The 57,671-nt window shown below is 47.1% G+C and carries 52 protein-coding genes and 1 riboswitch (2 of these 53 cut by a window edge); of the genes, 29 read left to right on the top strand and 23 right to left on the bottom strand.

Annotated elements, in window-relative coordinates:
- Together cuyB and AMICO_RS08585 are read left to right on the top strand one after the other, a co-directional pair.
- Positions 1 to 442: the 3' portion of a cysteate racemase gene (cuyB, locus tag AMICO_RS08590; RefSeq protein WP_013049064.1), read on the top strand. The gene continues 272 nt to the left of window position 1, outside the view; 442 of the gene's 714 nt are visible here — the last part of the coding sequence; its start codon lies beyond the left edge, outside the window; it ends in the stop codon at positions 440 to 442.
- A 42-nt stretch (positions 443 to 484) separates the two neighbouring features.
- Positions 485 to 582: riboswitch (THF riboswitch) on the top strand.
- Positions 583 to 661: 79 nt separating this feature from the next.
- Positions 662 to 1,192 carry a folate family ECF transporter S component gene (locus AMICO_RS08585; RefSeq protein WP_013049063.1) on the top strand — a complete coding sequence of 177 codons (531 nt, stop codon included), beginning with the start codon at positions 662 to 664 and terminating at the stop codon, positions 1,190 to 1,192.
- 80 nt (positions 1,193 to 1,272) lie between these two features.
- Here the strand turns inward: AMICO_RS08585 and AMICO_RS08580 are convergent, their stop codons facing one another.
- The 7 genes from AMICO_RS08580 to AMICO_RS08550 all read right to left on the bottom strand — a co-directional run bounded on the left by AMICO_RS08580 (position 1,273) and on the right by AMICO_RS08550 (position 7,903).
- Entirely contained in the window at positions 1,273 to 3,036 is a 1,764-nt protein-coding gene (locus AMICO_RS08580; RefSeq protein WP_013049062.1) for a sensor histidine kinase, read from the bottom strand.
- Positions 3,033 to 3,731 (bottom strand): response regulator transcription factor, encoded by a 699-nt coding sequence (locus AMICO_RS08575; protein ID WP_013049061.1) that lies wholly within the window; start codon positions 3,729 to 3,731, stop codon positions 3,033 to 3,035. Before AMICO_RS08575 ends, AMICO_RS08580 begins: the two co-directional genes overlap by 4 nt.
- 1 nt (position 3,732) lies before the next feature.
- Positions 3,733 to 4,422, bottom strand: a complete 690-nt coding sequence (gene phoU, locus AMICO_RS08570) for a phosphate signaling complex protein PhoU (protein ID WP_013049060.1) — start codon at positions 4,420 to 4,422, stop codon at positions 3,733 to 3,735.
- 37 nt (positions 4,423 to 4,459) lie between these two features.
- A complete protein-coding gene (gene pstB, locus AMICO_RS08565) occupies positions 4,460 to 5,218 on the bottom strand; it encodes a phosphate ABC transporter ATP-binding protein PstB (RefSeq protein ID WP_013049059.1) in 759 nt (252 codons plus the stop codon).
- Between the two features lie 24 nt (positions 5,219 to 5,242).
- On the bottom strand, positions 5,243 to 6,094 hold the full coding sequence (pstA, locus tag AMICO_RS08560; protein ID WP_013049058.1) for a phosphate ABC transporter permease PstA: 852 nt from the start codon (positions 6,092 to 6,094) through the stop codon (positions 5,243 to 5,245).
- A complete protein-coding gene (pstC, locus tag AMICO_RS08555; RefSeq protein WP_013049057.1) occupies positions 6,091 to 6,960 on the bottom strand; it encodes a phosphate ABC transporter permease subunit PstC in 870 nt (289 codons plus the stop codon). Before pstC ends, pstA begins: the two co-directional genes overlap by 4 nt.
- Positions 6,961 to 7,093: 133 nt before the next feature.
- Positions 7,094 to 7,903 (bottom strand): phosphate ABC transporter substrate-binding protein, encoded by an 810-nt coding sequence (locus AMICO_RS08550; protein ID WP_013049056.1) that lies wholly within the window; start codon positions 7,901 to 7,903, stop codon positions 7,094 to 7,096.
- 267 nt (positions 7,904 to 8,170) lie between these two features.
- Between AMICO_RS08550 and AMICO_RS08545 the strand changes: the two genes are divergently transcribed.
- The 8 genes from AMICO_RS08545 to dgoD all read left to right on the top strand — a co-directional run bounded on the left by AMICO_RS08545 (position 8,171) and on the right by dgoD (position 16,328).
- Positions 8,171 to 9,649 (top strand): UxaA family hydrolase, encoded by a 1,479-nt coding sequence (locus tag AMICO_RS08545; RefSeq protein WP_041459384.1) that lies wholly within the window; start codon positions 8,171 to 8,173, stop codon positions 9,647 to 9,649.
- Positions 9,650 to 9,771: 122 nt separating this feature from the next.
- A complete protein-coding gene (locus AMICO_RS08540) occupies positions 9,772 to 10,767 on the top strand; it encodes a TRAP transporter substrate-binding protein (protein WP_244392481.1) in 996 nt (331 codons plus the stop codon).
- Between the two features lie 109 nt (positions 10,768 to 10,876).
- Positions 10,877 to 11,362 carry a TRAP transporter small permease gene (locus AMICO_RS08535; RefSeq protein ID WP_013049053.1) on the top strand — a complete coding sequence of 162 codons (486 nt, stop codon included), beginning with the start codon at positions 10,877 to 10,879 and terminating at the stop codon, positions 11,360 to 11,362.
- A gap of 1 nt (position 11,363) precedes the next feature.
- Positions 11,364 to 12,638: a TRAP transporter large permease gene (locus tag AMICO_RS08530; RefSeq protein ID WP_013049052.1), complete on the top strand. Its 1,275-nt coding sequence runs from the start codon at positions 11,364 to 11,366 to the stop codon at positions 12,636 to 12,638.
- Between the two features lie 26 nt (positions 12,639 to 12,664).
- Positions 12,665 to 13,453 (top strand): IclR family transcriptional regulator, encoded by a 789-nt coding sequence (locus AMICO_RS08525; RefSeq protein WP_013049051.1) that lies wholly within the window; start codon positions 12,665 to 12,667, stop codon positions 13,451 to 13,453.
- Entirely contained in the window at positions 13,453 to 14,115 is a 663-nt protein-coding gene (gene eda, locus AMICO_RS08520; RefSeq protein ID WP_013049050.1) for a bifunctional 4-hydroxy-2-oxoglutarate aldolase/2-dehydro-3-deoxy-phosphogluconate aldolase, read from the top strand. Before AMICO_RS08525 ends, eda begins: the two co-directional genes overlap by 1 nt.
- A 17-nt stretch (positions 14,116 to 14,132) precedes the next feature.
- Complete coding sequence (locus tag AMICO_RS08515; RefSeq protein ID WP_013049049.1) at positions 14,133 to 15,161, top strand: sugar kinase; 1,029 nt, start codon at positions 14,133 to 14,135, stop codon at positions 15,159 to 15,161.
- A gap of 15 nt (positions 15,162 to 15,176) precedes the next feature.
- Positions 15,177 to 16,328: a galactonate dehydratase gene (gene dgoD / locus AMICO_RS08510; protein WP_013049048.1), complete on the top strand. Its 1,152-nt coding sequence runs from the start codon at positions 15,177 to 15,179 to the stop codon at positions 16,326 to 16,328.
- Between the two features lie 87 nt (positions 16,329 to 16,415).
- Here dgoD and AMICO_RS08505 read toward each other — a convergent pair whose 3' ends face one another.
- The 6 genes from AMICO_RS08505 to AMICO_RS08480 form a co-directional block, all read right to left on the bottom strand.
- The gene (locus AMICO_RS08505) at positions 16,416 to 17,216 is read right to left on the bottom strand and encodes a MetQ/NlpA family ABC transporter substrate-binding protein (RefSeq protein WP_013049047.1); all 801 of its coding nucleotides are present in this window, start codon (positions 17,214 to 17,216) and stop codon (positions 16,416 to 16,418) included.
- A 65-nt stretch (positions 17,217 to 17,281) separates the two neighbouring features.
- A complete protein-coding gene (locus AMICO_RS08500; protein WP_013049046.1) occupies positions 17,282 to 17,944 on the bottom strand; it encodes a methionine ABC transporter permease in 663 nt (220 codons plus the stop codon).
- Positions 17,937 to 18,950, bottom strand: a complete 1,014-nt coding sequence (locus tag AMICO_RS08495; RefSeq protein WP_013049045.1) for a methionine ABC transporter ATP-binding protein — start codon at positions 18,948 to 18,950, stop codon at positions 17,937 to 17,939. Before AMICO_RS08495 ends, AMICO_RS08500 begins: the two co-directional genes overlap by 8 nt.
- 328 nt (positions 18,951 to 19,278) lie before the next feature.
- A complete protein-coding gene (locus AMICO_RS08490) occupies positions 19,279 to 20,265 on the bottom strand; it encodes a bifunctional 4-hydroxy-2-oxoglutarate aldolase/2-dehydro-3-deoxy-phosphogluconate aldolase (RefSeq protein ID WP_244392406.1) in 987 nt (328 codons plus the stop codon).
- Between the two features lie 2 nt (positions 20,266 to 20,267).
- Positions 20,268 to 21,545, bottom strand: coding sequence for a nickel-dependent lactate racemase family protein (locus tag AMICO_RS08485; protein WP_013049042.1), 1,278 nt, complete (start codon positions 21,543 to 21,545; stop codon positions 20,268 to 20,270).
- Positions 21,546 to 21,549: 4 nt separating this feature from the next.
- The gene (locus AMICO_RS08480; RefSeq protein ID WP_013049041.1) at positions 21,550 to 22,644 is read right to left on the bottom strand and encodes an Ldh family oxidoreductase; all 1,095 of its coding nucleotides are present in this window, start codon (positions 22,642 to 22,644) and stop codon (positions 21,550 to 21,552) included.
- Between the two features lie 313 nt (positions 22,645 to 22,957).
- On the opposite strand from AMICO_RS08480, the gene AMICO_RS08475 reads away from it, so the two are divergent.
- From AMICO_RS08475 to AMICO_RS08425, 11 genes are all read left to right on the top strand, one after another.
- Positions 22,958 to 24,172 (top strand): tRNA nucleotidyltransferase/poly(A) polymerase family protein, encoded by a 1,215-nt coding sequence (locus AMICO_RS08475; RefSeq protein WP_013049040.1) that lies wholly within the window; start codon positions 22,958 to 22,960, stop codon positions 24,170 to 24,172.
- Positions 24,173 to 24,690: 518 nt separating this feature from the next.
- Positions 24,691 to 25,614 (top strand): ABC transporter permease, encoded by a 924-nt coding sequence (locus AMICO_RS08470; protein ID WP_013049039.1) that lies wholly within the window; start codon positions 24,691 to 24,693, stop codon positions 25,612 to 25,614.
- 38 nt (positions 25,615 to 25,652) lie between these two features.
- Positions 25,653 to 26,501 (top strand): ABC transporter permease, encoded by an 849-nt coding sequence (locus AMICO_RS08465; RefSeq protein ID WP_052292847.1) that lies wholly within the window; start codon positions 25,653 to 25,655, stop codon positions 26,499 to 26,501.
- A gap of 11 nt (positions 26,502 to 26,512) precedes the next feature.
- Positions 26,513 to 27,514 carry an ABC transporter ATP-binding protein gene (locus AMICO_RS08460; protein WP_013049037.1) on the top strand — a complete coding sequence of 334 codons (1,002 nt, stop codon included), beginning with the start codon at positions 26,513 to 26,515 and terminating at the stop codon, positions 27,512 to 27,514.
- Positions 27,511 to 28,497 (top strand): ABC transporter ATP-binding protein, encoded by a 987-nt coding sequence (locus AMICO_RS08455; protein ID WP_013049036.1) that lies wholly within the window; start codon positions 27,511 to 27,513, stop codon positions 28,495 to 28,497. Before AMICO_RS08460 ends, AMICO_RS08455 begins: the two co-directional genes overlap by 4 nt.
- Before the next feature lie 2 nt (positions 28,498 to 28,499).
- Positions 28,500 to 29,147 carry a hypothetical protein gene (locus AMICO_RS08450; protein ID WP_052292818.1) on the top strand — a complete coding sequence of 216 codons (648 nt, stop codon included), beginning with the start codon at positions 28,500 to 28,502 and terminating at the stop codon, positions 29,145 to 29,147.
- 95 nt (positions 29,148 to 29,242) lie between these two features.
- Positions 29,243 to 30,772, top strand: a complete 1,530-nt coding sequence (locus AMICO_RS08445) for an ABC transporter substrate-binding protein (protein WP_013049034.1) — start codon at positions 29,243 to 29,245, stop codon at positions 30,770 to 30,772.
- Between the two features lie 182 nt (positions 30,773 to 30,954).
- A complete protein-coding gene (locus AMICO_RS08440) occupies positions 30,955 to 32,049 on the top strand; it encodes a M24 family metallopeptidase (RefSeq protein ID WP_013049033.1) in 1,095 nt (364 codons plus the stop codon).
- Between the two features lie 63 nt (positions 32,050 to 32,112).
- Entirely contained in the window at positions 32,113 to 33,303 is a 1,191-nt protein-coding gene (locus tag AMICO_RS08435) for a M20 metallopeptidase family protein (RefSeq protein ID WP_244392404.1), read from the top strand.
- Between the two features lie 59 nt (positions 33,304 to 33,362).
- Positions 33,363 to 34,358: a uroporphyrinogen decarboxylase family protein gene (locus AMICO_RS08430; protein ID WP_013049031.1), complete on the top strand. Its 996-nt coding sequence runs from the start codon at positions 33,363 to 33,365 to the stop codon at positions 34,356 to 34,358.
- Between the two features lie 183 nt (positions 34,359 to 34,541).
- Complete coding sequence (locus AMICO_RS08425) at positions 34,542 to 35,231, top strand: GntR family transcriptional regulator (RefSeq protein ID WP_013049030.1); 690 nt, start codon at positions 34,542 to 34,544, stop codon at positions 35,229 to 35,231.
- 81 nt (positions 35,232 to 35,312) lie between these two features.
- Here AMICO_RS08425 and AMICO_RS08420 read toward each other — a convergent pair whose 3' ends face one another.
- Positions 35,313 to 36,155 carry a M55 family metallopeptidase gene (locus AMICO_RS08420; protein ID WP_244392402.1) on the bottom strand — a complete coding sequence of 281 codons (843 nt, stop codon included), beginning with the start codon at positions 36,153 to 36,155 and terminating at the stop codon, positions 35,313 to 35,315.
- 103 nt (positions 36,156 to 36,258) lie between these two features.
- Here AMICO_RS08420 and AMICO_RS08415 point away from each other — a divergent pair, with 103 nt between their 5' ends.
- Positions 36,259 to 37,302: a DmpA family aminopeptidase gene (locus AMICO_RS08415; RefSeq protein WP_013049028.1), complete on the top strand. Its 1,044-nt coding sequence runs from the start codon at positions 36,259 to 36,261 to the stop codon at positions 37,300 to 37,302.
- Here the strand turns inward: AMICO_RS08415 and AMICO_RS08410 are convergent.
- Positions 37,295 to 38,737 carry a leucyl aminopeptidase family protein gene (locus AMICO_RS08410; protein WP_013049027.1) on the bottom strand — a complete coding sequence of 481 codons (1,443 nt, stop codon included), beginning with the start codon at positions 38,735 to 38,737 and terminating at the stop codon, positions 37,295 to 37,297. The two genes, AMICO_RS08415 and AMICO_RS08410, sit on opposite strands and share 8 nt — an antisense overlap.
- A gap of 149 nt (positions 38,738 to 38,886) precedes the next feature.
- Here AMICO_RS08410 and AMICO_RS08405 point away from each other — a divergent pair, with 149 nt between their 5' ends.
- Entirely contained in the window at positions 38,887 to 39,915 is a 1,029-nt protein-coding gene (locus tag AMICO_RS08405) for a dipeptidase (protein WP_013049026.1), read from the top strand.
- A gap of 77 nt (positions 39,916 to 39,992) precedes the next feature.
- On the opposite strand, the gene gyrB is transcribed toward AMICO_RS08405, so the two are convergent.
- Together gyrB and AMICO_RS08395 are read right to left on the bottom strand one after the other, a co-directional pair.
- Positions 39,993 to 41,897 carry a DNA topoisomerase (ATP-hydrolyzing) subunit B gene (gene gyrB, locus AMICO_RS08400; RefSeq protein ID WP_013049025.1) on the bottom strand — a complete coding sequence of 635 codons (1,905 nt, stop codon included), beginning with the start codon at positions 41,895 to 41,897 and terminating at the stop codon, positions 39,993 to 39,995.
- Positions 41,881 to 42,117 carry a hypothetical protein gene (locus tag AMICO_RS08395; protein ID WP_013049024.1) on the bottom strand — a complete coding sequence of 79 codons (237 nt, stop codon included), beginning with the start codon at positions 42,115 to 42,117 and terminating at the stop codon, positions 41,881 to 41,883. The genes gyrB and AMICO_RS08395 overlap by 17 nt, the downstream gene beginning before the upstream one ends.
- A 138-nt stretch (positions 42,118 to 42,255) precedes the next feature.
- Here AMICO_RS08395 and AMICO_RS08390 point away from each other — a divergent pair, with 138 nt between their 5' ends.
- The gene (locus tag AMICO_RS08390) at positions 42,256 to 43,155 is read left to right on the top strand and encodes a YitT family protein (protein ID WP_013049023.1); all 900 of its coding nucleotides are present in this window, start codon (positions 42,256 to 42,258) and stop codon (positions 43,153 to 43,155) included.
- Between the two features lie 4 nt (positions 43,156 to 43,159).
- Here the strand turns inward: AMICO_RS08390 and AMICO_RS08385 are convergent, their stop codons facing one another.
- From AMICO_RS08385 to AMICO_RS08375, 3 genes are read right to left on the bottom strand one after another with little or no spacing between them, the layout of a single operon-like run.
- Complete coding sequence (locus AMICO_RS08385; RefSeq protein WP_041459383.1) at positions 43,160 to 46,675, bottom strand: UvrD-helicase domain-containing protein; 3,516 nt, start codon at positions 46,673 to 46,675, stop codon at positions 43,160 to 43,162.
- Positions 46,659 to 49,592, bottom strand: coding sequence for a PD-(D/E)XK nuclease family protein (locus AMICO_RS08380; protein WP_013049021.1), 2,934 nt, complete (start codon positions 49,590 to 49,592; stop codon positions 46,659 to 46,661). The genes AMICO_RS08385 and AMICO_RS08380 overlap by 17 nt, the downstream gene beginning before the upstream one ends.
- A gap of 41 nt (positions 49,593 to 49,633) precedes the next feature.
- Positions 49,634 to 50,725 (bottom strand): hypothetical protein, encoded by a 1,092-nt coding sequence (locus AMICO_RS08375; RefSeq protein WP_013049020.1) that lies wholly within the window; start codon positions 50,723 to 50,725, stop codon positions 49,634 to 49,636.
- Positions 50,726 to 50,889: 164 nt separating this feature from the next.
- Here AMICO_RS08375 and AMICO_RS08370 point away from each other — a divergent pair, with 164 nt between their 5' ends.
- Genes AMICO_RS08370 through AMICO_RS08355 form a run of 4 tightly spaced genes read left to right on the top strand, consistent with a single transcriptional unit; the run spans position 50,890 to position 54,363 of the window.
- Positions 50,890 to 51,513, top strand: coding sequence for an HAD family hydrolase (locus AMICO_RS08370; RefSeq protein WP_013049019.1), 624 nt, complete (start codon positions 50,890 to 50,892; stop codon positions 51,511 to 51,513).
- A 12-nt stretch (positions 51,514 to 51,525) separates the two neighbouring features.
- Positions 51,526 to 52,233, top strand: coding sequence for an AzlC family ABC transporter permease (locus AMICO_RS08365; protein WP_013049018.1), 708 nt, complete (start codon positions 51,526 to 51,528; stop codon positions 52,231 to 52,233).
- Complete coding sequence (locus tag AMICO_RS08360; protein ID WP_013049017.1) at positions 52,230 to 52,535, top strand: AzlD domain-containing protein; 306 nt, start codon at positions 52,230 to 52,232, stop codon at positions 52,533 to 52,535. Before AMICO_RS08365 ends, AMICO_RS08360 begins: the two co-directional genes overlap by 4 nt.
- A 40-nt stretch (positions 52,536 to 52,575) precedes the next feature.
- Positions 52,576 to 54,363 carry a thioredoxin domain-containing protein gene (locus AMICO_RS08355; protein ID WP_013049016.1) on the top strand — a complete coding sequence of 596 codons (1,788 nt, stop codon included), beginning with the start codon at positions 52,576 to 52,578 and terminating at the stop codon, positions 54,361 to 54,363.
- 25 nt (positions 54,364 to 54,388) lie between these two features.
- Here AMICO_RS08355 and AMICO_RS08350 read toward each other — a convergent pair whose 3' ends face one another.
- Positions 54,389 to 54,994: a DedA family protein gene (locus tag AMICO_RS08350; protein ID WP_013049015.1), complete on the bottom strand. Its 606-nt coding sequence runs from the start codon at positions 54,992 to 54,994 to the stop codon at positions 54,389 to 54,391.
- A 5-nt stretch (positions 54,995 to 54,999) separates the two neighbouring features.
- A complete protein-coding gene (locus AMICO_RS08345) occupies positions 55,000 to 56,373 on the bottom strand; it encodes an MATE family efflux transporter (RefSeq protein WP_013049014.1) in 1,374 nt (457 codons plus the stop codon).
- Between the two features lie 122 nt (positions 56,374 to 56,495).
- Between AMICO_RS08345 and AMICO_RS08340 the strand changes: the two genes are divergently transcribed.
- On the top strand, positions 56,496 to 57,167 hold the full coding sequence (locus tag AMICO_RS08340; RefSeq protein ID WP_013049013.1) for a hypothetical protein: 672 nt from the start codon (positions 56,496 to 56,498) through the stop codon (positions 57,165 to 57,167).
- A gap of 63 nt (positions 57,168 to 57,230) precedes the next feature.
- Here AMICO_RS08340 and AMICO_RS08335 read toward each other — a convergent pair whose 3' ends face one another.
- Positions 57,231 to 57,671, bottom strand: partial view of a dipeptidase gene (locus tag AMICO_RS08335; RefSeq protein WP_013049012.1) — the final stretch only. The gene runs 1,203 nt beyond the window's last position; 441 of the gene's 1,644 nt are visible here — the last part of the coding sequence; the start codon falls outside the window, past its right edge; it ends in the stop codon at positions 57,231 to 57,233.

Genomic DNA, 57,671 nt, shown 5'->3' with positions numbered 1-57,671 from the left:
TACAGCCCACTATTTTATCGACTCTTTCCGAGAGGAGTTGCCTGTGCCCTTTGTGCATATTATCGAGGCCACAGTGGAACTGGCTGCAGAGAGAAGCCGTGAGGGGGCGTGGCTTCTTGCCACAAGTGGAACGAAGCGGAGTGGGATGTATGAGCGATATGCCGAAAAGAAAGGGTATCCCTTTTTTTTGCCTACAGAGGAAGATCAGGGCAAAGTACAGGAAACCATTATTCTTGTTAAGGCCAACAGGTTGAGAGAGGCTGGGTTGCTTCTTCAGGGTGTTGTGGAGAAGCTCTGGAAGGAACGGGAAGTTCCCATTGTAGCTGCCTGTACGGAATTACCCCTGGCTTACGATGCTTCTGATTTGCCTGAGTTGGGCATGGTTTCGAGTTTGGGAGCCCTTGCGGAAGGGTGTCTCAGACTGCTGTATTCAAATAATTGATATTCATGGAATAAATGATATAATGTGCGGGAAATTGAATTAGGCAGAGTAGGAGCTTTACGTAAAGTGCTCAGAGATGGGACGTTGCTTTGAGACGAAAAGTCTGTAAAGACTTGCGGTAAAGCCCCGCGTTCGCTGTTACGTCGAAAGATGGTTTACAGTAAGACTATAGATCTCCTTTGATGTGGCAGAACTGCCCATATTAGAGGAGGTTTTTTTATGCAAAGGAATCACTTTTCAGTTCAGGAACTGGTCTATTTTTCTCTTCTCATAGCGTTGAACATTGTTTTGACCCGTATGGCCAGCATCAGAATTCCAATAGCGGGTATCGAAACTCTTCGTATCGGATTTGGAGCGCTGCCGGTTATCTTTGCCGGATACTATTTTGGCGCCAAGGCCGGCGGGGTAGTGGGTGCCCTAGGAGATGTGGTGGGTTTCTGGATCAATCCCATGGGAGCGTATATGCCCCATTTCACACTAACAGCCGCTTTAACGGGGATCCTTCCAGCCCTTCTGCTGAAGGTTTTTAAATCAAAAGATCAGCATCCCCTTTGGCAAGTTATGGTTGTTATCGGGATAAGCCAATTGGTAACATCTGTGCTTCTCGTTCCCTATTTTTTGCAGATGTTGTTTGGAATACCCCTCGTAACAACAGTTCCAGCCCAACTGCAGACACAACTCATACAGGTTCCTCTGTATGCTATATTACTGCGTGGAATAGCTAAAAGGCTTCTGGTTATGGCAGGGTAGTGATATGTAAATACAAACAGGGGCGGGTTTGATAAGAACCCGCCCCTTGTTTTATTGTGCGGCTTCAAAAAGTTTGCAGGTTACACTTTCAAGATTTCCTTGGGCAGGGTGATTTCAAAGATTGTTTGGCCTCCATTGGCGGCAATGAGGGCGATGTCGCCGCCATGGGCCATAAATATTCTTCTTGCTATGGCAAGGCCCAATCCGTAACCGCCTGATCCCCATTGTCCCCGTGCACGATGGCTGTCGCCGCGGCTGAAACGGTCAAAAATGGTAGCGGCGGCTTCTTCTGAAATGCCTACCCCGTTGTCCTGCACTTGAATGACCCACCAAGAATCTCTGCTGAAAAGTTCGATTTTTACCTTGCCTCCGCCACTTCCCCCAAATTTTTCGTGAACGTATTTTATAGCGTTATCAATGATATTTCGTATAGCCCGTGCAAGGTCTCTGCTCTGGCCTATCATTAAAGCTTCTTCCGGCGACACTTTTTCTATGTCGATAGCCTCGGCTAGTGGGTGGTGGAGGCTTTCACCTGTTATGGTGTCCACAAGAAAGGCCAGATCCAGTTCTTCTTCCGCTTCCTGGGGCGGCTGGCTTTCGAGGCGGGAGAGAAGAAGCAGATCATCTACAAGCTGCGTCATTCTTTCCTGTTGCTGGATGATAGATTGTAAGTGTCCTGCCACGTCTTCATTGCCACGCAATTCGTCCTGCAGGTATTCTGCCGTGAGGCGAATTGTTGTCAGCGGTGTCTGGAATTCATGTCCGGCATCAGCGATAAAATCACGCCGCGCCTGTTCTTGACGAAATTCTTCTGTAAGATCGGTAATCACAAGCAGTGGGCCGCTTTCTGTCTGTCGCCCATAAAGACTGAGGTGGCGACCCCCCTTGCCGAGCTCCGGCATTTCTACTTTTATTGCCTGTTCCACTCCCCCCTTTGCTTCTTTAAGCAAAGGGTAGATCTCGCCGCAGGTTAGAAACCGTTCTATAGGTTGTCCCTCTTCCACTGGCACCTTCATTCCAAGCAGGTTTCGTGCCTCGTCATTCACGAACCGGAACCTGTTGTCCTTGTCGAGGAGGATCACTCCTACCGGCAGTGAAGACAGGATTGTTGAAAGGGTCGTTCTTTCTATTTTCAGCTCTTCAAGGGTCCCTTTCAGGCGAGAGGACATGTATTGAAGGGAGTCGGAAAGTCTCTGCAATTCCCGGTCGCCCATAAGGGGGAAGCGGGCTTCATTGCCTCCCGATATAGCCTGAGCTGCCATCACGATCTTTTCGAGAGGGGCAAAGAACCGGCGTACAATCCATAGTTCAAAGCCCAGGATGAGAAAAGCCGCCATAATGATGTACGAAAGAAAACGATAGCGCACATCGGAAAGGGCTTTTTGAAGAGCGTTGAGGGGTTGGGCCATACGAATGAACAGATCATCTTCCCCGCCTTCTACTTTTCGAACCACATAGACAAGCTGGGCTCCAAGGGTCTGACTGTATCTTGAGGTGGTTCCAACCCCATCCTTCGCAGCCTGCCTGACTTCTGGACGGTTCAGATGATTGTCGAGGGTTTCTGCGTCAGTGGCACTATCGAGGATAACCCTTCCTTTGGCGTTTATAATGGTAATGCGGCTTTCAAATATCTCCTGCCATTGGCGAAAGTTCTTTTGAAAAGAGCTATATCCCTCATTCCGGATCACTTCTGAGAGTGCGGCAGTATTGTTTTTAAGCTGGTCGAAAGCGCTGTCAACAAGGTGATGTTTCATTATTCCCGATACGAGGAACCAGCTGACAGCAAAGGCGATGACGGTAACAAAAGCTAATACGGCTGTGACCTTCCCTTTCAGTGTTTTCATGGTTTATCCTCCCATGTGATCCTGTACCCTCTGCCCCGGAGCGTCTGAATGAGGAGCGCCGGGTGTTTATTGTCGTCCAGTTTTTTTCGAAGCCGTGAAATATGCACATCCACAGTGCGAGTGTCCCCTCCATAGAGGTTCCAGATTCTTCCCAGCAGCTCGTCTCTGCTTACAGTTCGTCCGAAGCGGTGGGCGAGAAGTTCAAGAAGACGAAATTCAGTGGGGCTGAGATCGAGGCTGTTGCCTCGCAGCATGACCCATTGGTTTTCGATGTCCATAACAAGATCGCCGTTAGTGATCTGCCTTGTCTCTTCTGTCATTCTGGTTCGGCGCAGCAATACGCCCACGCGGGCTACAAGTTCTGCCAGGGAAAAAGGTTTTTTCATATAATCATCCGCGCCAAGTTCCAGCCCCTCTACTACATCCATCTCATCCCGGCGGGCGGTGAGCATAATAATGGGGATCAGGGCTGTCTCTTTGTTGCTTTTTAGACGGCGGCAGACTTCCCAGCCATCCATACGGGGGAGCATAAGGTCGAGGATAATAAGATCTGGATGGGCGGCGAAGGCAAGATCAAGAGCAGAGTCTCCATCGCTGGCGCATATTGTTTCGTATCCCCGTCTTTTCAGCGCCTGTGAGACAATATCCTGTATTCCCTTTTCATCATCTACAATAAGAATTCGATCGCCGCTCACTTCAATGCTCCTTCGGTCGTCTGTAGGCCGAAGCCTTTATAGTTTTGCCGGTGATAATGTAGATGGCTCGTTCTGCCACGTTTGTAATATGGTCTCCAGCCCGTTCCAGGGTTCTCGCTACGTTGAGGAGGAGAGTAGCCTGTTCTATTCTTTGGGGACGTTCCATCATAAGAAGCAGAAGTTCTCGCATAATCTGTTTTTCAAGGTCATCCACAATGTCATCAAGGGGAAAGACCCTGTAAGCCAAGGCATCATTTTTACTTTCAAGAGCCTCTAGGGATTTTTCAAGCATTTCAGAAAGGATCTCTACCATGCGTGGAATGTCTATAAGAGGCTTCATAAGTTCTTTATCGGCGACTTCTATGGCAGCTTTTGAAATATTGCTGGCGTAGTCCCCTAACCGCTCGAGGTCTACGGCTATATGCATAAGGGAGGAAACGGTGCGCAAGTCTTCTCCCAATGGCTGAAAACGGGCGGTAAACTGCATGCAAGCCATATCGATCTCTGAAGCCAGATCATCTATGGCGTCATCTCTTTTAATGATTTCCCGGGCCACATCGGCATTTTGATTTTTAAGGGCCCAAACTGCCCTGGTAAGGGATTCCTCGGACATTTTCCCAAGTCGTATGGCCATTCGGATAAGTTCTGTCAATTCTGTTTCTATTTGTCTTCGAGCGTTAATCTGATTCATAAACAGTCACTTCCTTCCCAAAGGGATCCTCTTAAATTTAACCGAATCGACCCGTAATATAATCCTCTGTCCGTTTATCGCCAGGAGATGTGAAGAGCTTCGGTGTTTTACCATATTCTATAAGTTCTCCCATAAGAAAAAAGGCCGTATAGTCTGAGATGCGGGCAGCCTGTTGCATGTTGTGGGTGACGATAATTACAGTGTATCTTTCTTTGAGGGTTCTCACAAGTTCTTCAATACGGGCTGTTGCCATTGGGTCAAGAGCGCTTGTAGGCTCATCCATGAGCAAAACTTCCGGTTCTGTTGCAATTGCCCTGGCAATGCATAAACGCTGCTGTTGTCCTCCAGAAAGGCCAAGTCCCGATGATTTCAAATTATCCTTTACTTCCGACCAGAGAGCGGCTCCAATGAGACTTCGTTTCACTATTTCATCAAGTTTTTCTCTAGACTTGATGCCCTGAAGGCGAGGGCCATAGGCTACATTATCGTAAATGGCCATGGGGAACGGGTTAGGTTTCTGAAAGACCATGCCCACCTGACGGCGTAACGCGATGACATCCGTTGCGCCAGAGTAGATGTTTTTTCCCTCGAGGTAAATATCCCCCTCAACTTTGACGTTTGGTATAAAGTCGTTCATCCGGTTGAGGCAGCGGATAAAACTGCTTTTCCCGCATCCTGAGGGGCCGATAAGAGCTGTTACGGTCTTCCCGAAAATATCCATATTGATATTGTGCAGCACCTGATTTTTGCCATAGAAAAGGTTCAGATTTGAAACGATAAGCTGGGATTTTTCCATTGTTACCGACTCCTTGCTCGCAATTTATCGCCCGCTCTGTTTCAGGCGGGCTCGCATAATCACACCAATGGCGCTGATGCCGAGTACAAAAGCTAAAAGCACCAGAACGGTTCCATATTGTATGGGCCTTGTGAGAGTAATATTGGTACCTTCAGTGGCAAGAACCATAATATGGTATGGCAGGGCCATGACTTCATCAAAAACACTTTTTGCCACTCCGGGGGTAAAGTAGGCGGCGCCTGTAAAGATTATGGGAGCGGTTTCCCCAGCAACCCGCCCGATGCTTAGAATTCCACCGGTAATGATGGTAGAGGAGGCGGCAGGAAAAACGACCTTCCAGATGGTTTGCCACTTTGATGCGCCAAGGGCGTAGGAGGCGGCGCGATAATCCTGGGGAACCGCAAGAAATGCTTGTTCTGATGCCGTTACGATAAGGGGCAATGCCAGACATCCCAGTGTCAGTCCCGCTGAGAGCAGCGATGAGCCAAACTTTAACAGGATGACAAAAAGAGATAGGCCAAAAAGGCCAAAGACCACCGAAGGAACACCGGCAAGTGAGCGGATAGCCAGGCGAAGAAGTGCGGTAAACTGTCCTTTCCGGGAGTATTCGGCGAGGTAGAGGCCCGTAGCGATGCCTACGGGAAGGGAGAAAAGCATAGAAACTACAACGAGCTGCAAGGTTCCCATGAGGGGAGTGCTGATTCCACCTCGGGTCATATTATCCCGTGGCGGTTCTGTCAAGAAGCTCCATGAAAGGGCCTCATAGCCGTTGATAAAAATATAGAGGATTATGGCCAGCAGCAGAAAGACCAAGAGGGCCGCGGCTCCCCAGAGCATAAAGGTCATAAGGCGATCAACGATTCTCCGTCTTGTCATGAGGGTCTCACTCTCCTTTTGCTCTCGATCCAGCTCGATAGAAGATTGATGGCCAGGGTAATAATGAGAAGAATAAGCCCTGCAAAAAAGAGAGCGTGATAGTGGGGGGAGCCCACGGGGGTTTCTCCCATTTCGGCCGCAATGGTTGATGTGAGTGGGCGTACCGGATCGAAAAGAGAAACTGGAATAATGGCAGCTCCCCCTGCCGCCATAAGTACCACCATGGTTTCTCCCATCCCTCTCATTATCCCAAGAAGGCAGGCGGAGAGAATGCCGGGAAGGGCTGCCGGGAAAACAACTTTGCTGATGGTTTCCCACCGCGTAGCGCCCAGTGCATAAGAAGCGTTGCGAAGTTCCAACGGAACGGCTGAAAGGGCTTCTTCTGCAAGGGACCCCACAATGGGAATGATGAGAAAACCTAAGAGTATAGACGCGTTCAGCAGATTCAGGCCAGAAAGAATGGTGAAATTGGCCTGAAGCCACGGGGCGATAAGAACCATGCCAAGAAAACCAAGAATAATGGACGGGAGAAATCCAAGCAGCTCCAGAATGGGCTTTAAAATATTACGCATTTTCTCAGAGGCGATTTCAGAAATAAAAATAGCTATAAAAAGACTTATGGGAAGGGCGAGCAAGGACGAAAGAATTGTAACGGCTACCGATCCCACTATAAGGGACAGCATGCCCAGGGCTGGAGGTGTTTCTGTGGGATACCAGTCAGAGCCTGTCACTATTGATAAAAGAGAGGCTTCTTTCAGAACTGGAAGTCCTTCCTTAATCAAGAAAAAAAGAATAAACAATATGATAAAAATGCCCATAGATGATATGGACATAATGATTATGCCAGGTGCTTGTTCTTTTTTCATGGATATCACTATTCCCTTTCCTTAGTTCTTTCTATGCCAGGCAGAAATTCGCCCACCGGGGGGACGGGCGAATTCCTGAGGTGCTACTATAGCTGACAGTGCCATATAGGAGGAGGGTCGGGTCTATCTATATTTATCGAATAGGCACGAAGCCTGCTTCTCCAACTAATTTTTGCCCTTCGTCACTCAGAACGAAGTTGATAAAGTTGAGGATATCCCCAGAGGGCCATCCTTTTGTAAACATGTAAAGGTAACGGGATACAGGGAAAGTTCCATTCAGCGCATTTTCTTTGTTTCCAGAGATTCCTTCAACTTTAAGGGCCTTTACAGAGTCATTGAGGTAGCCAAGGCCTATATAACCTACAGCGTTCTCATTTTTTGCCACCGTTTGCACCATGGCTCCGTTAGAGGCAACAATAAGCGCCCGTTTGTCTACCCGCTCACCATGGAGAATTTTGCTTTCCCAGGTTTCGTAGGTTCCGGAACTTGTGTCACGGCTCACTATAGCAATGGGCTTGTTTGAACCGCCCACATCTTTCCAGTTCTTTATTTCACCCATGTAGATCTTTTTCAGCTGTTCAATAGAAAGGTCCTGGACAGGGTTAGAAGGGTGAACCACAGGGATCAGGGCATCCATGGCGATACCGAAAGGAACAGGGTAGGTTCCTTTTTCTACGGCAGCCTTCACTTCTTCATTTTTTATGAACCTTGAAGAATCAGCAATATCGGTGGTTCCGTCGATAATGGCCTTAATACCGTTGCCGCTGCCGCCGCCAGAAACTGTAATGGCTACTTCAGGATGGGCCGTCATGTATTTCTCAGCGGCCGATTGTGCGATGGGAAGAACTGTTGTGGATCCTTTGATGACGAGCTCTGCTGCAAATGCGGTTCCGCTCACGGCGAGAGTTGCAGCGAGAACTGCTCCTGCTATAAATTTCTTCATTTCCTGAAAACCTCCTTGTATTTAACGTATCAGAGATGTTATTTCACAGTATAAAGGCCCTTTGTAACGCCCATGTTTCGTCTTTGTAACAGTAATGTTAAGAAAATCGTGCCAGGTCTTGAATTTGTGCATAAGTATACAAAAACAGGATCAATGAAGAGTCTGGAAGGCCTTGCTTTTTATGTCCAACCATGGCTTAATAGACGTAATGGTTCGCATTACGGCTAAGAAGTCCACATCGCGGAAAAGAGCAGGGGGGCAATGAAGATGAGGTCTTTTCAGGGAGTAAGGTTGAGGACAGAGGACACCATTGCTGTGACAGTTCACGAACTAAGTAAAGGTGACATTCTTGTACTGGATGAAGGTTTTTCTATTCCTGTGAATGAAAGGATCCCCGCGGGCCACAAGGTTGCGTTGAAAGATATAGCAGCTCAAGAGAAGGTTATAAAATACGGCCATCCCATAGGGGTGGCATTGTGCAATATACGGGCTGGTGACTGGGTTCATACCCATAACCTGAAAACAGCCCTCGGAGTTGATTGGCCAGCTGAATGGAATTACGTTTCTCCTCAAGTAAAAACTCCCTTTCAAGCCAAAAGCTTTATGGGATATCGCCGCCCTACCGGTCGAGTTGGTATCCGCAATGAACTTTGGGTCATTCCCACAGTAAGCTGCATTAACGATATTTTGCGAAATCTCATCCCACGATATGAAGCACCGGATTGGATAGACAGAGTACGGGTATTAGCGCATCCCTACGGTTGTTCCCAGCTAGGCGATGATTTTGAGTTTACTTTGCAAGCTCTTTCAGGTTTGGCCTTTAATGGCAATGCCGCAGGGGTGTTAGTGGTGGGGATGGGGTGTGAAAATTTGCAGATATCCTATATGAAAGACCGTCTTTCCCATCATTTTAATGTTGAATATACAGTGCTTCAAGAAGAATCCGATGATGTAGAGGCGCTTTTTTCCCGTCTTGACAAGTTAGCGGCGGGTGGTTGTTTTACGCGAGAGGAGTGCCCTTCGTCAGATTTGGTTGTTGGGGTAAAGTGCGGCGGCAGCGATGCCTTTTCAAGTATTACCGCCAACCCTCTGGTTGGTCTTTTTTCAGACTATCTGACCCATTGGGGAGGGACTCTGCTCGCTACAGAAATCCCTGAAATGTTCGGGGCGGAGGATACTCTGACCTCCCGAATTGAAGAAGAAGATGTTTTTATCCGTTTTGTGAAAATGATCAATTGGTTCAAGGAATACTACACTTCTTATCACCAGCCTGTATATGAAAACCCTTCTCCTGGAAACAAAGAGGGAGGTATTACCACTCTTGAGGAAAAATCCCTGGGTGCTGTGCAAAAAACTGGTTCCGGTTTAGTAGCGGATGTTTTGCAATATGGAGAGTGCTACGGCCGTTCAGGTGTGAATATTGTTTTCAGTCCTGGAAATGACCCCGTTTCTGTAACTTCTCTCGCGGCAAGCGGAGCTGTTTTGACCCTTTTTACCACCGGCCGGGGGACTCCCTATAGTTCAGTAGTTCCATCAATAAAAATAGCTACCAATTCGTCCCTTTACAAAAGGAAGAAAAGCTGGATGGATTTTAATGGGGGGCGTCTTTTAGAAGGTGAAGAGCGGGACGCTCTTCTTGGCGATCTCATTGATCTTGTGTTTGAAGTGGCCAATGGCCGGGAAACCTCTAATGAACATTTAAATATAGGGGAGATCGGCTTATTTAAACATGGAGTGATCTTATAAAAACGAAAGGAGGAGCTGCTTCCCGGGGGATTGTGTAAAGAGTAGAATCACGCATTGGCTTGATCGGGCAGTAAGAACGGTACACTTAAAAACTTTTTTTGAGGAGGCTGTTTGTTGTGAAGATGAAACGTGTTGTTCGTACAGTAGCTTTGACAGCTCTTTTTATTGTAGCTTTTTCATCCATGGCTTTTGCGGCTACGACATTGAAGATCGCAAATTATTTTCCAGCGGATCACCCCGCCAACGTTGTGCTTAATGATATTTTTAAAGCGAATGTCGAGTCTAAAAGCAATGGTTCCTTAAAGGTACAGATATTCCCAAATAACCAGCTTGGTGCCGAGCAGGAGTTCGTAGAGGGAGTGCAGTTGGGAACCATTGAAATGGCTCTTACAGGAAATCTTTGGGAAAACACCGTAGATTTGTTCAAATTGCTTCAGCTTCCCTATATGTTCAATAGCTATGAACATGCAGACGCCGTTTTTAACGGTCCTATCGGGGAAGAGATCTATAAAAGCCTTGAGCCTCTCGGCGTTAAAATTCTTGGAGCTTTCCCGAGAGGTTTCAGGGTTATTTCAAACAATAAGAAGCCCATTAACTCTTTTGAAGATTGTAAGGGCATAAAAATGCGCGTATGGCAGGGCGAAGTTATCATTAAACTAATGCAGGGATTTGGCTTCAGCACAGTTGTCATGCCCATGAGCGAAGTCTTTACAGCGTTGCAGCAGGGTGTTGTTCATGGTCAGGATAACCCCCTTATGACTTCATATTACTCTGGATGGTACGATGTTCAGAAGTATGTAGCCATGACAAATCATATTTTTGGATTCCAGTACTTTGTCATCAATCAGAAGGTATGGGATAAACTTACAGCAGAAGAACAGACCATTGTTTATGACGCAACTATGGCTTCCATTGCGGAGATTGACAAGCGGACAAGAGAAGAAGACGAACTGGTATTGCAGAAAACCATTGATAAAGGTCTTGAAGTTACCTATCCTGATCTAAAACCTTTCATTGAAAGTACAGAGCCAATTATTGCAGATTATATAAAGAGCTGCCCCGAAGCGGCCCCATTTGTTGAGCAGATCAGAGAGATTGGCAAAAAGTTTGAAAAATAAGCAGTAGGTAACTTTTCCGGCAGAAAGGAGCTGTTTTTAGAAAGCAGGCTCCTTTCTGCCGGGATTTTAATTTTAAGGAAGAACATGGCGAGAGGAGCTCGTTCGTATTATGAAGAGTTTTATGAATGCCCTGTATCGTTATATGTATCGTTTGGCTGACGGTATAGCGATTGTTATGCTCGGGGTTATGGTGTTTTCGGTTTTTACAAACGTTATTTTCCGTTTTTTCCATATGGCCTTTCCCTGGGTCGATGAGGTGAGCCGTTTTGCTTTTGTATGGATGTCTTTTATGGCTATCGCTTCCGGATTAAAAATTGGTCTGCACCCGGCTTTTGATGTTCTTATTGAGCGCACCAAGGGCTCGACAGGAAAGGGGTTGAAAATAACCATAGCCCTTCTGATTACGACTTTTCTGTTCATCCTTCTTAAGGGAGGAATTGATTACATCTCCAGGATATATGTGCAGAAAACATCTATTCTCGTTATTTCGGTGGCATGGCAGTATTCGGCCGTTCCCTTTGCCACAATGATGATGCTTCTTGAAATGGCTCGTCAGATAGCACGTATTTGGTGTTCTGAAGTGGAGGAAGCCTGACATGGTAGTTTTGTTAGCATTTCTTGGTTCTTTGTTGGGGTTGACTATTCTTGGCGTTCCCATCGGATTTGGAATAGGCCTTTCCGCATTGGCCCTTATGTTTGTGACGGGAACTTTTGAGCCTATGGTTCTCGCTCGACGTATGATTACCGGTGTTGATGTCTATACACTTTTGGCTATCCCATTTTTCATGCTGGCCGGCGAAATAATGAACAAAGCGGGACTTGTCAACGATATTTTGCTCTTTGCCAACGCTCTCGTTGGTCGGGTAAAAGGTGGGCTTGCCTACGTTAATGTAGTTGCCAGCATGCTTTTTGCGGGAATTAGTGGTTCTGCAGTTGCTGACGCTGCCGCATTGGGCTCTCTTGAGATTCCCATGATGGAAAAAGGCGGGTATGACAAAGAATTCTCTGCGGCTATCACTGCTGCTTCTTCTGTTATTGGCCCAATTATTCCACCCAGCGTTCCCATGATCATTCTTGGGTCTATTGCTCAGATTTCTATTGCTAAGCTCTTTCTTGGCGGCGCGATTCCAGGAATTCTTATAGGAATTGCCCTTCTAGCTGTTTCTTATTTCATAGCTCGCAAAAATAATTACCCTGTGGGTGATCGAGTAGGTTTTGGAGAGTTTTTGGGGATTTTCAGAAAAACAGTTTGGGCATTAATTCTCCCCGTTATTATCTTGGGAGGCATTCTCGGCGGTATTTTTACAGCCACAGAAGCCGGAGCGGTCGCTGTTGTCTATGCTATTATTGTGTCATATTTCCTATATGATGTGAGATGGTCTGACTATCCGGAAATACTCAAAGGTGCTTCCCTTAATACAGGAGTAGTCATGTTGGTGTGCGCATCAGCTATGGCGTTGACGTGGTTTCTCGCTGTGGCCCAGGTTCCCCAGCTTCTTACCGAAGTGATTATGAGCATTACTAAAAACAAGCTCATGTTTCTTCTTATCCTGAACGTTCTGCTTTTCCTTGTGGGGATGGTAATTGACTTGACCCCAGCTCTTTTTCTTCTTGTTCCGATTCTCCTTCCTGTATGCAGAAGTTACGGGATTGACGATATACACTTTGGCGTCATTATGGTAACGAACCTTTGTGTCGGACTCATCACACCGCCGGTAGGGACAGTCCTTTATGTGACAAACTCCATATCAAAAGTGTCCCTGATATCATTGGTTCGATCTCTTGTTCCCATGTACGTAGCTCTTTTTATCGTTGTGATGCTCGTAACATATGTTCCACAAATCGTGTTGTGGCTGCCCTCTTTAATGTAAGATGAGGGGTGGAGAGGTGATAGTGCATGTCTGAGAAAAACAGGGTGCAGGTTCTTCAAAAAGCGATTGCCGTACTAGAAGATCTTTCTAATAGGCCTGAACCTGTCGGGTTAACAGAAATAGCGAATGCCACAAAACTTTCGAAAACAACAGCATATCGAATTCTCGCAACCTTTGTCGATAGCAATATTCTCATAAAAGATCCCTATGGGCGCTATCAAATAGGGCCAGCGGTGGTGAAGTGGTCTGCAAGCTACAATAAGCGGTCAGGACTGCTGGAAATGTCTCGTGACATCCTAGAGATTATGAGAGATTATTCAGGCGAGACGATCCATCTTTTTGTTTTCGAAAGCGGGCGAGCCTATTACTTGGAAAAACTTGAGAGTCCAAGTCCGCTGTTGATGAGATCGAAGGTGGGAGCGGAACTTCCTCTCTATAGCACTGCTGGGGGGAAAGCGATACTTTCGGCTCTTCCTGCAGGCCAAGTTGAAATCTATTTAGAAAGAACACCCCTTGAAAGTAGGACAGCGAATACGATCACCGATCCTAAAGAGTTATTGAATCTATTAAAAATATATAAAACGCGAGGGTATAGCGAAGAAAATCAGGAGAATGAAGAAGGAATTCGCTGCGTGGCTGCTCCTATTGTTGACAGAAATGGATTCCCCCTGGGAGCAGTAAGCGTTTCCGCACCAGCCTATCGTTTTGATGATAAACAGGCTGCGTTGGTGGGACGGAAACTGGCGCAGGAAACTGCAAAAATTTCCCTTCGAATCAATCGACGTCATTTAGAAACTACTAAGGAGGGATGGTAATGATCCGTATTAGAAAATATGAAATTCTTTCAGCTATAGAAGAACAAGGTGTCGTGGGTATTATCCGTACAGAAAGTGTGGAAAAAGGAATTGCCATGGCAGACGCCATGTTTGACGCGGGGATGAAAGCCGTTGAAGTTTCCATGACCTTTCCCGGGTCTCTCGACATTATGCGCACTTCTGCCGAGCGCCATAGAGGACAGGGATGTTTTGTTGGGGCGGGAACCGTTGTGGATGAAGCTACAGCCAGAATGTGTATTGCCAATGGCGCAGAGTTTATTGTGTCCCAAAGTCTTAGCGATGACGTTGTTTACACTTGCAACCGTTATGGCTTGCCTGCAATGCCAGGTATAGGGACAGTTACAGAACTCATGCATGCGTTGGAACTTGGTGTTGACGTAGTGAAAGCCTTTCCTGGCAGCGTACTTGGCCCCAAATTCATCAAAGCCGTACATGGACCGGTTCCTTATGCCAATATAATGCCTATTGGCGGTGTTTCTCTCGAGAATATGGAGGAATGGTTCAAGGCCGGAGCCTTTGCTGTTGGTTTGGGAAGTGCTCTCACTAAGCCTGCGGGTACAGATGGCAGTTACGAGGCTGTTCGAGAGGCAGTAGAGAAAGTATTACATGAAATTACCCGAATTCGGGCTGGTTTGAAATAGAAAGGATGCGTTCGGTTATGGCAAAGTTTATTACCTTTGGTGAAATTATGATGAGGCTTACTCCTCCAGGCCGCGAAAAAATTCTCCAGACACCGCAATTTGTGGCTACTTTTGGCGGTGCCGAAGCTAATGTGGCCGTTGCCTTATCTAATTATGGTGAAGATGCGGCTTTTGTAACAGCTGTTCCTGACAACCCTATTGGCGATGGTGTTATTCATGAATTGAGAGGTTTTGGTGTCGATACTCGCTTTATACGGAAGAGCGGAGAGCGCCTTGGCATATACTACACAGAAACCGGTTCATGCATGCGCCCTTCCAGGGTTATCTATGATCGGGCCCATTCAGCTATTGCCGAGGTAAAACCCGGAGATTTTGATTGGGATACCATACTCGATGGGGCCAAGTGGTTTCATGTTACTGGCATTACCCCCGCCATTGCCGAAGGGACTGCCGATGTAACCCTTGAAGCCCTCAAAAAATGTAAAGAAAAAGCCATTACTGTTTCATGCGACCTCAACTATCGCAATAAGTTGTGGAAATGGGGCAAAACTCCCCTTGAGGTTATGCCTGAGCTCATGAACTATGTGGATCTTGTTATCGCTAACGAGGAGGACTGCCAGAAATGTCTGGGCATCGAAGCCGATGTGGATGTGACCTCGGGATCCCTGGATATAGATAAATATAGGGCCCTGAGCCAGAAAATGCTCGCACAGTTCCCCAGAGTGAGATATCTGGCCGTAAGCCTGCGAGAAAGTATCAGCGCGGATTGGAACAACTGGTCAGCTATCCTTGCTGAACGAGGAGAAGTCCACGTCAGCAAAAAGTACGAAATCCGCCATATAGTAGACCGTATCGGCGGCGGCGATTCTTTTGGATCTGGTCTGATATATGGTCTCAATAACTTCGAAACGCCTCAGGAGGCTTTGGAGTTCGCGGTGGCGGCCTCAGCACTGAAACATACTATTTATGGAGATTTCAATAGGGTTACGGTGAAAGATGCTTTGACTCTGGCTGGCGGCGATGCCAGCGGGCGCGTACAGCGCTAATAGAGGAGACCTCTTATGAGCCGCATAGCAAGTCTCGATCTTTTTAAAGTTCCACCGCGATGGCTTTTCTTAAAAGTTGTTACTGATGATGGAGTGGTGGGATGGGGAGAGCCAGTAGTTGAAGGAAGAGCCACTACAGTGGCAGCTGCTGTTCGGGAGATGGAAGAATATCTTATCGGCCGGGATGCTACAGAAATTGAGGATATCTGGCAGGTTCTCTACCGGGGTGGCTTTTATCGCGGCGGCCCCGTACTCATGAGCGCGATTTCCGGTATAGAACAGGCCCTATGGGACATTACCGGAAAAATCTACGGTTTGCCCGTTTATAAAATGCTTGGCGGCGCAGTACGTCAGAAGATCAGAGTTTACTCGTGGATCGGTGGGGACAGGCCTTCTGACGTGGCAGCCGAAGCCAAAGCGAAGTATGACGCTGGCATGACGGCAATAAAGATGAATGCCACCGAAGAGTTGGGCTGGATCGACTCTTATGAAAAGGTGGATGAAGTACTCGCCAGGGTTCAGGCTATTAGAGACGCATTAGGACAAAAAATAGACATAGCCCTTGACTTTCATGGACGGGTACATAAGGCTATGGCTAGAATTCTCATGAAAGAGCTTGAACCCTACCGGCTCATGTTCGTTGAGGAGCCGGTACTGGTAGAGAATCGCGAGGCCTTTGTGGAACTGCGCCGTCATGCGACTATGCCCATTGCCACAGGGGAACGGAACTTTGGGCGCTGGGATTTCAAAACTCTTCTCACCGATGGGGCGGTAGATATTATTCAGCCTGACCTCAGTCACGCCGGCGGAATCTGGGAAGTGCGCAAAATAGCCGCTATGGCAGAAGCCTACGATGTGGCTCTGGCCCCCCATTGCCCTCTGGGCCCCATAGCCCTGGCTGCGTGCCTGCAAGTTGATTTCTGTACGCCAAACGCTATCATTCAGGAACAAAGCCTGAACATCCATTACAATGTAGGTGCGGACCTGCTTGACTATCTCGAAAACCCGGCACTCTTTGAATATGAAAATGGTTATATAAAACTGCTTAAAGGCCCAGGCCTGGGGGTTTCCATTAATGAAGAAGTGGTTCGTCAGAAGACCGATGAAAATATGAATTGGAAAAACCCTGTATGGAGGCTAGAAGACGGCACCATCGCCGAATGGTAATTGGTGCCAGGTCTTGAAATTGTGCATTGGTATACAGAAGGAGGCTGTCATTCACCGGCAGCCTCCTTCTGTACTATCCGCATCCCCCTAAAAAGCAGGGGTAACTCCGCCGTTATATGTTGAAAGAATAAATTGGGCCACTTTCTCAGAATTTAGATGTTTCATCAGAATGGCAAACTTTTCGTCATCCTTCGAATCTTCATGAACTACAACTATATTCGCATAAGGAGATTCGCTGCCTTCCAGCAACACAGCATCCTCTGTGGGATTAAATCCTGCCTCCAACGCATAGTTTCCATTGATGACAGCGCCATCCACGTCGGGAAGTATCCTCGGCAGCTGAGCTGCTTCAATGGATTTGAAGCGGAGCTTTTTGGGATTTTCCACGATGTCTCTCTCTGTGGCTTCCAATCCCGCCTTGTCTGAAAGGGTGATAAGACCGTTAGCCTGCAGAAGGAGCAGGGCGCGCCCACCATTCACACTATCACTGGGGACAGCGATAAGGGATTTTTCTTTCAGCTCGTCAATATGCTTCACCTTTTCAGAGTACAACCCCATGGCTTCTACATGAACAGTCCCTATAGCCGCAAGTTTGGTACGGTGATTAGCGTTAAAGTTTTCCAGATAGGGAAGGTGCTGGTAATAGTTGGCATCTATTTCCTTATCATTCAGCGCCAGGTTGGGCTTTACATAGTCAGTAAACTCTATGATCTCGAGTTTGATCCCTTCTTTGGCAATGTCTTCTTTGATGACCTTTAATATTTCAGCATGAGGGACAGGGGTTGCCCCGATTTTGATCACTTCTTCTGCCGCTGCCGCATTAGGAATAAAAGCTGCCCATATGGCGAGTATTGTGAGAGAGAGTAAAAGACCTACAGTTCTTTTCATTTTTCATTCCTCCAGTTCATATTTCTGTGCAATGTAGCTCGTTTTTTCTGCGCGCAGTGTGCTGATCAGCGATTACGGGCGACATAGAGAGCTGTTTTGTTCCCGATGACCTGAATTACTTGAACCAGCATGATAATAACGATGACAGCCGCTATAAGAACGTCTGTCTGAAAGCGGTGAAAACCGTAGCGAATGGCCAGGTCGCCCAGTCCGCCGCCTCCAATAGCACCGGCCATGGCCGAATAGCCGATGATATTGATAACGGTTAAGGTTTCTCCAAGAATAAGAGAAGGGAGTGCTTCTGGTACCATAACTTTTAAAATAATGTCCTTTGGATTGGTTCCCATAGACACGGCTGCTTCGATAAGCCCTTTTTCCACTTCCTTTAAGGCGCTTTCTACAACTCGTCCCACAAAGGGAGCGGCTCCAATAGAGAGGGGAACAATAGAGGCAGTGGTGCCGATAGTAGTTCCCACGATCAGGCGCGAGAAGGGGAAGAGAACGATCATGAGAATAATAAAGGGGAAAGAGCGGCAGACATTTACAATGCCGTCGAGAATTCTGTATATCGCTTCATTCTCAACCAATCCGCCCTTTTCTGTTACAACAAGGGCAATTCCTATGGGGAATCCGAGCAGCGTTGCAAAAAAGGTTGAGAACATGACCATATAGACCGTTTCGAGGGTTGGAGCTGCCAGAAGATTTATAAGTGCAACCAACTTATCCATTCCAGACCACATCCACTTCTACGTTTTTGGATCTAATAAAGGAAAGGGCCGTGCTGATCTCTGCGGGGCTGCCTTTTAGCTGAACCGTGAGATTGCCAATGCGGCTGCTATGCAGGTGGTCGATTTCTCCAGAAAGAATATTGATCTCAGCGCCACTTTTTTTAATGGCCTGGGATATGACGGGCTGTTCTGCCATTTCACCATTGAAGGCAAAGATTGCTACAGGCTTGCCTTTTTCCTGAGGGAGGTTTTCAAAATCATAGGTTGTCCTTGGGAGATGGCATAAAAACTCTCGAGCAGTTTTTGACTGGGGTTTCATAAAAACATCCTTTACAGCTCCCAGTTCTACAACCTGTCCGTGTTCTAAGACGGCGACCCGATGACAAATTTGGCGAATGACTCCCATTTCGTGGGTGACAAGAACTATAGTAATGCCGAGCTTCCGGTTAATTTCATCGAGAAGGGCCAAAATTGACTGAGTCGTTTTAGGGTCAAGGGCACTGGTGGCTTCATCGCAAAGAAGCAGGCTGGGGTTGTTGGCCAAGGCCCGGGCAATTCCAACTCTCTGTTTTTGCCCTCCACTTAGCTGGGAAGGGTAGCTTTGAGCCTTGTCTGAAAGATCCACGAGATCGAGTACCTCTGTTACTCTTTTAGAAATGGCGTCAGTTTCCCATTTTTCTATCTCTAGAGGAAAGGCGACATTTTGAAAAACAGTACGGGATGTAAGAAGATTAAAGTGTTGAAAGATCATGCCTACGCGTCGGCGCAGCTTTCTAAGCTCAGGTGTAGAAAGCCGCGTAATGTCAGTATCCCCAATGCATATGGAGCCAGAACTGGGTTCTTCCAGTCGGTTAAGAGTGCGGAGCAATGTGGATTTCCCGGCTCCACTCAAGCCGATGATTCCAAATATCTCTCCTGATTGAATGTTAATACTAACGTTTCGTAGCGCTTCAAAATCGCCCCCCTCGCAAGGGTAGGTCTTATAGAGGTTCTGGATGCTGATCATATATTTCATCTCCTGGTATAAAGCTAATCTTAAGATGACAACAAAAAAGCCGGGGCCCTCTGTAAGAAGGCCCCGGCCTGAAAGTCAATGGACGACAGCACTAAGCTGCGTCGACCACGTCAGGAGGGCCGCCGCACATGCACATCATCATGCTGTTCTGAACCATAATTGCGATTGTTCTGCTGTTGCTTTGCATGGTGGCTCCTCCCTTCCTTAATTGTGGTACGCAAATTGTTGCATATGATATCTGAAATTTACACGCCTGTCAAATAACGAGTCAGCTATTTGTCATCAGAGAGTGTTGCGAAACAGTTATAAAGAAAACCTTTTACTCTACCAAATGGATAGCAAAGCCAGAGATTTCAAGGTCAAGATAAGCCACCTTGAGCTTGCCGTCTTTCCTCTTTTCTGTTTCAGGAAGGGTCTTTACGCCAAAAGTCTTCAGATAGGCTACCGCTCTTTCCACACTGTTTGTTTTAATGGCAATGTGTCCCTTGCTGCCAAGATAGGGAGACTTCATGATTTCGAAAGATTTCCCAGCGAAAACAGAGCTGTTGCCATTTTTCACAGGCATATTGAAGAGCTTTTCAAATATCTGGGCACACTGTAAAGCTTCTTCCTCAGAGTTTTCATTGATGCCTATATGTATCAGAGAAAAATTGTGCATCGTAAACACTGCTTCTTGCACAAGTGTGACGATCTGGTTAAAGGCACCAGCCGCTACAAGATCACTTTTTACCATCCAGCTGCCGCCACAGGCGTGAACCATGGGCAATGTTAGGTAGGTGTTGAGGTTTTCTGCATTGATGCCTCCTGTGGGAATAAATTTAACGTCTTTGTATGGCCCAGCCATAGCCTTGAGCATAGAGACTCCACCAGATGCTTCTGCCGGAAAGAACTTAAGCACAGAAAGCCCCCGTTCAAGCCCCATTTCAACTTGAGATGGAGAATTGACGCCTGGCGTAATAGGTATCTTATGCTCAATGCAGTAGTCCACTATTGTAGGATTAAAACCAGGAGAGACAATAAACTTTGCCCCGGCATCTACTGCTTTTTTGACCTGATCAACTGTAAGTATGGTTCCAGCTCCAACAAGAAGGTTAGGGAGATGGGAAGTAAGTTGTTCTATAGATTCTTCTGCGGCATCTGTGCGGAAGGTTACTTCTGCTACAGGAAGCCCTCCTTTGATGAGGGCCTCACCCAGGGGAAGGGCATCTTCTGACCTGTCGAGTTTTATAACAGGTACGAGACCGCATCTTCCAATAGTGTTAAGGACAGTACTCATAAGTATCCTCTTCTTTCTTTTGTTTTTCATTCTTAATCATTGAGTAGAGGCAATATGTCTCCTCCATTTTTTAACACCACGATCCGAGCGTCAGAACCTTTAAGCTCAAAGGCCATTTCTAATGCTTTCTGAGGGGTGGAAGCCCAAAGGAGCCCCAACTTTTCTGTGGTTTCCTTATCGATTCCGCGAGAAACAAGTATCCCCCTCCCCTTATCACAAACGACACGTCCTACATGGGAAATGTGGGCGGCCAGCGTAAGATCGTCAATTTCTTTCTCATCAACCATTTGTTTAATTTCTTTGAAGGGAAGATACCCGATTTCTGTGAGTTCCGGATGTCCCTGTGCTACACCATCGGGGCAAGGTGTAACAAGGATTAAAATTCCGTCTTTTTTTAATGCCAAATCTCCGGAATAGATGCCTTTTGCCGCTTGCCAGAGTTCAGCATCAGCCGGGAAAGACTCTGCAATAACTATGTCTCCCAAACATGGGAGCGGAGCCCCATAAATTTCTTTCGAGGCCGAGCACCCCTCCTTGTGGGCTTCTATAGGATCACCGGCAACGCAGCGATAGACCTCTTCGTTTCCGTCCATTACTACGTTAACGATATATTTCAAACCCGCAGCCAGCCCTACGGCGTTCATTTCCCTGCGGACAGGGGTGTCGATCTTTCCTATAAAATCTTCGCCGTCGTAAAGGGCGCTTACCCAGTGAGTTTGCCCCGTGGTAATTCCGCCTGACACACCTGGCTGGACAATTTTTGCACCCCCTGAAAAGCCAACCACCCGATGGGGGGTAATGTGCCCTATCCCTATAACAAAATCTGCCTTGAGAAGGGCTTTATTCACCCATATTTCTGTCCCGTTTTCTGTGGGAGGAAGTTCTATAAGCTGATCAGGGTCGTTCCAGGCATGTTGCAGGATTGTGAAATTCTGAAGAATCTGTGAACCGAACTTTTTCTTCAGTTCCTCTTCTGTCATTGGGCGATGGGTTCCAAGGGCAACCATAATAGAAATATTCTTGGATTGGATTCCCGCTTTTTTAAGCCGTTTGATGACTTCCGGAATAATAATATGTGCTGGAGTGTTACGTGTGTTGTCATCTGCAAGGATCAGTATCTTCTGTTCAGCTCTTACACATTCTTCTAACCGAGGAGCCCCTATTGGAGAATCTAAACCTCGATTGATGGCATCCATATCGTCTTCAAAGGGTTTCGGAGGACAAGCGGGACTTAATATAGCCACAAGATTTTCTTCAGGGATAGAAATACCCTCAAAATCAGGATAAGTGAAGGAAACTGAAATGTTCATGCCCTCACCGTTCTTCTAAAGAAGCGAAATTGAAGTCTCTAGCGAGGCCGTTGAGCATAGACCATGTGGCCTCGTCTATCTCCACTCCTTTTTCTAGAGCGATTTTTCGGCGGGCAGCTTCTTTTTGGCCGTGGGTATATACCTGAGATTCCCCATGAAGAGGAGCACTGTTTCGAAGGGCGCGAAGAATATTTCCCACATAGGTTCTTATGGGTGCTGGATCTCCAAACAGATCGAGACGGAATGCGGAGAAGAAGTGGCATACATTAGCGTCAGGAGTCTGAAAAACGTCACGGGTCCAGCTGCCCATGGAAAGGGGAGCACATAAAAGTTCTACCAAAAGCCCCATCCCGTACCCTTTATGTCCTCCCATTTCTTCGCCAGAACCGCCAAGAAATACTTGACCTCCAAGTTCCCGTGTAGGATCGGCCAGAAGGTTTGTTGCGGCTTGTGCATCAGAGATGGGTTCTCCTTCTTCATCTATTATCCAGCCTTCAGGAAGATCTTTACCCCGACGTTTATAGACGCCCAGTTTTCCACGAGCTGCTGTTGTTGTTGCCATATCAAGAAGGAAAGGTTCTTCTTCATCTGTGGGTATAGAAACTGCTATGGGGTTGGTTCCAAGCATTCGCTGACGGCCCAGGGCTGGCACTGCGCATCGGATGGTATTGGTATAAGCACTTCCAATGAACCCTTCCCTGGAAGCCATTTCGGCCCAAAGGCCTGCCATGCCAAAATGATTAGAGTTACGAACAGAAACATAACAAGTACCATTTTTACGGGTTTTTTCAAGACAAATTTCCATGGCAAATTGAGAAATATGGGATCCGATGCCATAGTGACCGTCAATAACGGCTGATATGGGAGTTTCGAAAACAATCTCAGGGTCTGCCAGAGGCTTTACATGGCCGCTTTCCAATTCGTTTTTGTAGACCTTGAGGCGGGTTACACCATGAGACGCAACTCCTCGTGCGTCTGCTTCTACAAGTACTTTAGCTGTAATTTCAGCTTTGTTTCTCGGGTATCCTATCCTCTGCAGCACATCGGCAGAGAAGTTAATCAGCGCTTGGTAATCAACACGTTTATACAGGGAAGACATAGGGGTGACACCTCTTCTTTCTATTAATATTAAGCTTCATTATTTATGCTGAAAATTTAGATCCGGCACTAGTTATATAAGAGAATAAAGGGGGAGAAGTCAAGGAAAGTTATCCGCTAGGCGGAATATCGGTTCGTATTATGGTGCCAGGTCTTGAAAATGTACACTAATGCACATTTTCAAGACCTGGCACCATTTTGGGGAGATTTTTAATGTTGTTTTTCCAATATTCGAATAAGATAGCATTGTCTTCTTTTAGTGCAAGAGAGTCTTTCTTTTTCTAGCGATGCCGCTGGAGGAGGGGGGTAACGAGGTGTCTTTATTTAATGCGTTGGAACTCCTTCGTTTTTTTGAAAAAGAAGGGATTAAGGCCTGGGTTGTCGGTGGGGCAGTTCGTGATTATCTTTTAGGACGACAGTCTGTTTCAGATGTGGATTTAGCAGTTTCTGGCGGAGAAAAGGAGATTCAGAGAGTTTTCCCAGGGGCGGTTATTGTAGGAAAAGCCCAGAAGCGAACGGCTGTCATATCTTTCAATAGGGAGGCTTTTGACGTGTTTCCTCTGAGAAACAAGCCTGTTGAGGAGGATTTGGCACGGCGAGATTTTACAGTAAATGCCATGGCACTTGACAGTAGGGGCCATATTTACGATCCCTTTGATGGTTTTTCAGACTTAAGAAAAGGGATTCTCCGATTTAACGGCAATCCCCTTCATCGCCTAAAGGATGATCCCATACGCGCTCTTCGTTTATGCCGCTTTGCTTCTACTCATGGATTAAGGATCGATGGTGATTCCTCACTTGCCGTTGAAAATTTTGCTTCTCATATTACGGGCGTATCTCAAGAGCGTATAGGCCATGAAGTTGCGAGGGCATTTGATGGGGACGGTTTTCTTTTTTTCCGATTTGTAAGAAGCCATGGCTTAATGGCTGTTTTCTTCCCCTTTCTTGAAAAGCTCTGGGGGCAGCGTCTGGAGGCCGGTAGTGTTTATGAGGGGGACTGTCTTCTCCATTCCTTCCTCTCGCTCCAGTCTGCCCAGGAACAGAGGAGAGACAAGTCTGTTCAGGTGGCCGCATTGTTTCAGCATTTGAATTATGATTTTGTAAACGAATTGTTTGTGAGTTGGTCGTGGCCTTCTGCCAGCAGAGAAGAAATTGTTGTTCTCATTAAGAATCTCCCTCTTTTTCTTGAGCCTCTTCCCTTGGACAGAGCAATAGCTGTATACGATTCTCTGGGAGAAGATATAGTAAGAAAACTTTTTGACCTTTCCCATGCGTTCTTATCGTCTTCGGGAAAGCCTACAGATGTATGGCGAGACAATCTGTTAACGTACAATCGTGTTGTGTTGAGGCTTAAATGTATTGATTTTCTCCCAGATGGAAAAGAATTGAAACGAGTATTGGGGATTGAGGAAGGACCTTTGGTGGGGTTGCTAAAAACAGGGTTGCGCCAGGCAGCTGCCAAAGGTGAAATAGAGAGTAGAGAAGATGTTAATAAGTGGTTATGGGAAAATGCTCCGGATAAGGCGTAGCCCCATGGCATTCTAACCTACAGGGGCTCATCAAAAAAAGAAATGTAGATTGACTAGCGTAAAATTTGGTGGTAATCTTCTGATGGTCGACCGGTCGACCCTCAGAAGATTACCTTTTTTATATGCTGGATATTAGAAAACCACGGTGTGTTAAAGGCAGATTGCGACCAGTTCTATCAAAAAGATTCGAAGATTGCTTCTGTCGCAGGTGAATTTTGAAAAATTAGTAGCCGAACATCATGTAGTTTGTTTCGTTGGTTCCCTGCCCCATGTAAAGGGGTTCTAGTTGAATTCTTTTTAGCCTTCCTTATGTAGTTTGCCTATCGTTTTATAAAACCCGTTTCGCCCAAGGAGATATCTCCTTTACGAATAGGAAGGTTTTCATATAATCGTGTTGTTTTTCACAAAACGCTCTCGCGAAGGGCTTATAAGACTGCTTCGCCAGCAGATAAAGTTATAGAGAAAAAATGTAATTTCTTCCTAGACGAAAATTATATTTTGTAAGGAGGGGAGCGCCTTTGCTTAAGTATGTGATTCGAAGGATTTTATTGCTTGTTCCAGTTATTTTAAGCGTTATGGTTATTCTCTTTACTATCCTTTACTTTACCCCGGGTGATCCGGCCAGGATTGCTCTTGGCCAGGAGGTAACCGCAGAGACCATCGCGGCCTTCAATGCAGAGCATGGGCTGGACGCGCCCTACGTGGTCCAGTTAGGTCGTTATATTTATAATGCCGTGTTCCATGCTGACCTTGGCTATTCCTATGTTATGAAAAGCTCAGTTTCTTCTGAGCTGGCTTCGCGTATTCCTGTAACAATGAAACTAGCCTTCTGGGCAGTTGCCTTCAGCACCCTGGTGGGGATCCCCTTGGGAGTGATCTGTGCTATACGCCAGTATTCCCTTCTCGATAGTCTTACAACGCTGTTGACCCTTTTAGGGGTTTCAATGCCTACTTTTTGGACAGGGCTTCTTTTCATTCTGGCCTTTTCAGTGCACCTCGGATGGCTTCCTTCCATGGGGTTCAGCACTGTTAGCGAAATGGTTCTTCCAATTATTACCCTTTCTGGTTCGGCTGTTGCGATTATCGCCAGAATAACCCGTTCCAGCATGCTGGAAGTCATACACTCTGATTACATTCGTACAGCTCAAGCAAAGGGGCAGAAACAGAGCGTGGTAATTTTCCGCCATGCTTTGCCCAATGCCATGATCCCGATCCTCACCATCATCAGTATGCAATTCGGCATGCTTCTAGGCGGATCGATTATTACAGAAGCGATTTTTTCCATCTCTGGCGTAGGAAGGCTCATGCTGGAGGCCATCAACATGCGAGATTACCCTATTATTCAGGGCGGGGTGCTATTTATTTCCGTTGCCTTCTGCCTGATCAATCTTGCTGTGGACATTCTTTACGCTTTTGTTGATCCTCGGATCCATGTGAGATAGAGGGGAGAATTGCAATGTCGTCATCAAAAAGCAACTCTATGAAAAACAACACAATGTGGAGATATACTTTTATCCGGTTGCGCAGAAATTATCTTGCGATGATTGGGCTTGCTGTTCTTTTGGTGCTTATATTCATGGCCATATTCGCAGAACAAATTGCACCTTACGGATATGCTGATCAGGATTACATGATGATCCGCAAGCCTCCCTCCGCGGAACATTTTCTTGGAACAGATGAGTTTGGCCGGGATGTTTTTAGCCGGTTGATATATGGTTCCAGAATTTCGCTGCAGGTTGGCCTGATAGCGGTTTCCATCTCTTTAATTGCAGGCGGCGCCATAGGAGCTATAGCTGGTTATTTTGGAGGGAGAATAGACAACATCTTAATGCGCATAATGGACGTTCAGCTTGCTATTCCCACCATACTATTGGCGATTGTAATCTCATCAGCCCTTGGGCCAGGCCTGTTCAACCTTATGGTAGCTGTGGGAATTACGTCTATACCAAGGTTTGCCCGTCTCATGAGAGCGTCGGTGCTTTCAATAAAGGGCATGGAATATATTGAAGCCGCAAGAGCCATGGGGGCTAGCCACTTCCGCATTATTATGATGTATATTTTGCCAAACTGCATGGCTCCCCTTATTGTTCAATCGACCCTTAGCGTTGCAAATGCCATACTTTTCGCGGCAACTCTAAGTTTCCTTGGTCTGGGGATTCAGCCTCCATACCCTGAATGGGGCGGAATGCTTTCGACAGCTCGTCCGTATTTGAGGAACAGCGCCTATCTAAGCATCTTCCCCGGTTTGGCGATAATGATCACTATTGTTGCTTTGAACTGCATAGGCGATGGGCTGCGCGATGCTCTTGATCCTAAACAGAAACGGTAAGGAGGATAAGAATGGGCGATAAGAACAACATTCCTTTACTGGATATTCGCAATCTTTCCGTACGTTTTAACACAGACTCCGGAATAGTGCATGCAGTGAACAATTTAAATCTTTCTCTTCGTAGAGGAAAGGCCCTTGGGTTTGTGGGTGAAACTGGAGCAGGTAAAACAACAACAGCCCTTGCCGTACTCCAGCTGATTCAGTCCCCTCCGGGAGAGATTACCAATGGCGAGATATTTTTTGATGGGCAAGACGTCATGAAGATGACAGAGGCTGAGAAAAGGGATATTCGGGGAAGCAAGATTGCCATGATTTTTCAGGATCCCATGACTTCTCTCAATCCTATTATGACAGTGGAAGAGCAGATTATGGAAATGATCTCACTTCACTCTGACTTTAAGGGAGAAGCGGTGCGGAAACGGGCTCATGAGATGTTGGCTCTTGTGGGAATTCGCCCGGAGAGGGGAAAGGAATACCCTCATCAGTTTTCCGGAGGCATGCGCCAGCGTGTGGGGATCGCCATCGCCCTTGCCTGTGAACCAACCCTTCTGATCGCCGATGAGCCTACGACAGCTCTGGATGTGACTATTCAGGCCCAGGTTCTTGATCTGATAAAGAATCTTCAGAAAATCGTCAATACTTCTTTGCTGCTCATTACCCATGACCTTGGCATCGTGGCGGAAATCTGTGACGAGGTGGCCATTATGTATGCGGGGCGTCTGGTGGAATACTCTGATATTCGCCAGCTTTATAGCAAGCCCATGCATCCATATACGCAAGGACTTTTTAATGCCGTACCCAAACTAGATAGCGAGCCAGGTGGAAAGCTCGCCGTTATATCTGGGCTCATGCCGGATCCTACGGATTTGCCAAAAGGTTGCCGGTTTTCTCCCCGTTGCCCCTATGCCCAGGATATTTGCCATGAAAAGGCGTGCGGGATGAAAGAGTATGAGCCGAATCATTTTGTGGATTGTTTCTTCCCCTTGGGGATGAATGGGGGGACAAGGCAATGACAAAGCAAATACAGACGTCCGAAACTCTTCTTGACATAAGGAATTTGAAAAAATATTTCAATGTTAGCAAAGGACTTTTACATGCCGTTGACGATATAACCCTTACCATAACTAAAGGCCAGACCCTTGGTTTGGTGGGTGAGTCAGGGTGTGGAAAGTCTACTCTTGGGCGGGTTGTTATCGGTCTAATCGAAGCCACTGGCGGCGAAGTTCTCTTCAAGGGGCAGGACGCTCTGAAATTCAATAATGCTCAAAAAAGAGAGTTTCACAAGCAGGCCCAGATAGTATTTCAGGATCCTTTTTCTTCACTGAATCCCAGGATGTCGGTTTCACAGCTTATTGCGGAACCCTTGCTGATCAATAAGGCATGCGGCAGCCGAAAAGAAGTTGACAATAAGGTGAAGGAGCTTATGGATACTGTCGGTTTGGCCGAACGTCTCACAACATCGTTTCCTCACGAACTTGACGGGGGGCGTCGTCAGCGTATCGGTGTAGCTCGTGCCCTTGCCCTTGACCCGGAGTTTATCGTTCTTGACGAGCCGGTATCGGCCCTTGATGTCTGTATCCAGGCTCAAATACTGAATTTGCTGGGAGACCTTAAAAAGGAGCGAGGTTATACTTACCTCTTTATTTCCCATAACCTCAGCGTGGTGCGATATGTCTCAGATGAAGTGGCAGTCATGTATTTGGGGCAGGTGGTGGAGAAGGCGGGCAATACTATCCTTTTCAAGGATCCCCTTCACCCTTATACCCAGGCGCTGCTTTCGGCGGTTCCCGTTATTGACCTGGATGGGAAAAAGGACAGGATCCTCCTTGAGGGAGACGTTCCCAGTCCCATCAATCCGTTGCCAGGGTGCAGGTTTGCGCCCCGGTGCGCATATCGACAGGAGATTTGTATGAACGAGACCCCGAAACTTACAGAAATTGATCCCGGTCATTTCGTTTCCTGTCATTTTGCCAGAAATTTAAAAAATAACAGTTGACAATGACAAGGAAGCCACAGCAACAGGGTTCTGCTGAAAGCAGCGAAACGCTCAGATGGTTTGCAGGGGTTCCCATTGGAACAAATCCCCTTATCCTGATGGATCTGGGGATGGTTTTGGCAATCCTATGGGCAGGATCATTTGTATTTTTGATCTTTTTGCAACTGTTGTTTGGCAAAACGTTGAATCGAATCCAGATCAGTGCTGCAGTCGGCTTCGCCAGTTTTCTCGCCCTTTTTATAATTGGGGCATTTCTGGTTATCAGTTTTCTGATCTTTCAAAATCGTTATGTAGCCTTGTTTCGCTTTGATAGCGAGGGCGTTTTTTGCGAAAGCATAAGAAAGGGCCCGGGTTCGTTTAGAGAAAGCATGCATTGGCGTCCTTTTCCTATTGAGCCAGTTCTGAATGCCGCAAAAAGTGTAACAAGAATGGTTCCCTGGGGGCGCATACATACTCTCGAACCGGCGGCTGGTCTTCAAGTGATATTCCTTAAGGGGACGAAAAAAACCCTTATGCGGATCTATTGCCCCGACCAGAACACCTTTGAACAGGCTCTCGCCTTTGGGCGCGCGAGGCTATTTGATCGTTTCAGCGGGGAAGGCAATTCTTCCGCGTCCATTGATGACGAAGGCGCTGACAAGTTTGATTGATATCTCCCAGTAAAAAGAAGGCTGGGGAGTGTTCAATGTGGTAATTCTTTTATTTAAAGGCATCACACATATTTTCGTATAAGGAGTGACGGAAAGTGAAAGGAAAATTTTGTTTACGGTTATTGTTAGCAGTAGCGGTATTAACGTTAATCGCAACAACTGGTTTCGCCGCAGTGATGGAAACATTCACACTCGGCCTTCCCGGGGATGCCAAGAGCCTTGATCCCCATCAGGCGACGGACACCATGTCCTTTGCCGTTGCCAAGCATATCAATGAGCCTTTGGTAACAGTGGATGGAAAAACAAAGCAGCTTGTGCCCGTTCTTGCCGAACGCTGGGAAGTCCTGGACGACCACACGTACAAATTCTATCTTAAAAAAGGTGTGAAGTTCCATAATGGTGAAGAGTTCACAGCCGAGGACGTCGTTTTCTCTTTGACTCGTGCCGCTTCCCCTGATTCTGTGCACGCTGGGTCCAAAGGCAAAAAGATTGACACAGAAGGCTTCGAGATCATTGATAAGCACACTGTCATCGTGAGGACCGTTGGTCCCGTAGGCGGATGGCTTGAGTCGATGAAACACCCCTATGCGAGTATCTTCAATAAGAAGGCCGTTGAAGAGGGCGGTGCCGACTACTTCAGAAACCCTGTGGGGACCGGCCCCTTCAAATTCAAGAGCTGGGTCAAGGGTGAGCGCATTGAACTCACTGCCTTTGAAGACTACCACGGAAAGAAGCCCGGCTTCAAAAACTTTAACATTCTTGTCCTGCCAGATGACAGCAGCAGAGTGATCGCCCTTGAAACCGGCAAAGTTGACATGATCTATGCTGTTCCTCCAAGTGAGTATCAGCGTCTGAACGAATCTGAAAAAGTTAGGGTTGTTGCGTCCCCGGGCCTTCGACTTCAATATCTTGGCATGAACACAGATAAGAAGCCTCTTGATGATCCAAGGGTGCGTCTTGCCATAGAGTATGCCATTAATAAAGAAGCCTATTGCGCAGTTGTATACCAGAACAACGCGGTACAGCCTGATGGTCCGCTGGTGCCCGCAAGCACCTTCACCCCTGCGAACGCTGCGCCTTATCCCTTTGATCCCGCCAAGGCCAAGGCCCTTCTTGCTGAGGCTGGATATCCTGACGGACTGACCCTTGATTTCTGGACAAGCAACTTCCAGGACAGAGTAAATGGAGCCACAGTCATTCAGTCTATGCTTGCCCAGGTGGGAATCAAAACGAACATTCAGATCTTCGAAGCAGGGGCATTCAATACGAAAATGAACGGTAACGAGCATGCCCTGTACGTAAGCCAGTGGGGAATGCAGACGAGCCGTAACGCCGGAGATTACTGGCTGACTCTTTTCCATGCCGGCAGCATCGGTTCTGCAAACTGGGCCCGTCTGAATGATCCAGATATGAACGCTCTTCTTGAAAAGGTCAACACAACCGTTGATGAAGCTGATCGAATTGTACTTCTTCAGAATGTATGGGATGGATTGAACGAGCTTCATCCAATCGTTCCCCTTGCCGTACCAAGCGAGCTTTACGGTGTAAGAAGAGACCTTGTTGGAGTTGAAGATCTCGCCGATGGCCAGATCAACTATTTGGGCAACCTTTCTTTGAAAGACTAAGCGAACTCACAGGTTTTTACTGGCCCCGTCCCAGAGAAGAGATATTCTCAAGGACGGGGCCGCCTACAAGGGAACGGGGCTGCTGTGGTTATAACGCAGGCTGCCCAATACCCATGCCGCTAATACATAATTCATTCCAGAACTTCGCTAGCGCCGAAATTTTGGATAAGGGGGAGGAATCTATGCTACATAAAGAGCGTTTTCAAAAATTGGTTGAAATACTGAATGAGCAAAAACTTGATGCAGTTTTTCTTGCCCCATCTTCCGACCTGAAGTATATAACCGGCCTTGATTTTCGGTCTGATTCCCGCTTGAAAGGCGCATTAATTTCCAAAGAAGGAGAAAGTTTCTTCCTCTGCCCGTCTCTTCATAGGGATGATGTAGAGAGTGTCAGGGAAGAAATGCACATATTGGAGTGGAATGACGTTGACTGGTTTCAGGGTGCTTTCAGACGGGGGCTTCAGCTTGTAGGGCTGGACGGACATCTGAGAATCGCATTTACGAGGGGCATTGAAGCCGGTGACATGATTGAAGCAGTAGAGGGACTTAATGTACAGTGTGTCAATGGTTTTTCCCTTCTTTTTCCCATGCGTTCCATAAAAAGCAAAGAAGAGTTAGAGCTCATGAGAAGAGCGTCAGCTATGAACGATAAGATGATGGAATCCCTTGCGGTTTATCTTCGTCCGGGTCTCTATGAAGACGAAATCATAAAATTTATTATGAACTTCCACGAATCTCATGGCGGAAACCCGCGAGTCCCTGGTGTTGCTACGGGAGTCAACAGCTCAAAGCCTCATTATGGAAGGGACAATAACCGTGCCATTGAGGAGAATGACATTGTGCTGGTGGATTGTGGCGGATGGTATGATGGCTACAGCCATGATATGACGAGGACCTTTTTCGTAGGAGCCCCCACAGAAGAGCAGCGGAAAGTATATGAAATAGTTCTTGAGGCTCAGCTGGCGGCAGAGGAAAAGGTGGCTGTCGGCGCGATTCCAAGCGAAATAGACAAGACCGCCCGGGACATCATAACAGAATACGGCTATGGGGATTCTTTTAACCATCGATTGGGACATGGTATAGGCATGGACGGACATGAAGCTCCCTATATTTCCCAGGGCAACCATGTTCCCCTGGTAGAAGGAAATTGCTTCAGCATTGAGCCCGGTATCTATCTTAAAGGCAAGTTCGGGGTTCGTATTGAAGACCTGGTCGTGCTGACAGAGTCAGGCCGTGAAATCATAAACCATTATCCAAAACATCTTCAGGTTTTGTAATTAGGCAGCGCAAAGAGAACCTTGCCATATGAGGAAACACAGTATTTTTAGAAAGGCGGGGTAGTGTTGATTTCAGAAATACTTCAAAAAACTCTCGATATAAAAGAGTATATAGTCGATGTAAAACGCAAAATCCATAAACATCCCGAGCTGGGGATGGAGGAATATGAAACTACGGCATTTGTAAAATCTGAGCTGTCGACCATGGGAATAGAGATGATCCCCCTTGAAAAAAATGTGGGAGTGCTTGGGATCATAAAGGGAGAAAAGTCTGGTGGAGAGATCGTTACAGCTCTTCGCGCCGACATGGATGCCCTTCCAATTCAGGAAACAGCTGATGTGCCAGATAAATCTGTTGTTCCGGGCGTTATGCATGCCTGCGGTCATGATTGCCATACGGCAATGCTGCTGGGAGCTGCCAAAGTGCTGGTATCCCTGAAAGGACATTTTTCAGGAACGGTGAAGCTTCTCTTTCAGCCAGCAGAAGAAAATCTTGGTGGAGCGAAGTATATGATCGAGCAGGGCGTTCTGGAGAATCCCAAGGTGGACCATATTCTGGGCCTCCATGGGCACCCATCCTATGATGTGGGAGAAATAGCCCTTAGAGGAGGGCCTGCCATGGCCTCTTCTGATTTCTTCACTGTTAGGATAACTGGGAAAAGCGCTCATGGTGCCTATCCTCACCGAATTGGCTGCGATCCTATTCTGGCAGCTTCGAATTCTGTGATGGCAATCCAGAGCATCATTACCCGGCAGATAGATGCCATAGACAGCGTGGTGATCTCTGTGTGTGAGATCCATGGAGGAACGGCAAAGAACATTATCCCCGAAGCAGTAGAATTTTCCGGGTCTGTCCGCTGTCAGAGCGCAGAGACGAGAAACTCCATAGAAAAGCGTATTTTAGACGTCGTTCAAAATATAGCTTCTACTTACAAATGTAAGGCAGAGCTTGATTACCATTATGGTGTTCCGCCATTGGCAAACTCCCCCAGGGTTACAGAGATAGTTCGTGGAAGCGCGGAAAAAGTGGTGGGATCAGATAGGGTGAAACACATTGATATTCCTGCCATGGGTTCTGAGGATTTTTCCAGATATCTCGAAATCGTTCCAGAGGGGGTTTTCGCCCGCCTGGGAATAAGGAAACCGAATGAGCCTGATCCTGTTTACCATAACGGCAATTTTGTCTTTCCGGAAGAAGCTCTTCCTTACGGGGCTGCTCTTTTTGTACAGTTTGTGCTTGATATGAACCAGTAAGGTGAAAATTCTTTATTTGCAGATTCTAAATTTTAATTTAATGCAGGAGGTTTTATAGAATGCCAATGACACACAGGCAGCGCATTGAAAGTACGCTTGCTTTCAAGGAAACAGATAGACTTCCTTATAGTATGTGGATGCATTTTCCCAACAGGGATCGCCATCCTCGACGTCTGGCTGAGCTCAGCCTTGCCTATCAGAAGAAGTATGATTTGGATTTCATTAAGTTCATGCCTTTTGGAATGTACTCCACTATTGACTACGGGATGGATCTTAATGTTTTTCCCGGTTTTGTAGACGCCCCTGTGGCGCAAAAGCCCGTGATCGAAAAGGTTTCTGATTGGGACAACATTCGTTATGTTTCAGGAACTGCCGGTGAATATGCCATAGTTCTGGAAGCCCAGCGCATCCTTTTCGAAATGATGGACGAAAAACTTCCCTTTTTACAGACGGTTTTCAGCCCCATGACAACTGCTGTCAAGTTGAGCAGCCCACAGCTTTTGGTAAAGCATATTGCTGAAGATCCCCAAAGGGTCAGGAAAGCTCTTGAAATCATTACGGCGACAACTATTGAGTTTGTAAAAGCTACAGTTGCTCTTGGAACTGACGGCCTTTTCTTCGCCACTCAAATGTCCACAAAGAATCTTATTGATGATAAAACCCATGATGCCTTCGTAAAAAAATATGACTTAGAGGTATTGAATGGCGTTAAGAATTCCACCTGGTTCAATGTCTTGCATCTCCACGGTGCGAACGCTATGATTCGGGAGGTACAGGATTATCCCGTTCAGGCTCTTAGCTGGCACGACCGGGACGATGGTCCCTCCATGGAGGAAGTTCGTGGTTATAGCGACAAGGTCTTTGTTGGAGGACTGAGCTGGGGTGAAAAATGGCTTAGCAAAAATAATGAAGAAGTGGTCGCGGAAGTTCGAGAAGTAGCTGGTCGTAGCGGTGGAAAAGGAGTAATTTTGGGGCCAGGCTGCGTTATAGATCCTTCTACACCGGAAGAGCGCCTTGAACTGGTATATAGAACAGTGCTTGAAACTGTCAGGTAATAAAAAAAGTCAATGTTACTGTAAGGTCTATTTTCTCGAAATTTAAGGCTGCGTTTAAAAAGATATTTCTGATAAGGCGACAGGACTTGCCCGCTGTCTGGGATGGTTTCTAGGGGCAGGCGGGCAAGTCTGTCATGCTGCGGATCTATCCTTTTCTGGCCAAATAAAATGGAGGAAGGGATCATGGTAAAAGAGAAGAACAGTCTTTCCAATGCAGGGAAACCGCTAAAAGGCCTTGTCATTTCCCATATCAGGGATAAGATCTTTAAAAACAGGACCTTGTGTTGCGGCGATCAAGTAAGTGAGAGAGAGCTTTCACGAATATTGGGAATAAGCAGAGCGCCGATTCGTGAAGCTTTGAAGGAGCTGGAAGAGCAAGGGTTGATCGTTTCTGTTAAATACAGAGGATGGTTTGTTGCTGACTTTCGTGAACAGGAATTTTTCGAAATCAACAAATTGCGCACCCTCCTTGAACATAGCCTTTTCGAATCTATAATTGCCCTTGGAGGGCCTAGCGACGAAGAGTTAGACCGGGCAGAGGCCCTGAATAAAGAATTGCGAATGATAATGGAGAGCTCTCTTCAGGGTGATGAGAAAGGTTTTGAATTTGCCGAAAAAGAAATGGCCTTTCATATGCATCTTCATTCACTGGCAAAAGATGACTGCTACTGGACCAAAAAGATGCTTAGAAACCTTTCCTACCAGATTGGATGTTCTTTTCACAGGTGGCTTTATAAAGAATGGCAGATGAAAGCCAGTGTGGAAAGCCACGAAAGGCTTATCCAGTGTCTGAGAAAAAAAGACGTTGATAATTTGTATGAACTGCTATTCCAGAGACTAGGAAAGGAGCCCATCGTCACACCAGAGAACTAAAGTGTTAAAAATGAGTGCCCGCGGCAGAGTGTCAGTTCTATAGGAAGCCGGACAATCTGAATTGAAACGAAAAAAGTAAGGTTAAAGTCTGACAGACTCTGCCAGGGATGTTGCCGCACTTATCCATCGCCTCATTTCTTCCATGGATTCACCTTTCATCATCACAGTTCGTCCATCAATGCGATTGACTCCCGGAATATAGGATACTTCGTCACATTGGCGAGTATGTTTAAATGTAAGTTCGAGGGAGTAGGGCAAAGAGATCTTCAGAACAGGGGCCTTGCGGGCACGAATGGACGATACGGCTTCTTTAGCCGCATTTTTTAAAAGAGGATATGTTTCGCAGGGGGGCAAGAGAATGCCGCAGCTATTCGATCGCCCTTCCTTTACAGTACAGATTGTAATATCTTCACCAAGAAGCTTCTGAGCTTCCCTACAAACGGCTTTATCCCCCGTAACGAGGGCTATAGGAATGTTCTTTTCCGCGCAGACAGCGGCGTTGAGCCCTGTTTCTCCCACAGGTGTGCCGTTGAGCTTGACATTGAAGACTGTGTTGACTGAAAGGGTGTGGTCTAGAATAGCGCCGGACGTTCCAGCCATGGCATGATACCCTACAAAGAAGATGCCATCGCAGCCCTCAGTTCCCTCAATCATGCCGAGGGCTTTAGGGCTTCCTGAAACAAGGCGGACTTTTTCTGGGAGTGAAGAAACGTCCACATTGATCATACGCTCATGAGAATCGTTTACAATGATTTCTGTAGCTCCTGCCTCCAGGGCTCCATCTATTACCGCTCGCAGGTCATGGAGCTGCATTTTGCACCCAAAAGCATATTCCACCGGGGCACTATCCACTACATGAAGAGAGCTTACTATTCCAGTGGCGCCTTCCATATCTACGCTGATATAGATTTTCAAAGAGATCACCTCTATAACAATATATTATAATATCTGTTAATGATTATAAACGTGGTACCCATCTGGTGCGAGTACTACATTCGCCATTTTGCCTGGAAAGGGGAGGAAAGAGATGCTCGGTCAGAAGCGTATCGCCGATTATGGCATTCATGTAGGTCATATGAAACGGGGAGCCCTCAATTCCATTACAGACGTATCGGGAGTAAAGGTAGGGCACTGCACCCTTAGGGGAGAAGGCATAAATACAGGGGTTACAGCGGTGATACCCCATGAAGGGAATTTATTTAGAGAAAAGCTTTTTGCTGCGTGTCACATTATCAATGGTTTTGGGAAGTCAGTGGGACTCATTCAAATAGAGGAAATGGGCACTATCGAAACGCCAATTCTCCTCACCAATACATTAAATACCGGCACCGTCTCTGAAGCTCTCGTTCGTTATATGCTAAAAGATAACCGTGATATCGGCCGGGAAACCGGCACGGTGAATCCTGTGGTCTGTGAGTGTAACGATGGTTTTCTTAACGACATCCAGGGACTTCACGTACGAAAAGAACATGTACTGACAGCTATAGCCAACGCAAACAAGGAGTTTGAAGAAGGGGCTGCGGGGGCTGGATGCGGCATGTCCTGTTATCAATTGAAAGGGGGCATAGGTACTGCTTCCAGAATCATCCAGGTTGAGAGGGCGGCTTTTACCCTTGGCGTTCTTGTTCTTTCCAACTTTGGAGAAATGGGAGATTTGCTGGTGGATGGCCGTAAAGTAGGGCAGAAGATAGCCTCTATTGAACCGCCCAAGGAAGATCGGGGCTCTGTCATTGTTGTTATTGCCACAGATATCCCCATGACAGAACGGCAGCTGAAACGACTGTGCCGCCGTTCTTCCGTCGGGATTACACGAACGGGAACCTATATAGGAAATGGAAGCGGGGAAATAGCTTTAGCTTTTTCTACCGCCAATCGATTTTTTCACTATGAAACGGCCCCGGTCTGCGCTCTTGAGATGTTCAACGAAAATAATATGGACATGGTCTTCAGGGCTGTGGTGGAAGCCGCGGAAGAAGCGGTTCTCAACTCCATGATCTGCTCAGAGCCCACGAGAGGGCGAGACGGGAACATGCGTCATTCCCTGAAAGAATACACGTCTTTTTTTATTTAAAGACAGGTTTCATAAGATATTCAAGACATGTTCTGAGAGAGAAGGCTGAAGCGCCAAAGGCATAGCAATCAAAATCCTTGTCGTAGTAATCTACAGAGGCGATATCCATATGGACCCAGGGGATTTGGGGATCAACGAATTCTCTTAAGAACATTCCGGCAGTTATGGCTCCGCCGCCTCGGCCGCCAGTGTTTGCCACATCGGCATTGGGTGTGTTTATTTGCTCCCTAAGTTTTTCATCATCCATAGTGAAGCGGTGAAATCTTTCTCCGGCCTTTTCTGCGGCTTCTAAAATATCCGCGCTCAAATCATCCCAGTCGGAAATCAGGGCGGCAGTATAGTTGCCTAAGGCTACAGTGGCTGCTCCTGTGAGAGTTGCCATGTCTATTATTCCATCGGGTTTGAGAGTGGAAGTGTAGGCCAGCATGTCGGCAAGGGTAACACGCCCCTCAGCATCGGTGTTCTTTATTTCGATAGTTTTGCCATTCATTGCTTTAATAATATCGTCAGGCCTATAGGCATTTCCGTCGGGCATGTTCTCTACTGCGCCAAAAAGTCCGTGTACTTCGTAAGGGCAGTTCAGTTCAGGCAGAATGTTCATTATGCCTAATAGGTTGCAGGCGCCGGACTTATCGCCCTTCATGGTCATAATGCCTTCACTTGTTTTAAGAGAAAGTCCCCCGCTATCAAAGGTGACACATTTCCCCACAAGGGCAATTTTCCCCAGGGGTCTTTCTTTTGGCCTGTACTCCATATGAACAAGTCGCGGGGGAGTCTTAGACCCTTTTCCAACATGCCAAAGAGCGTGAAGACCTTTTTCCTGAATCTCATGCTCATCAAATACGGTAATCTCCATGCCGTGACGTGTCGCTATCTCTTTAGCAAAGGAAGCCATAGTAAGGGGGGAAATAACGTTCCCAGGCTCATTTGCCAGATTGCGGGCGTAAACCTGAGCTTCTGCCGCAAGTCTTCCGTGGTCCATGGCCCTGGCGTCGCCATTGCAAAGGCAAAAACGTTCACATTGAGCAGCCGGGGAAGGATCGGTGGTGCGATATTTGGTAAAGCGGTAATTTCCAAGAACTGCTCCTTCTGCTATGGCTCTGCTTACCCAGGCATCCGGCTTTTCCGGCAAGTCGAGAATGAAAGATGAGAGCTGCATAGCCGTTCCTTTTCTTACGAATTCAGCGGTCATGTTCCGGCAGAGGGAGTTTTGTGCCGATTTCTTATCAGGTCTTTTTCCTAACCCGATAACGGCAATCCACTGTTCAGGTTCTTTTACCTTTGGGACGAACTGAAGAAAACCTTTTTTGCGCCACTGAGAGGCTAAATGACTGTATGATGTTATCTCTTCAGGGAGATCCGTGTCTTCAAAAAGCATAAAACCTCGAACATGGGGCTGACCTTTGAAGAGTGATGGGTCATTGATTAATTGCATGACGCACCTCCATAATGAACATAATATAAACATACTATACAACAATGTTTGCGAGAGGGGCTATAATTTAAGGGAAAAACACTTCGCATCCCTAGTCATGTACCTATAAAACGGAGGCATTATTTATGAACGATTGCCCAAAAAAAGATATGACTTTTTGTTTAAAGCAGGCAGAAAAACTCCATAAGCATAATTTTGTTGTGGATGCCCACTTCGATTTGCTTCCCCTTGTTTTGGCAAAACGACAGGAAGGAAAAACCCACGTGATAGAAAAAGACTATCTCCCCTCATTGCGGGCGGGTGGTGTGGGGCTTGTTATTTCATCCCTTTTTATCCCAGATGAGTTTCTGCCAGAGATGGGCCTTCGCCGGGCCCTTGATCTTGTAAGCGCCCTTTATTCAGAAATCGAGGAGAGTCCTGGGCTTTTCTCTATTTGCCGCAATACAAAGGAGATCAAAGAGGCTCATAAAAAGGGTGAGCTTGCCATTCTTCTTTCTTTTGAGGGTCTTGAACCTATAGGGAACGACCTCTCCCTGTTGCGAATCTTTTATGAATTGGGGGTTCGTGGGGCAGGCCTTACGTGGAGCCGCAGAAATTATGCTGCTGACGGATGTTTTTTCAGCCCCGTCCAGGAAGGCAGAAAAGGCGGCCTGACAGATTTTGGGCTCAAAGTAGTGAGTAAGGCCGTAGACTTGGGAATGTACATTGATATCAGCCACCTCAACGATGAGGGAGTGGAAGATCTTTTTGCCTTTTACGAGGGGCCAGTCATGGCTTCCCACTCAAATTGCCGAAATCTCACTTTCACCATGCGCAATCTTCCTGATGCCTTTATACAAAGGCTTGCTTCCCGCGGAGGCGTTCTGGGGATGAATGTGTGCAGTTCCTTTGTTGGAGACCCCGAAAAAAAACTTCTCAATGAAAAAGATCTCGCTGACCATGTTGACCATATTCGAAACCTTGTAGGGATAGAACATATAGGGCTTGGCTTTGACTTTTGCGATGAGATGAGGGATTTCTCAAAACCTGGCCCCCACCTTAACTATGATTGCATCAAAGGATATGGCCAATGTGTAGAATTTACGGCGGAGCTGCTGGCCCGCGGATACAGTGAAGAAGAGGTTGTAAAGATCATAGGTGGTAATTTCATGAGGTTTCTGGAAGAAACAATCCATTGAGGCGCTGCTGAATAAATAAAAACAAAGGGGCGCTCTGTTCAGAGCGCCCCTTTGTTGACCATAATCATTTCATAATATTAGATGTCGAGGTTCCTTACCTCGTGAGCATGGGCAGCAATAAAATCGCGGCGGGGCTCAACCTTGTCGCCCATGAGAATACTGAAGTATTCATCCGCCAGCATTGCATCCTCAACTTCTATCCGCTTGAGGACCCTGTTCTGGGGATCCATGGTCGTTTCCCAGAGCTGGTCGGGGTTCATTTCGCCTAAACCCTTATATCTCTGCACTGAGGCTCTTCTTGAGTCAGGAGTGGAATCGACAATGTCCCGCAGTTCCTTCTCGCTATAACAGTAGGTGACATTCTTCCCTCGCTGTACGCGATACAGGGGAGGCTGGGCAAGATAGAGATGCCCTTTATCAATAAGGTCTTGCATGTAACGGTAGAAGAAGGTGAGCAAAAGCGTGCTGATGTGGGCTCCGTCAACGTCAGCGTCTGTCATGATGATTATTTTGTTGTAGCGTAGCTTGCTGTGGTCAAAATCTTCTCCTATTCCACATCCCAGAGCCTGAATGATAGTTCTGATCTCGTTATTGCTCAGCACTTTATCAAAACGGGCTTTCTCTACGTTCAGTATCTTTCCCCGTAAAGGAAGGATGGCCTGAAAACCTCTGTCCCGTCCCTGTTTGGCACTGCCTCCAGCAGAATCTCCCTCAACGATGTACACTTCGCAGACGTGAGGATCTCTGCTTGAGCAGTCAGCAAGTTTGCCTGGAAGGTTCATTCCGGTCATGGCTGTCTTTCGCACCAGCTCTCTTGCTTTCTTTGCGGCATCCCTTGCCTGTCGGGCTCGAATGGCCTTTTCCACCACCGGCTTCAGAACTTCCTGATGTTCATCCAGATAAGCGAGGAGGCCCTCGTAAACGACAGAGTCCGTGATGCCCTTAATCTCGCTGTTCCCCAGCTTCGTTTTGGTCTGTCCCTCAAATTGGGGATTGGACAACTTAATAGAGAGAACGCAGGTCAACCCTTCCTTAAGGTCTTCGCCAGAAAGATTCTCGTCTTTTTCCCGAAGGATCTTGGCCCGACGGGCAACTTCGTTGACAGCGCGGGTCAAAGCAGTTCTAAAGCCTGCGACGTGGGTTCCGCCCTCAATAGTATGGATCATGTTGGCGAAAGCAAATATGCGCTCCAGGTAGCCGTCATTGTATTGAATCCCTATTTCGACAGAAGCGCCGTCTTTTTCACCGGCAATTACGATTGGTTCTGGAAAGAGAGGGGTCTTCCCCTTGTTCAGGTATTCTATAAAGGTTTTAATACCGCCTTCGTAGTGGAATTCTACACATTTGCCAGAGCGGTGGTCTTCCAGAGTTATGGCAAGACCTGGGTTTAAAAAAGCCATTTCCCTCAGACGGCCCGATAAAATATCTGCTGAAAACCTTACTTCTTCGAAGATTGTTGTATCTGGATGAAACCTCACATATGTTCCTGTCTTGGTTGAAGGTTCACCCTCAGAAAGGTCTGTAACGGGTACTCCCCGCTCAAAACGCTGAGTACGGGACAGACCATTCCTTTGAATAGTGATTTCGAGCCATTCTGAGAGGGCATTGACCACAGAAACTCCCACTCCATGCAGGCCGCCAGACACTTTGTAGGCCTGATTGTCGAATTTGCCCCCAGCATGAAGAATAGTAAGTACCACTTCAGAGGCAGGACGGCCGCTTGAAGGATGGGGTTCGGTGGGGATGCCTCGCCCGTTATCCGCTACTGAAACACTTTCATCCTCATAGATTACGACAGAGATTTTATCGCAATAGCCGGCAATGGCTTCGTCAATCGAGTTGTCGACGACTTCGTACACGAGATGATGAAGGCCTCTGGGCCCTGTGTCTCCAATGTACATTCCAGGGCGTTTCCGAACCGCTTGCAAGCCTTCGAGCACCTGAATATCTTTAGCCGTGTACTGTTTAGCCGATGTTGTCATATATGGGACCTCCTCCTTGGAGCTTTTGCTTAAATTCAGAAGCTTTGCGCCTTGATTCTTTTACGAAAGAACGGTATCGTCTAGACAGGGTTTCTGGTTTAAAGCCGGTGGCGGTTACAGATCCGTCTTTCATGTAAATGGCCGTTTCGTCCCCGTGGCGAACAATGGCGACGATTCTTTCTGCGGAAATTATTCCCTGACCTTCCAGGGGTATGAACACGGCCTCACATCCTTTCTATTCTGTTGTTGCAACCCTATTATTATATCAAATATGGAAGTCTATTGCTTTTGCAAAGACACTGCGTTACAGTGATTGCTCATTTCTAGAATAAATGAAAGAGTAAGGAGGATATGGTGATTGAAAGGCTTTTTTCAAGGATTTCTAAAAGAATCTTTTTTTCGTTTAGTTTTCGGTATTCGAAAAGAGTGGCGAACCTTTCTTGCCGTTACGGCGGGAGATGTGCTTATAGCTTTTGCCATGGTGGTTTTTGTAATGCCAAATCGTTTCCCCGACCTCGGCGTAGCGGGACTTTCTGTTCTTTCCAACTACATATGGGGAATTTCTCCGGCATGGGTGCTTCTCACAGCTAACGGCGCCCTGATGGCCTGGGCATGGCGGGAACTATCACCTCGTTTTGTCATCTGGACAGGCTACTCTGTTTCCCTTATTGCTTTTTTAGTTAAGGTCTTTGAGTTTATACCTCAGCTAAACTTGGAGGATAAGTTTATGGCGGCGGTTCTTGCAGGTGTTATCAAGGGACTCGGAACGGGTATTATCTTCAGAGCAGGTGGATCTACCGGCGGCATAGATATTCCGGGAATGGCGTTACGTAAGCGTTACGGAATTGAAATGGGGCAGTTTTCTATTTGTGTTAATACGTTAATACTGGGTTTTTCTGCCTTCATTGTCGGCATTCAGGCTTCAATCTATGGAGTAGTCGCGCTTTATGTTTACGGTATAGTGGTGGATAATACGTCCCGTTCTTTTGACCGGCGCAAGCAGGTGTTTATCATTACGAATTATCCCCATGAAATTTCTGAGTTCATCACGAAGGATCTTGGCAGGGGAGTTACGTTGCTCCAGGGAGAGGGCGGTTTCTCGGGGCAGGAGAGAACAGTGTTGCTGGCTCTGCTAGAGCCCCGGCAAATGGTAACATTGAAACACTTTCTGGCCGCAAAGGATCCCAAAGCCTTTATGTCTGTCAATGATGCATCAGAAGTTCTGGGCAAGGGATTCAAGAGCTGGGAAAACCTATAGCAGCCTATGCATGGAGCCATGTGCACTCCCCTTTGAAAGGGCAAAAAGAACAGCGGCCTTTAACAGGTTTAAAGGGACCGGATAGGGCCTGTCGGGCCATTTTTCTGACCTCTCCTTCGATCTGATCCCAGTCCTCTCTTTCTAAAGAAGAAAGAAGTTCTTCTGTTCCTTCCCGCAGATGCCAGAAGCCGAGAGAGATTCGCGGCACAGAAAGGGTCTTTTTCATGGCCAGGGCATAAAAGGCTAACTGGTCTCTGTAAAGGTTTTCTGGAACCTGGGAAATAGTGGTTATTTTAAAATCCCGAATAAACAGCATGTCATTTTCGTGCCACAGAAGATCAATGGCTCCAACCATGGTCGGGCCGTTGACTAAATCTGCTCGGAAGGGGACCTCCTTCTTGACGGTCAGGTTATTTTTAAGGATTCTGCCGACGATGGCTCCTTGCTGAAAAGTGAGGAGCCAGGAGTAGATATGTGAGGGTACTCGAGGGCGTTTCCATACGGCCCTGAGTTTCCCCGGCAGTGTTTCTGTGAAAGTATCCCAATTCTCCTCTTCAGGAAAGAAAGACTCAAGAGGTTTAGATGCAAAATCCCATTGTGAGAGCAGATAGTGGACCAGACTTCCCACATCTGCGCCGCCCTCTGAGGGATATTCTCCAGGCTGCTCCCAGACCAGTTCATGGCCCTGCCGGTGTTTCATGCGGTAGGCGTATGGGCAGTATTGAAAAAGAGCAAAGGATGTGGCGCTGATTCTTGCCAGATACTGATGTTCAGAAGAAGGGAGGGGAACACTGCTGTATTTATGAGAGCGCTCTCTCTCTTCTTTGGGCCCTCCTGCCTTAGCAGCCGGTTCGTCTGTCAATGGAAGCAGTTCGGGATTCCAAGACAGCAGCATTTTCAGCCAAGAACGATCCCCCGGTGAATATCCGTCCCTTCTCCATGGAAGATGGCCGCACAAGATGAGGCTATCTCGAGCTCGGGTGCATGCCACGTAAAAAAGACGCTGCCACTCCTCATACTCTTCCTGTTCTTCAAAAAGGCGTGAGAGGGACCAGGCCAGGGGAGCTTGCCCAGAGTTTCTTTCGCCCGGAATACGGCTGAGGGCAACGCCCATTTTGGGGGATGGCATAAGGCTTCCTTTCTCTCCTGCACTGCTGGTTCTTTCGAGACCGAGAACAGCCAGCACCGGGAATTCCAGTCCTTTGGAGCCATGGACGGTCATTACTCTGATGACGTTTTCTTTCTCGTTGGAAACATCGGGTTCCGCGAACTTCTCCTGTCTTTCCATGGCCTCCCTCAGATAAGAGGCGCAGCCGGGAAGGCTTGTGCCAATAGCTTCCTCAAACTCTCGGGCCATATCGATAGCTTTTCGCATGTTGGCTGCCACGCCGCGTCTTTTCCACGCCGGGAAAGCTCTAAGGAAGGAGTCGCTTTTCTCAAGAAAGGATGCCAGAACGGCAGACGGCCCGAGGAAATGGGCCATCAAACGCCAGTCATCTATTTGCCGCGCAAGATGAGGCCATTTTTCCTGAAAAGCCTGGAGGCGGTATCCTTTAGGTGCATCGAGGGCAAGATCCCTGACTTCTTCCAGAGAAAGAGAGGATAAGGGTGAAGAGAGAAAGCTCATAAGGTACAGTTCCTTTCCGGGGTCATCAAGGAAGTTGAGAAGAGCTATGAGATCCTGTATTTCGCTTCTTGAAAAGTAGCTTGTACTTCCTTCAAAGTATATGGGAAGCTGAAATTCCTCAAAAAATATCTTTTCTAGAAGAGGGAACCAGCTTGTACGGGATGGCACAAGTATGGCCATGTCCTTCCACTGCACTGGACGGAGACACTCTTTCTGTTTGTCCCAGACTGTTCGCTTTTCTTCGTAATATTGAGAGAAAAGAAGGGCGAGCCGCCTAATCTGGCGAAGCCGTGCTTCACGTATCTTTTCGCCTTCCTTGCCTCCTTCGAGATAGGTGAGGAAGGGATCTACGGTACATTGCTGACGGAGCTCATGGGTAGAAAGATAGTGAGGGACTTCCAGGGACTCGAAGGGAAGGGGCAATTCCTGCCCTAGACCATCTTTCCAGACTGAAGAAAAAAGATCGTTTACCTCATGAACAAGAATTTCTTTGCTTCTGAAGCTTGTGTCGAGGAGGATATAGTCTCCATGACCGTATTTAGCTTTTTTGATGTATGAACCGAAGAGAGAGAGGTCTGCATGGCGAAATCGATAGATTGATTGTTTCAGGTCCCCTACAATGAAAAGGCGCTGGCTATGGCTTCGTACTGCCTGGATAAGACGGTCCTGGAGAGGGTTGGTGTCCTGAAACTCATCCACAAGGATCTCTTTAAAACGCTCTGCGTATGAAGGACTGTGTTCCAGGGCTTCCATGGCATAGCGAATCATGTCGTCGAAAGAGAGACGGTTCTTTCTTCGTCGGAATTCATCCCATAATTGCCAGAGAATGGCGGAAAAACCAAGAAGACAGCTTCGATATGCCTGTTCCTTTTCATCAAATCCCTGAGTGAAGACAGTTATCCAAGGTTCTTCTTTTATGAGGCGGTTGCGATATTGGGAAACAGGTTCTTTCAGATGAAAGGCTATTTCGTTAGCAAGTTTTCCACTGGCACCCTTTAACCCCTCTATAAGGCTTTGGATAAAGTGCGGCAGATTCTCTTTAGAAGGCTGCTGCTGCCATCGGGTTATGAGATTTCTGACATTGCCGCATAGTTTACCAGTCCCTCCCAGCTCGTTCAGGTTGTAAAAGATGCCCGATTCAGGTTGAAGAAAGCGATGCCATTCATCTTCCCATCGCCTAAAGAGCGTTAATCTGGCTGTGTCAACAGCGTCCTGATCTCTAGAAAAAAGGTCTGAGCCCCACTGCCATAGGTCTTTTGGAGTTTGCCCCTGGCTGGCAAAAAGAGCGAGGGAGCTCTTAGCCAGTTCCACTGTTGCATTTGGTCCGAAAGTATTGACACTATCCATAAAGAGAGGATCTGAGAAAAGCTTGGCGATCCGCTGGGCCCATAGGTGGGAGGAGCTTTTGGCAAACCAGTTTCCATCCCATCGGTCAAGGGCCTCTTCCGCTTCTTTCCAGAAGAGACTTTCTTGGGGAGGAGCAATGGTTCCCGATTCCGGATCCAGCTCCGTTGCCAGGCCGCACTCCTTCAAAACCCTCATAGAAAAAGAGTGGATGGTAGAAATATATCCCTCATCGATACGATCTGCCGCCTTTTGAAAAAAAACCTTTTGGGACGGTAGTTCCATGGCGAGTTGTAAGAGCAGATTTTTTATTCGTTCCGCCATTTCCAGAGCAGCCTTTTCTGTAAAGGTGAGAGTAAGGATTTCGTTTGTGTCGGCCCTTCCTGTGACGAGGATCCATATAAAACGCCAGGCGAGGGTCCAGGTTTTTCCCGTTCCGGCTCCCGCACTCACTGCCACAAGAGGCGCATCAGCAGTAATGGCCTTGAATTGGCCTGGCTGAGTTCTTTCTTTTAGAAGCTGAGTAAAAGCACTATTCATTTTCGTCATTTTCACCTTGGCCCCCAAGTTCGCTTTTTCTGCACATAAGATTAAGAGAACAGTGGCGACAGGTTTCCGAACCATAGGAGGGCGGGAAAACGCCGGTCTTCAGACTTGCAGCCATGCGTTCAAGAGCCCCTTGCGCTTCAAGGAAGAGCGTTTCCAGAGCATTGTTGCTTCGGCCATTTTTCCCCCCGGTTATATTCTGGAGGTCTTTCCCTTCAATGGCTCCTGCCACAGAAGTATCGCCATGACAAAGGTATAAGCCCCCTGATACGCCGGTTACCGGAAGGTGCGTTTTCTTCCCTTTCCCTTCCAGCAGGGCCAGGGCATAGGCCGCCAGCTGTAAGCTTTTGTTCCGTCCGTTACTTTTTCCCAGCTTGTAGTCAAAAATAAGAATTCTTCCGTCATGAAGGTATTCAATGCGGTCGGCCTTTCCAGTGAAAGAAACCCCGTCCACTATTAGAATAGGCAGATCCAATTCCCTGAACTGTTTAAGCCGGAGCCCTGCCAGGCCGTTGTTTTCCATGGATTGCTGAAGATCAGCCAGCCCTGTCACTTGTTGTAAAAGTAACTCCTTATGTCTGGCAAGTTGGGGAACTCTCAGCAATTCAGGGTAACTTTCCTCCAGGGTTTCTTCCCAATACTGTCGGGCCAATAAAGAAAGAGGGCGAGACGTCTGCTCATAGGCTTGCCACACCCTTTCCCAGAGAAGGTGAAGGGTGCTGCCGCATTTTCGTACATCCAGTCCAGGTTCGGCTGGCTCTTCTATTTTAAGCACGTTCAAGTTGACGAAGCGGAAGGGGCAACTTTCATAATCGTCCAGAGCGCTCAAATGTCCTTTCAATGGTTCAGGTGCATCACCTCTGAACGTAGGCAGTTCTCGTAATATCCCTCCATAGGGCGAAGCGTCTTCCCCTATCTCCACATGTTGCACCATGGTTTCTTCGTTTTGAGGAAGGAGATGACTGAGTGACCTCTCCAGAGGAGCCATGTCGTCAGGGAAGGATATCCAGTTCTCAGAAACCCCTTTTCCTAAGAATGGAGAGGGTGGAAGGGGTTTTCCTAGGGCATCTGTTGAAGGAGAGGAGAGAATAAGCAGGTCTTCTCCACAGGCAACGAGACGTCTGAACAGAGCTTCTCTCTGATCTCTTTTTTCTTTTAAAAGGGGGAGGTGCCCTCGTTCCGTACCTGTTAAGTCATGCAGCGCCAATTTATGCCTGTCGGGAAGAAGGGAGGATTCGCTCATTTTCCCCGGCCAGATGGAAGCAGTGATGTTTGGCATGATCCAGAGAGAGTTTTTTTCAAGAACTGGAGGAGTTCCTATAAACAGAGAAAGGGCCCCTTTTATTGCCGGTGGAAGCCATATAGTAGCCATAGATGTCCAGTGATGTAGAAAGGAGACGGCTTCAGAACCGGAGAACCGAACCTGCCCCGCAGGTCCAATACGGTCTTGAAGCTCTCCAAGACTTTCAACCTTATGTTCTGTCTCTCGCAATGCTGCCTGAAGACGGCGGATAGATTCGTCAAACTCTGGGTGGTCCATAGCCCAGAGAGAAAGCTCTTTCCCCCACGAGGGATTTTCTGCAGCCAGGGAATAAAGAGCAGATAGTATTTCCACGGGAGTGCCGCCTTTTTTTATGGTCTTTACAAAAAGGCACATCTTTTTAAAAGAGTCTAACCCTCGTTCAGGAGCTGCGTGCTCCAAGAAACCGATCCACCCTTTCTCATTAAGAGTGAAGATATCAGCGGGTGGTGAAGTTGCTATCTCCCTTCCTGCCAGACAGGGTTCGCGAAGGATATCCCAGGTTTCTCCGAGAGGCCATCCATGTTCACCGGCATTCCAGATCCGACGGGCTATATCCCAGAGTGCAGTCTGTCCCACCGTGAGGCCCTCATTTATTGAATAAGGGATGCGATATCGCTGCAGTACCTCTTCTGCGAGAGGTAAAAGAGGAGCGTCAAAAACCATGCCAATATTTTGCCACGGAGTTTCGGCAGGTAGAATCTCCTGGCCTGACAGATAGCCCTTCTTGTTTTTCCAGAGGACCAGTTCCCGAGCCAGAGTCTCCATTTCCATTCGAGGTGAGCCAGCTACTATGCGGAGTGCCTTGAAGGGGCCCGAAGATCGGGTTCCCTCCACTAGAGCTGATGGGAATTGGTCCACTGTAGTGTAAAAGTCATCGATACCGGTGTTGGGAGAATATAAAGTGATAGACACCCCTATTGAAGACATATAAGAAAGAAGGGCCATTTGGCTTGAACTGAAACTGAGAAAGCCGACAAATATGAAGCGGCGGCTCCTTATCCACTGAAGGAGGGATGGCTCTCCTTTCTGAAGAAGCTCAAGGGCTATGAGGGGGACTTGGGCGCTGTCCATAAGATGCCAGGTTTCCAGATATTCAACGTAAAGATGAAACAGCCGGCATAAAATGCCTTCAGGGGCGGCAGTTTTTGTACAATTATTTTTTTGGCAAGCGCCGCAGCCGAGGGATCTCCCCAGAATTTCAGGAGAGATAGCCTCTCGAAGCAATTCGCGGAATTGATCCCCCAGGGTAGAAATAAATCCGGGCTGACGAATTCCGGGAGGCAGCTGCTCTTTCTCAGGGTGTCCATCCAGGAAGCCATGTAAAATATATCGAACGATAAGCCAGTGGTCGGGTGGGTCGATCTGGCGTCGAAAACGCAACCCCTCGCAACTGGCCGCGAGAAGTATTTCAAGGTGGCGGGTCAGGTCTTCCCATCTCCAGATAATAGGAGAACTGTCCCCTGCCGTGCTTTTCGGAAGAAGGAAGTCTTGCAATATTTTTCTGTCTCTACTTGTGGGGACGAAGAACGTACAAAGTTCCCTTTGAGCATCAGTATATAATTCCCTTTCAAGTTCTGAGATTCTCTGATACAGAACAATACGGGGCAAACTTACCATAGATGACCCTCCCAGAATAATTCGCTAAGACCATTCTTATTCTACAGTAAAGAGTTAATGCTGTCTGTTTGCACACCGGTTTCCATGGTGGACGATAGAGTCATAAGATCACTCAATACGCCATAGGCAGTATCATAAAGAGTGGGATTTTGCTGGGTTAATACTATGGGTCCCATGAGATCCGTTTCGATGGTGATTACAGATCCGCTTCCCATTACCAGGTTAAAATGGTGTCTCGAAGGAATCTCTTCTAATTTGACACTTGCTCTCACATCCTTCCCCGCGAGCCAGGCCTTGCAGATGAGTTTTAGCCTTTTTCCTGAATTCAGAGTCTTTTCAACATCCTCAGTGCTCAGACCGGCAATGCCTTTTCTGTCTACGTGGATGGGGGATATGGATGCTCCCATGAGGGCGTTGGCAAGAATCGAGATCTTTGCTGACGAATCCCATCCTTCCAGATCGTAATTTGGATCAGCTTCCGCTATGCCTATCTTCTGAGCTTCTTTTACGGCATCATCCATGCATTGTCCCTCTTCCATCATGGAAAGGACAAAATTAGTAGTAGAATTAAGAATCCCTTCAATTCCTTTGACAGTGCACCCTTTCAAGCAGCAACGTGCCATGTTAAAGACTGGAGCTCCATCCATAACAGTAGTTTCGTAAAGGAGTGAAGTTTCCATTTTTTCCGCAAGACCCTTGAGTTCGCTATAGGCAAAGGCCACAGGTCCCTTGTTGGCCGTTATAGCATGGCGCCCTCTTTCCAGCGCTGATCGAATATGGCTTATTGCCGGTTCCCCCCGGTTTTCGATTGAGAGGTTGGAAAGTTCGATGAGAACATCATAGTCAAGAGAGCGTGCGGCTTCTAGTGCGGAAATGTCTCTTCTGTCAGGGTTCGACGAGGAAAATGTTTTCATCTCCTCAACTTCGTCGAGGGCTTTTCGGAGGTCCACTCCTTCTTTTTCATTGACCAGGTTGCCTTTTGACCTCCCAATAATGGCGATGGTCTTGAGGTCAAGGGAGGCAAGACCTGGAAAATTATCCCTTTCTCTGGTAAGGATTTTGGCAATTTGCTGGCCCACATGGCCAAATCCTATAAAAAGCGCTCTTAATGGTTTTGTTTTTTTGTATGACATTAGAAGTCCCCCCCTTATAGAAAACTTAGGCCTATAATAGTAAACAAAGTCTGAGAGATAAAGAAATTTTTTGATTTTTCCTCTAGGTTAGGGTAGTATGCTCTGAAATCAAAAAGATTTCTTGTGTTATGTAAAAGAATTCTTTAAAGTAAGGTGGAATGAACGTGGTAAAAGCTGTCATTTTTGACTTCGACATGACCCTGGCAGACAGCAGCTATGCCATTACCAATAGCACTAATCGTCTTGCGAGGGAACATGGGTTGCGTAATGTTACGAGAGAAGAAGTCTTGAAGACCATAGGGATGCCCATTCGAGATTCATGGTTACACCTCTGGGGTGAGTTTAAAGAGGAATGGCTTACAGAGTACCGAAGTTTTTTTGTTGAGCAGGAATATGCTGGAATTCGGGTCTTCCCCGGCACGTTCCCTCTTTTAGAATCCCTGCGTGATAAAGGAATCCGCCTCGCAGTGGCATCGAATCGTCAGAATGCCCGCCCGGTAGTAGAGTCTCAGAAACTGGATGCTTTTTTTGAGCATATTATAGGCATTCAGGATGTGGAACATCCAAAGCCTGCTCCGGACATCTTGAACAAGAGCATGGACCTTCTAGGCGCAGGAGCCGAAGAAGTGTTCTATGTAGGGGATACTGACCTCGATATGATGACATCAGTGGCCGCAGGAGTACGGGGTATAGGTTTGACAACGGGTAATTTTTCAGCTCGTGAACTTGAAATCTCAGGGGCATGGCACACCTTCGATAAAATAGAGGACATCCTCTCTCTTTTTTAGAGGCCCCTTGAGATGAACAAACTACAAGAAAAAAGCCTTTATGATGGGCTTAAGGCAGGGTTCCCTATCGTGATAGGATACGTTCCTATCGGCATGGCCTTTGGGCTTTTAGCCCGTAATGTAGGGGTGCCTTTTGGGGAGAACTGCCTCTTTTCCATCCTCGTGTTTGCTGGAGCGAGCCAGTTTATGGCTCTTGATCTACTGAGGGCAGGCATAGCCACAGGAGACATTGTTTTAGCCACATTTCTTTTGAATCTGCGTCATATGGTGATGAGCGCCTCCCTGGCTGCCCGTCTCAATAATATAAATAAGAAATGGCTGCCCTTTATAGCCTTTGGCATCACAGATGAAACATTTTCGGTAGCGTCTTTGCACGAGGGCAAGCTTACCGCTGCATTTTTGCTGGCGTTAAATGGAATTTCCTACGGAGCGTGGATAGGGGGAACAGCGACAGGCTATGTGGTGGGGACAATTTTGCCCGAAACAGTCCAAATCAGCCTTGGAGTTGGTCTCTATGCCATGTTCACAGCCATACTTACGCCAGAAATCAAAAAGTCAATGGCAGCCCTTACTCTCGCTGGCCTATCTGGTTTCACTTATATTGCCCTTGACGCTTTGAAGTTTTTTCCAGATGGCTGGAAACTTATTACAGCCATCATCATAGGCTCCACTGCAGGTCCTTTCCTTTTAAAAGACTCCTGTGAAGGAGATAAGATATGAAAAGTTCTTTGCCTCTTATTGCCGGGATGCTTTTGGTGACCTATATTCCCAGGCTGTGCCCCTTTTTGGCCCTTTCTGAAAAGAGGATATCCCCTTTTATGAGAAAAATTCTCTTCGCTATTCCCTATACGGCCCTCGGTGTCCTTATTGTGAGGGGAATAGTAGAATCATCTTCTGAAATGATGATGCCTACGTTGGCGGGCATTGGTACAGCTGCCCTTTTTTCGTGGTTTAGAGGAGGATTGATTCTGTCAGTCCTGGCGGCTATTTTTGCCGCATACGTGACGTTGAGCTTATTTTGACAGTGGTCTTGTCGTTTGTTGAACCAATAGAGGTGTTGTGATGAAAAATAAGGAGAACAGATTAATTACTGAAAAAAGCCCATACCTTCTCCAACATGCCCATAATCCTGTAGATTGGCATCCCTGGGGTAAAGAGGCTTTTACAAAGGCACAGGAAGAAAATAAGCCAATTTTCCTCAGCATAGGATATTCCACCTGCCATTGGTGTCACGTGATGGAAAAAGAGTGCTTCAGCGATGAAGAAGTGGCTCAGCTCCTGAATGATGCGTGCGTTTCCATAAAGGTCGATAGGGAAGAACGCCCTGATATTGACCATGTCTGTATGGCAGTAAGCCTGATTATGAATGGGAGCGGCGGCTGGCCATTGAACCTTTTTCTCACACCCAATGGGAAACCTTTCTTTGCCGCAAGTTATATCCCTAAAGAAACTTCGGGCCGGATCCCCGGCCTTATGGACATGGTTCCCCGGGTCAAATGGCTCTGGCTGATGCAAAAAGAGGACGTGCTTAAGTCTGCAGAAAGCATTATGAATGCTCTTGAAAAAGAGATGACTAATCAAAAGGGAACATGCCCTGACAAAAACTTAGCAAAGAAGGCTTTTCAGGAATTGAGCCGAAACTTTGATCCTTTGTGGGGTGGTTTTTCGAAAGCTCCAAAGTTTCCAATGCCCCCCGTTCTTCTTTTCTTACTTGAATATGGCAAGATTTTTAAAGAAGAAAAGGCCATCAAAATGGTTGAGAAAACACTTGATTGTATGGCTATGGGGGGCATACGGGATCATTTAGGAGGCGGATTTGCCCGATATTCTACAGATAGAGAGTGGAAGATTCCCCATTTCGAGAAAATGCTTTACGATCAGGCCCTTCTTCTCAAGGCCTATACAGCGGCCTGGGAAATGACAGGCAGGGACATATACAAGAAAATAGCCTTTGAAATAGCCGCTTATGTTCTGCGAGACCTGAGATCCCCGGAAGGAGTGTTCTTTGCTGCGGAGGATGCCGATAGTGAAGGGGTGGAAGGACGTTTTTATGTGTGGACAGAAGAGGAGATACGCAGGCTGGTGCCTTCAGAGGACCGTCAGCTTTTTTTACAGGCCTATGGCATTCATGGGGAAGGCAATGTCCTGGCTCTTCCGGCTTCACTTGAAGAACTTGCCGCCACATATAATGTTGAGCTTCAAAAACTGGATCAAAGCCTACAAAAATCCCGAGCCCTGCTCTTTGAAGCGAGAAACAGGCGAGTACGGCCTCACTGTGACAGAAAGATTCTAACGGACTGGAACGCCTTGATGATTGAGGCCCTGGCCTTTGCTGGGCGGATCTTTGAAGAAAGGCAATTCATAGAAGCTGCCCGAAATGCAGTTGATTTTCTCCTGGAAAAGGCTGTTTATCAAGAAAAAGAAGTCTACCACTCTGTGGCTGACGGCAAAGGCCATATTCCGGGGTTGCTCAACGATTATTCCTTCTTCATCAGAGCTCTTTTAGAGTTGGAAGAAGCAACAGGGGAAGAAGACTATGGTGAGAAAGGGATGGGGCTTCTTCGTTCCATGAATGATATTTTTTACGACCCGAAACGGGGCGGATATTTTATGAACTCGGGCTTAGATGAGCTTCTTTTCTTCAGACCGTGGAGTGGGGAAGACGGCGTTATGGTTTCAGGAAATTCCGTTGCCATGATGAATCTGTTGCGCTTCAATAAGAGAACGGGCAATAAAGAATATTATGAAATGGCTCGTGGTATAGGCGAAGCTTTTGCTCAGAGGGTTCAACAGGTTCCCGCGATGTATACTCATCTTCTTACGGCAACTCTTGCTTTAAGTGACGAGTAGTCCCTGTACAGGGGCGTATTCTTGCCTACCGGGATTTTTTCTGCTTCACACGGAAGACATAAAGCCCTCCCAATAGAAGGCAGAGAATAATAGCCAGAATAGTGACATTATGAAGATATTGGGAGACTAGCTCTTTATTATTTCCAACCCAATATCCTACAAAGGCGAGAACAGCAACCCAAAGGCCTGAGCCAATGGCTGTGAAAAGGCAAAAAGGAAAAAGGGGCATGCGAGAAAGGCCTGCGGGGAGGGATATATACTGTCGTATCCCCGGCAGCAGGCGGCCAATAAGAGTGCTGATGTGGCCATGTTGAGCAAAAAAAACATCAGCTTTATCCAGGGTAGATTGGCTGATAAAGAAATATCGTCCATACTTCTGAAAGAATGGCCGTCCAAATCGGAGGGAAATCCAGTAATTAAAGAGCGCCCCGAGCATGCTTCCCAGAATACCCATAAAAATTACAAGAAAAAGGTTCATTTCCCCTAGAAAGGCTAAATACCCGGCAGGGGGGATTACGACTTCACTGGGGAAGGGAAAAAAGGAAGACTCAAGGAACATGAGGCAAACTATGCCTAAATATCCGAGTTTGCCAATTGTTATTACAAGCCATGTTACTGCAGCTTCAAGCATGGAATCTATTCTCCTTTATTCAGCTGTGCCTTTTCTGCGCAGAGAGTTGAAAGCCTTTTTATATCCTTTCTGTAAAGAACCAGCGTTATTATAGCGGCTAGTATGTCAGAAATGGGAAAAGCTGTCCATATCCCAAGCAATCCGTAAAAATACGGAAGGAAAAGAACGAGGGGGATAAGGATCAATACTTGCCGAAGCAAGGATAAAAAGAGGGCAGGAACAGTCTTGCCAATGGCCTGGTACAAACCCGAAGCCATGACCTGAAACCCTATAAGGGGAAAGCCGATGGCCATATATCTGGAAGCGTTGATTCCAAGAGGCAGAACCTCCCTATTGTTAGTGAATAGAGGGATCAGTAGCTGGGGAGCAAAAAAGAGAAGAGATCCCGTTAGGGTACAGATGGCTGATGAGATAGCAATAGAAAGCTTCATGGCTGTAGTAACCCTGCAAAAAAGTCTTGCACCGTAGTTGTACCCTACTATGGGAAGAAGCCCTTGGACAAGGCCGAAAACAGGCATGACAGCAAACTGGGTTATTCGAAGGAGTATCCCCATGGCAGCTATGGCAGCATCGCCACCCCAGAAGGCAAGCTGGCGGTTGATGACCACCAGTGAAATACTTGCGGCTCCCTGTCTGAGGAACGCGGACAGGCCTATTGCTGTCACTTCGTGCAGAATCTTATAGTTGGGCCGCATGTTTTTAAACAGAAATGGAACTTCGCTTTTCCCTCTAATGTAATACCAGCCTAGCCATAGGGCGGAAGATGTCTGAGCGATGACAGTGGCAATAGCGGCTCCTTGAATGCCCATTCCAAACCCGAAGATGAATATGGGATCAAGAACTATGTTAACCCCTGCGGAAATGAGCATGGTTATCATGGCGAAGTAAGCTTTACCTTCAGCGCGAACGGCATTATTGCAGGCTATGGAAAAGGCAAAAAAGACAGATCCCAGAAACAATATTTTCATATAAGTGGCTGCAAAGGGCAGAATGGCATCTGTAGCTCCGAAAAGCCGAAGGATCGGTTCCAGAAAATAAAGTCCAAAGGTTGCCACTACAGCACTAAAAACTAGTGTTGCGCCCATAAGATTCCCTAAAGTTTTTTCTGCTTTGTCCCTATTTTTTTCACCGAGACTTCGTGAGATAATAGAGGCACTGCCAACTCCAATAACTTGAGCTGTTGCCATAATGATCATTTGAATGGGAAAAGCGATGGATATTCCGGCAACGGCCAGCATCCCAACGCCTCGCCCAACGAAGATCGCATCCACGACATTATAAAGAGCCTGGGCGATCATTCCTGCCATGGCGGGGAAAGATAGCTTCGGAATCAGTCGAATAACAGATTCTTTCTCAAGAAAAGATGATTCGTAAGCCATCTATGTCCTCCTATTTCAAAAGATTTTTTTAAGTATAGCAGACCAGTAATTCAGCGCTTGTGGAGACAAGGCTAGTGCGTTATATTATACAAATTGTTTCTCGGGAAGGGGGTATGTGAACGATGAAGAACCTTCCATACTGGAACGTTAATCTTGATTTGGATATCGCGTCGTGGCTGCCAATGGGGATGGATTATCGGCCCGTATCGGTGAACCATCTTTATAGCGGTGAGCTTGTTGCACTGGCATCTCTTTCCTTGTCCCTTGGAAGTGAGCTTTTTTGCCTCTCCAGCCCACGCATTGGCTTTGCCGGGCCATTCCTTCGGGATTGTATGATTATTCCAGGGCGGGGAAAAGGATTGTCTTTAGGATTTACGGCAGTGTTCGGTTATTCTCAACCCATGGAGGATCTTGTAGCCCGTCAAACAGAAGGAGATTTTGCCATTCGGGCAGGGGTGTCTCTTTGCAACTTCAGGAACAGGTCCATGCTTTTAGGCAGCTTTAAAGCGATTGTTCTTGCCAGTTCCACTCCTTTTTTCGATGACGAGGAGTTTTTGGCAAAATTGATTGCGGCCATGATGAAAGAAAAAGGCAATCTGAGTTTCAGCTATTTTGCTGAACAGTTTGGGTATTTGCGCTTCGCCATTCCCTACGAAACCGATGACCCATTGGATCTTGAGATCAGCCGCCTTCTCTATGAAATGGAATTCGACGAAACCAGAGAGGCTGTAGGTCCTTCTCCTGAAGAACCTTTCCCTACCCCCTTGGGGGTAATAGTGAAATTAGCGAAATAATATTTGGGGAATAAAAAGGGGGCTGCTAAACATTCCTGCAGCCCCTTGTTGATCTGTAGAAACCTATTTCTTGGGTTCGGATTCCTCTATTCCGAAACCAACAGCCTTAAGCCACTCTGTAGGGTACCCTACTGAGTCCTGCTTCCCGTCGGGGTAGGTAATATATCCGTCAGAATATTTGCCGACGAGCTTCCAGCCCAATTTCCACCAACCGTTAACCACCTTGTTGATGCTGTCGTTCGTGTATTTCGTGAGGTAGGCCTTAGCCTTTTCGGGGCTCTCTTTATAAAGAGCTGCGGCTTCTTTATCTACTACTGGCTGGTACGTGAAGAACTCATCTTCGTAAGCCTTCTGGGCTTCTTTAATGTCCTTGATCATATAGCTGAACTTGAGATCGGCCCAGTTAGAGACGAAGTTGAATGCCCACCATGCGGAGTTTCTATCGAATTCGGCCCGTTTTCCCTCAGTAATACTCTTGGGTAGGGATGTTACGCCAGCGTAAAT

It is taken from the genome of Aminobacterium colombiense DSM 12261 (genome assembly GCF_000025885.1).
Lineage (GTDB): Bacteria > Synergistota > Synergistia > Synergistales > Aminobacteriaceae > Aminobacterium > Aminobacterium colombiense.
The sequence above is the reverse complement of the archived record's forward strand: the minus strand, read 5'-3'. Positions and strand labels throughout refer to the sequence as shown.

What these genes read in the sequence shown, in the direction of transcription:
- AMICO_RS08585 (WP_013049063.1), top strand. Translation starts at nt 662, where the DNA reads ATGCAAAGGAATCACTTTTCAGTTCAGGAACTGGTCTATTTTTCTCTT.
- AMICO_RS08580 (WP_013049062.1), bottom strand. Translation starts at nt 3,036, where the DNA reads ATGAAAACACTGAAAGGGAAGGTCACAGCCGTATTAGCTTTTGTTACC.
- phoU (WP_013049060.1), bottom strand. Translation starts at nt 4,422, where the DNA reads ATGAATCAGATTAACGCTCGAAGACAAATAGAAACAGAATTGACAGAA.
- pstB (WP_013049059.1), bottom strand. Translation starts at nt 5,218, where the DNA reads ATGGAAAAATCCCAGCTTATCGTTTCAAATCTGAACCTTTTCTATGGC.
- pstA (WP_013049058.1), bottom strand. Translation starts at nt 6,094, where the DNA reads ATGACAAGACGGAGAATCGTTGATCGCCTTATGACCTTTATGCTCTGG.
- pstC (WP_013049057.1), bottom strand. Translation starts at nt 6,960, where the DNA reads ATGAAAAAAGAACAAGCACCTGGCATAATCATTATGTCCATATCATCT.
- AMICO_RS08550 (WP_013049056.1), bottom strand. Translation starts at nt 7,903, where the DNA reads ATGAAGAAATTTATAGCAGGAGCAGTTCTCGCTGCAACTCTCGCCGTG.
- AMICO_RS08545 (WP_041459384.1), top strand. Translation starts at nt 8,171, where the DNA reads ATGAGGTCTTTTCAGGGAGTAAGGTTGAGGACAGAGGACACCATTGCT.
- AMICO_RS08540 (WP_244392481.1), top strand. Translation starts at nt 9,772, where the DNA reads ATGAAACGTGTTGTTCGTACAGTAGCTTTGACAGCTCTTTTTATTGTA.
- AMICO_RS08535 (WP_013049053.1), top strand. Translation starts at nt 10,877, where the DNA reads ATGAAGAGTTTTATGAATGCCCTGTATCGTTATATGTATCGTTTGGCT.
- AMICO_RS08530 (WP_013049052.1), top strand. Translation starts at nt 11,364, where the DNA reads ATGGTAGTTTTGTTAGCATTTCTTGGTTCTTTGTTGGGGTTGACTATT.
- AMICO_RS08525 (WP_013049051.1), top strand. Translation starts at nt 12,665, where the DNA reads ATGTCTGAGAAAAACAGGGTGCAGGTTCTTCAAAAAGCGATTGCCGTA.
- eda (WP_013049050.1), top strand. Translation starts at nt 13,453, where the DNA reads ATGATCCGTATTAGAAAATATGAAATTCTTTCAGCTATAGAAGAACAA.
- AMICO_RS08515 (WP_013049049.1), top strand. Translation starts at nt 14,133, where the DNA reads ATGGCAAAGTTTATTACCTTTGGTGAAATTATGATGAGGCTTACTCCT.
- dgoD (WP_013049048.1), top strand. Translation starts at nt 15,177, where the DNA reads ATGAGCCGCATAGCAAGTCTCGATCTTTTTAAAGTTCCACCGCGATGG.
- AMICO_RS08505 (WP_013049047.1), bottom strand. Translation starts at nt 17,216, where the DNA reads ATGAAAAGAACTGTAGGTCTTTTACTCTCTCTCACAATACTCGCCATA.
- AMICO_RS08500 (WP_013049046.1), bottom strand. Translation starts at nt 17,944, where the DNA reads ATGGATAAGTTGGTTGCACTTATAAATCTTCTGGCAGCTCCAACCCTC.
- AMICO_RS08495 (WP_013049045.1), bottom strand. Translation starts at nt 18,950, where the DNA reads ATGATCAGCATCCAGAACCTCTATAAGACCTACCCTTGCGAGGGGGGC.
- AMICO_RS08490 (WP_244392406.1), bottom strand. Translation starts at nt 20,265, where the DNA reads ATGAAAAACAAAAGAAAGAAGAGGATACTTATGAGTACTGTCCTTAAC.
- AMICO_RS08485 (WP_013049042.1), bottom strand. Translation starts at nt 21,545, where the DNA reads ATGAACATTTCAGTTTCCTTCACTTATCCTGATTTTGAGGGTATTTCT.
- AMICO_RS08480 (WP_013049041.1), bottom strand. Translation starts at nt 22,644, where the DNA reads ATGTCTTCCCTGTATAAACGTGTTGATTACCAAGCGCTGATTAACTTC.
- AMICO_RS08465 (WP_052292847.1), top strand. Translation starts at nt 25,653, where the DNA reads ATGAAAAACAACACAATGTGGAGATATACTTTTATCCGGTTGCGCAGA.
- AMICO_RS08460 (WP_013049037.1), top strand. Translation starts at nt 26,513, where the DNA reads ATGGGCGATAAGAACAACATTCCTTTACTGGATATTCGCAATCTTTCC.
- AMICO_RS08455 (WP_013049036.1), top strand. Translation starts at nt 27,511, where the DNA reads ATGACAAAGCAAATACAGACGTCCGAAACTCTTCTTGACATAAGGAAT.
- AMICO_RS08450 (WP_052292818.1), top strand. Translation starts at nt 28,500, where the DNA reads ATGACAAGGAAGCCACAGCAACAGGGTTCTGCTGAAAGCAGCGAAACG.
- AMICO_RS08440 (WP_013049033.1), top strand. Translation starts at nt 30,955, where the DNA reads ATGCTACATAAAGAGCGTTTTCAAAAATTGGTTGAAATACTGAATGAG.
- AMICO_RS08430 (WP_013049031.1), top strand. Translation starts at nt 33,363, where the DNA reads ATGCCAATGACACACAGGCAGCGCATTGAAAGTACGCTTGCTTTCAAG.
- AMICO_RS08425 (WP_013049030.1), top strand. Translation starts at nt 34,542, where the DNA reads ATGGTAAAAGAGAAGAACAGTCTTTCCAATGCAGGGAAACCGCTAAAA.
- AMICO_RS08415 (WP_013049028.1), top strand. Translation starts at nt 36,259, where the DNA reads ATGCTCGGTCAGAAGCGTATCGCCGATTATGGCATTCATGTAGGTCAT.
- AMICO_RS08410 (WP_013049027.1), bottom strand. Translation starts at nt 38,737, where the DNA reads ATGCAATTAATCAATGACCCATCACTCTTCAAAGGTCAGCCCCATGTT.
- AMICO_RS08405 (WP_013049026.1), top strand. Translation starts at nt 38,887, where the DNA reads ATGACTTTTTGTTTAAAGCAGGCAGAAAAACTCCATAAGCATAATTTT.
- gyrB (WP_013049025.1), bottom strand. Translation starts at nt 41,897, where the DNA reads ATGACAACATCGGCTAAACAGTACACGGCTAAAGATATTCAGGTGCTC.
- AMICO_RS08385 (WP_041459383.1), bottom strand. Translation starts at nt 46,675, where the DNA reads ATGACGAAAATGAATAGTGCTTTTACTCAGCTTCTAAAAGAAAGAACT.
- AMICO_RS08380 (WP_013049021.1), bottom strand. Translation starts at nt 49,592, where the DNA reads ATGGTAAGTTTGCCCCGTATTGTTCTGTATCAGAGAATCTCAGAACTT.
- AMICO_RS08375 (WP_013049020.1), bottom strand. Translation starts at nt 50,725, where the DNA reads ATGTCATACAAAAAAACAAAACCATTAAGAGCGCTTTTTATAGGATTT.
- AMICO_RS08365 (WP_013049018.1), top strand. Translation starts at nt 51,526, where the DNA reads ATGAACAAACTACAAGAAAAAAGCCTTTATGATGGGCTTAAGGCAGGG.
- AMICO_RS08360 (WP_013049017.1), top strand. Translation starts at nt 52,230, where the DNA reads ATGAAAAGTTCTTTGCCTCTTATTGCCGGGATGCTTTTGGTGACCTAT.
- AMICO_RS08355 (WP_013049016.1), top strand. Translation starts at nt 52,576, where the DNA reads ATGAAAAATAAGGAGAACAGATTAATTACTGAAAAAAGCCCATACCTT.
- AMICO_RS08350 (WP_013049015.1), bottom strand. Translation starts at nt 54,994, where the DNA reads ATGCTTGAAGCTGCAGTAACATGGCTTGTAATAACAATTGGCAAACTC.
- AMICO_RS08345 (WP_013049014.1), bottom strand. Translation starts at nt 56,373, where the DNA reads ATGGCTTACGAATCATCTTTTCTTGAGAAAGAATCTGTTATTCGACTG.
- AMICO_RS08340 (WP_013049013.1), top strand. Translation starts at nt 56,496, where the DNA reads ATGAAGAACCTTCCATACTGGAACGTTAATCTTGATTTGGATATCGCG.